The organism is Ruegeria sp. N10 (assembly GCF_056531545.1).
The window spans coordinates 397,533-444,693 of the sequence record NZ_JBQFLY010000002.1; the positions used below are offsets into that span (position 1 = coordinate 397,533).

Sequence of the window (47,161 nt, forward strand, 5' to 3'; positions counted from 1 at the left end):
GATCATCGGCGACGCCGTCAATGTGGCCAGCCGACTGGAAAGCGAGACCAAGGCGTTGGGGGTCGAACTGCTGGTCTCGCAAGAAGTGTTGACGGCTGCGGGCATGGACCTGCCGCCGGAGGGTATCCGGATGTTCCAGCTGCGCGGCGTTGCCGATCCGATTCCCGCCCTGCCAGTCACTCGCGCGTCCGGGCTTGCGCCACACACGCAAAAACAGGAACAGTCATACTTTGCATGATCGGATTATCTACGCTCAGGGGAACCAGATCATCATTTTGATTTCAGAGTTGGAAATTCCTTCCAATCCGCGAGAAATCAGCGCATATCGTCCTTTGTTTCATTGACGCCAGTGGACTTCGCGCGACAGTCGGTGCAAATGCCCCGAAAACGCCCTTGAATCACTGGCAACACAACACTGCGATAAGAGTATTCAGATGACGATGTTAAGCAATCTGGCCCCCATTCCCGAACTTTATGTGTCGTACGACTCGGCCCAGAAACTGAAGGTTGAAGCCGCCGACCTGACCAGTTGGGATCTGAGCCCGCGCCAGATCTGTGATCTGGAACTGCTGATGAATGGCGGTTTCAATCCGCTCAAAGGTTTCCTGAGCGAAGCCGATTACGACAATGTCGTTGAAAACATGCGTCTGGCTGATGGCACCCTGTGGCCGATGCCCATCACGCTGGACGTCAGCGAAGATTTTGCGGACAAGATCGAACTGGGTCAGGATATCGCGCTGCGTGATCAGGAAGGCGTGATCCTGGGCACCATGACGGTGACCGACCGCTGGACCCCGAACAAGGCGCGCGAAGCTGAGAAGGTTTTTGGCGCCGATGACGATGCCCACCCGGCTGTGAACTATCTGCACAATGTGGCGGGCAAGGTCTATCTGGGTGGCCCTATTGTTGGCATCCAGCAGCCCGTTCACTATGACTTCCGCGGTCGCCGCGATACACCAAATGAGCTGCGCGCCTATTTCCGAAAACTGGGCTGGCGGCGGATCGTGGCCTTCCAAACCCGCAACCCGCTGCACCGTGCGCATCAGGAGCTGACTTTCCGCGCCGCCAAGGAAGCGCAGGCCAACCTGCTGATCCACCCGGTCGTCGGCATGACCAAGCCCGGCGACGTGGACCACTTTACCCGCGTGCGCTGCTATGAGGCGGTACTGGACAAGTATCCCGCATCCACCACCTCGATGAGCCTGCTGAATCTGGCGATGCGCATGGCAGGCCCGCGCGAGGCGGTCTGGCACGGGTTAATCCGTGCCAACCATGGCTGCACCCATTTCATCGTGGGCCGCGATCACGCGGGCCCGGGCAAGAACTCGGCCGGTGAAGATTTCTATGGCCCCTATGACGCGCAGGATCTGTTCCGCCAGTTCCAGGACGAGATCGGCGTTGAGATGGTCGATTTCAAACACATGGTCTATGTGCAGGAACGCGCGCAATACGAGCCGAATGACGAGATTCTGGATAAGGACAATGTCACGATCCTGAACATCTCGGGCACCGAACTGCGCCGCCGTCTGACCGAGGGCCTGGAAATCCCCGAATGGTTCAGCTTTCCCGAAGTTGTGGCCGAGCTGCGCAAGACCAAGCCGCCACGCAGCCAGCAGGGCTTTACCGTGTTCTTCACCGGCTTCTCGGGCTCGGGCAAATCCACCATCGCTAACGCGCTTATGGTCAAGCTGATGGAGATGGGGGGTCGTCCGGTCACGTTGCTGGATGGCGATATCGTGCGGAAAAACCTGTCATCCGAACTGGGTTTCTCGAAAGAGCATCGCGACCTGAACATCCGCCGGATCGGCTATGTGGCATCCGAGATCACCAAGAACGGTGGCATCGCCATCTGCGCCCCGATCGCACCTTATGCCACCACACGCCGCGCGGTGCGCCAAGAGATCGAGCAGTTCGGTGCCTTCTGCGAAGTGCATGTTGCGACCACCATCGAAGAGTGTGAGCGGCGCGACCGCAAGGGTCTGTACAAGCTGGCCCGCGAGGGCAAGATCAAGGAATTCACCGGCATCTCGGACCCGTATGACGTGCCTCAGAACCCCGAGCTGCGTGTCGAGACCGAGAATGTCGAGGTCGACAACTGCGCCCATCAGGTATTGCTGAAGCTGGAAAGCATGGGCCTGATCGCAGCCGGCTGAATCTGATGAATGAAACGAAGCGGCCTCCGGTTTACGGGGGCCGTTTTTGTTTTGACGAGGCTGAGGTGTTTGGGGACGTCGACGGGTGTGAGCCGGTTCGTCTATTGCGCGGTCTCTGGCAGGTCAACCTGCCCGCGCATCAGGATATGCCCCTGACCGGCAACCTTGATCCCCGTCATCGCGTCGGCGGGTCCAACGCGCGTGACAACGGCCTGACCGGGGCGGCCCATATCGTGACCCTGTTCCGCAACGAAACTGTCTTTGGTCATTAGCCCGTATCTCCACAGATAGGCCGCCATGGCCCCGGTGGCGGACCCGGTAAACGGATCTTCGGGCGGGCTGGGCGGGGCCATAAGCAGGCGCGAGAAGGTATCGCCCGCATCGGTGGCCCCTTGGAGCGTCACGAGGAAAGGCTCGGCCATATCCGAGCCAGAATACCCTGCCGTCGCAGCCACTTTCCGCAGCGCGTCCTCGGACAGGCGGGCCGCGCGCAACGCGTCATGATCGCGCAGAACGGTGATACAGAAGGGCAAGCCGGTTGAAACCATCCGGGGTGGCGAGATGATGGCTTCTTGCGGCAGGCTGATCGCCTTTGCCACCAGATCGGCAGGCACATGCGCACCAAATTGCGGTGCGACCTGCGTCATTTCGATCTGGTCGCCCTGCAATCCGATCGAAACCAGACCCGCGCCGGTTTCCAGCGTCAGATTATCGCCGGAGATCATACCGCGCGACCGCATCGCCGCTACGGTGGCAATCGTCGGGTGACCGGCGAAGGGAATTTCGCGGCTGGCCAGAAAATACCGGACGCGGATGTCGGCCACGTCGGACGGGCCGGTGAATGTGCATTCGACCAGAGAGGTTTCGCGCACATATGCCATGCAGACCTCGGCCGAGAGACCCGCGCCGCCATGGACCACGGCACAACCGTTGCCGCCAAATGCACGATTGGTGAAGGCGTCTACCCAGTCGAATTCAAACCAGCTCATGCAGTCGGCTCCGTTACAGGTTAAAAGCGGCAGTTTCGCCGATGCGCATGTGTTGCGGGCAACGTTTCAGCCCCGCCCGGGCTAAGGGGCCGTTCAGTGAACGGCCACAGGTGACAGGTCGTGCTGACGGGCCAGAACGAAAGCCAGCTTGCGGTCGGCCACAAGCGCCAGTTGCTGCCCATCGGAATCGTGCACGGCATAAAGGTGATCCAGATCACCTGCCTGATCGCGCAGATCACGCGGCAGATCGGCAACGTCGACTGTTTTCACATAGACGATACGATTGCCTTCGGTGTTGATTTCAATCGGTGTATTCATAGCTCTTACCCCTTCCGTATATTGATTGTCTGAACCACGGTTTCCGGCACGGCGCGGGTCAGATCCACATGCAGCAGACCGTTTTCCATAATCGCCTCGCCCACCTCGACCCCGTCGGCCAGCACGAACATGCGCTGAAACTGACGCGCCGCGATGCCACGGTGCAGGAAGATGCGCCCCTCGCTGTCGTCGCGCTGACGGCCCCGGATCACCAGTTGGCGATCCTCGATGGTGATCGACAGATCCTCTTCGGCGAACCCGGCCACGGCAAGGGTGATGCGATAGGAAAAGTCCGAGGTCTGTTCGATATTATAGGGCGGGTATCCTTCATTACCGGCCTTTGCAGACCGTTCCAGAAGGCGTTCCAGCTGCTCGAACCCCAAAAGATGCGGGTATGAGCCAAGAGTAAGTTTCGACACGTATTTTCGTCCTTTATTGTCAAAGCGACGTGGTGCGCGGTCCCGTTCCGGCAACCGCTTGTTACAGAATATGGGAAGAAACCAGGATGTCCACAAGGTCTGGCGCGATAACGTCTGACACACTATCTTGTTGGGCAAGCACCACAACAAGCCCGAGTCGCCAATGAACGCGCCCACCGACCTTTCGATGAAAACCGATGAAGTTCTGCGGGTTGAATTGGAGGTTTTCCGCCGCCAGCACCGCGACCTTGATGAAGCGATCGAGGCGCTGCATGAAAAAGGAACGGCTGATCAGTTGACCCTTCGGCGTCTGAAAAAGGAAAAACTGCGCCTGAAAGACTTCATTCGCCTGATCGAAGACCGCCTGACCCCCGATATCATTGCCTGAACACCCTGTACCGCATTGCCACAAAAGCGGATTTGGCTATAGTGCGCGCTCTTTCTGAGCGCGGGGACGTAAGCGGATGAGCGATGTGACAGTGGGGATCATCATGGGCAGCCAGTCGGACTGGCCCACGATGAAGGAAGCCGCAGATATTCTGGATGAACTGGGCATCGCTTATGAGGCGCGTATCGTTTCGGCCCATCGCACCCCGGACCGGTTGTGGGACTATGGCAAGACCGCCGTGTCGCGCGGGTTGCAGGTGATCATCGCGGGCGCTGGCGGAGCGGCACATCTGCCGGGTATGATGGCCTCGAAAACACGCGTACCGGTGATTGGCGTGCCTGTTCAGACGCGGGCCCTGTCGGGCGTGGATTCGCTGTATTCCATTGTGCAGATGCCCAAGGGCTTTCCCGTGGCGACCATGGCAATCGGGTCCGCTGGCGGGGCCAATGCGGGCCTGATGGCAGCGGGCATTCTGGCCTTGCAGGATGAGGCCCTGGCCGCGCGGCTGGATGCCTGGCGTGAGGCCTTGTCCGCCTCGATCCCCGAGGAACCGCAGGGATGAGCCGGATCGGGTTTATCGGCACCGGGCATATTGCCGCGCCGATTGCGCGGCTGATGGTCGCCAAAGGGCATGAGATCAGCGTGACAGAACGCAACGCCGAGGTCTCGGCCGCCCTGAAGGCCGAACTGGGCGTTGCCGTTTCGCCACCGCAGGCGGTGATTGACGCCTCGGACATCGTGTTTCTGTGTCTGCGCCCGCATATCGCGGCCGAGGTTCTGGCCCCCCTGACCTTTCGCGCCGATCAGAAGGTCGTGTCGGTTATGGCGGCCGTTTCCGCCGAGGATCTGGCCAAGCTTTGCGCCCCAGCCTCGGATTTCGTGCAGACCATCCCGCTGGGGTTCTTGCAATCCGGTGGCTGCCCGATGGCGGCGTTCGGCAATGACCGCTTGCTGGCCGAGCTGTTTGAGCCGGATAACCCAGTGGTCAAGGTTGCGGATGAGATGGCGCTGAACGCGCATTTTGCCATTTGCGCCATGGTTCCCGGCATTCTGGATCTGATGGCCACCGGGGCCGAATGGCTGGGTGACGTGACCGGCGATGCGGACGGGGCCGAGTTCTATACCACGCAGTTGATGGCGGGATTTCTCGCCGCGATGGAGAAAGGCACGGCCGGGCGGTTGGCACAGGAGCGCGACGCTTTGGCGACGGAAGGTACTTTGAGCCTGCAGATGACGGGCACCCTGATCGAACAAGGCGCGCATGAGGCGCTGAGAGCGGCGCTTGGCGCAATTGGAAAACGTTTGGAGAATTAACGATGGCGGAGATGCTCGCCCAAGGTGCAGTGATCGGGATTCTGGGTGGCGGCCAGCTGGGCCGGATGCTGTCGGTGGCGGCCTCTCGGCTGGGGTTTGTCAGCCACATCTACGAGCCGGGCGCAAACCCGCCTGCCGGACAGGTTGCGGATCGGGTAACGACAGCGGCCTATGACGATGTCGACGCCTTGACGGCTTTTGCCGATGCGGTGGACGTCATCACCTATGAGTTTGAGAACATCCCGACCGAGGCGCTGGATATTCTGGAAGCCCATCGCCCCATTCGCCCCGGGCGTGAGGCATTGAGGGTCAGTCAGGACCGCCTGACCGAGAAGACGTTCCTGCAGGGGCTTGGTCTGAAAACGGCCCCGTTTGCGGATATCACCAATCTGGATAGCCTGAATGCGGCTATCGAAGAAATCGGCACGCCCGCGATCCTGAAGACCCGCCGCTTTGGCTATGACGGCAAAGGGCAGGCCAGATTGCGCAGCCCCGGGGATGCCGAGGCCGCGCTGGCCGACATGGCTGGCGCGCCTGCCGTTTTGGAGGGGTTCGTTGATTTTTCGCACGAAGTTTCGATCATTGCTGCGCGCGGGCTGGACGGTCAGGTGGCCTGTTTCGACCCAGGTGAGAATGTGCACCGCGATGGCATTCTGCACACCACCACCATCCCCGCCCGCCTGTCCCCTGCCCAGCGCACCGATGCCATCCTGCTTGCGGCCAATATTCTGAACGCGTTGGAATATGTCGGTGTCATGGGGGTCGAACTGTTCGTTACACCTGGCGGGCTGATCGTGAACGAGATCGCGCCGCGCGTGCATAACTCGGGCCACTGGACGCAGAATGGCTGCGCCGTAGACCAGTTCGAACAGCACATCCGCGCGGTGGCGGGCTGGCCGTTGGGCGACGGGCAGCGCCACTCGGATGTGGTCATGGAGAACCTGATTGGCGACGATATGGACCGCGTGCCCGAGCTGGCGCGCGAACGGGACGTCGCACTGCATCTTTACGGCAAGGCCGAGATCAAGGCCGGTCGCAAGATGGGACATTTCAACCGGATCAAGCGGTAGAATATCGCGCTACGGCGCGATGCCTTCGGCGAGAGTATTTGGAAAAAGGTGAAGCCGGTCTGGTTTCACCCCACAAAGCGCGACGCGATATCCCCTGACATATAGCTGACGCGCCCGCCCGCCAGTGTCGCGGCGACCCGGTGAGTGGTTGCATTAAGGATTACCAGATCGGCGCGTTTGCCCGCGGCAAGCGTGCCCCGGTCCTGCAAGTCCAGCACCCGCGCGGGGCCGGATGAGATCAGCGCCCAGGCCCCTGCGAAATCCAGCAGCCCGGTTTTGGCCAGCATCAGCGCCGCGCGGCGTGGACTGGGATAATGGTAATCCGAGGCCAGCGCATCACAGAGCCCCATGGCGATCAGCTCTACCGCGCTGGCGTTGCCCTTATGCGAGCCGCCGCGGACCACATTAGGCGAGCCGAGAATGACGTGATCCCCGGCAGCGCGCGCGGCCTCGGCGGCCTCAAGCGTTTCGGGAAACTCGGCAATGCGCACCCCTTGGCCGCGCCACCAAGCGCGCGCCTCGGCAGTTGCGTCATCGTGGCTACCCAGACGCACGCCCATGTCCGCAAGGTCCGAACAGAGCGCTTCAAGCGCCGCCGGAACCTCAGCCTTGTGGGCGTGCATGTCGAGCAGCATCGCAAAATGTGCCTCCGGATTTCGCCCGGCCTTCAAGGCCTGCCCGGTCAGGCGCGGTGGTTTCTTGCCCTGTGCCAAACGATCATGCGGCAGGTGATCATTGAAGACCACGTATGGCACCTGCCAATCGGCGATGCGACGGGCCAGCCCGTCGTAATCCGCGAGCATATTGGTCTCGAACCGCAGTTGCGGGATCAGATCGGTGACCGTGCTGCCCTTGACCGCTGCGATGGCCGCAAACACCTGCGCGGCAAAGTCCGGGCCGCGCACGCCGCCTTCCCAGCTGTAAAACTGCGCCAGCACGGCTGTGGTGATGCCGTTGGCGGCCAGTTCAGCCTCGACCGACAGAATGCCCTCGTTCATCTGTTTCATCGCGCCGCGACGTGGGGCTATATGGCGTTCGAATCCATCGCCGTGCAAATCGACAATACCTGGCAGAACTAGATAACCGGTCAGGTCAATCCGCCGCCCGGGCGCGTCATTCTGAACCACCCCATCTGCAATGGCGAGGTCTGTGCGTAACAGCCCTTCACCCGGCAACAGAACCTCTGCTCCGGTCAATGTCAGTTCCAATGCGGTCATTCTGATGGCTCCGCCCCCGGTTCCGAGCAGTTTTGCCCGATACAGATCTCGTCTATTACGTCCATCACACCGTCCAGCCAAGTGATCTGCGGATCAAACCGGCCAAATTCGATAAAGTGCAGGGCCTGCGCCATGACCTGCGGGTTGTTCATCATGAAGGTGTGGGTCACCGGCAAGACAAGATGATCGGCCATGCCTTCGACCTTGGTGGACTCGACCGACACCTTGCCATCGTCAGGGCCGTCGATCAGAGACGAAAACACGAGGTTCAATGACTGGTCACCTGCGATGACACCCAGTTCGAAATCCACGGGCGGCAGGCGGCTGGGAATACCATCCGGGCCCGTACCCAGTTGAAGACCGGCCGGACCGTTTAGGTATCCGAACACCTCCCACGCGCTGAGTTCATCGACCAGTTGGCTACCCTGATTGGGCGGCCCCAGCATGACGACACGGACCATGTTTTCAGGGCTGTGGTCCTGCAACCAATACCGCAACAGGATGCCGCCCATCGAATGTGCGACAACATTGACGGTATCAGTACCGCAGGCTGCAAACGCTTGCGGGATGGTTTGTTCGGCCAGTTCGGGGATACCGATTTCGGTCGATGGGTAACCCGGGCGCACCACGGAATAGCCATTCGCTTTGAACAGTTGCTCCATCACGCTAAACGACGCCTCGGTCCGGGCAAGACCGTGCAGCAGAACAACGCATTTCGCGTTGGCCACGGCCGGAATAAGACAAAGAAGCAGAGCGATCAGAATTCTCATACCCGCCAGATAAAGCCTGTGCGCCTGCGTTAAAAGCCCTTCCCGCGTTGACGTCGCAGGACAGCCAGCGCGATACCGCCCAAAACCAGCGCCGCACCAACAAGCAGCCGCACACCCGCGCTTTCCCCCAACAGCACCACGCCGCCCACAATCGCGATCACCGGCACGCTGAGCTGAACGACTGCCGCCGTCGAAGGTGCCAGCCGGGGCAGGACGCGATACCACAAGGCGTATCCCAGACCAGATGTTACGCCACCCGAAAGGGCCGCGAGGAGATAGCCCATTCCGGTCATGTGCCACTCTGCCCCTGTGGCCATCAGGGCCAGCGCGGTCACCGGCAGCGCGACGATGAAATTCGCTGCCGTGCCCTGCAATGCGTCAGGCTCGGACCGTCCGGCCAGTGAATAGGCCGCCCAGCCGATCCCGGCGGCAATCATCAAAACGGTTCCGGTTGGATCGACCTGCACTGTTCCTGTGGGCCACAGGACACAGGCCAGACCACCCAGTGCAATCGCTGCCCCGGCCAGTTGCCGCCGGGTAGGTTTGGTCCCGGTAAGGGCGTTGGCGGCGAACATGGTGATCTGCACAACGGCAAAAAGGATAAGCGCGCCCAGCCCCGCATCCAACGTCAGATAGGCAATGGAAAACCCGATCATATACAGGGAAAGCGACCCGGCCCCGATGAACCGCCTGCAGGTGCGCAGCGGCAAATGTCCTCTGCGCAGCACAACCAGTGCGGCCAGAACCAGCGCCCCCGCCAGAACCCGGATAATGGCAAACCCCGCGGGATCACTGGATCCGCTGTCGATAGCCAGCCGGTTCAGAATGGAGTTCGCCGCAAAGGCGCACATGGTCAGGGCGGTCAGAAGGAACAGTCGCATTTCAACCACATACCGACTTGGCGGCGCGTTGGACACTCACAATTCGGGCACACGCGGAGCTGCCTTCATCTTTTCCAAAATACTCCCGCCAGAGGCGTGGCCGCATTGCGGCTATCAGGAACGAAACGGGGCCGCCAAAAGGCGACCCCGTCCGTTAGCACTTTGGCTTCCCCTCTCGACAGCTTGACCTTGCAGCCAAACGCCTGTCAGGGCTCGTCAGAATTCGCCGAGGCGAATTCGACGTGCTTACATCATGCCGCCCATGCCGCCCATGTCGGGCATGCCGCCAGCAGGTGCATCTTTTTGCGGTTTGTCTGCAACCATCGCTTCGGTGGTGACCAGCAGGCCGGCAACAGATGCCGCGTCTTCCAGAGCGGTACGAACAACTTTGGCCGGGTCGATCACGCCGAACGAGAACATGTCGCCATATTCTTCGGTTTGAGCGTTGAAACCAAAGGCCGGATCCGAAGACTCGCGCACTTTGCCTGCAACAACCGCGCCGTCAACGCCTGCGTTTTCGGCGATCTGGCGCAGCGGCGCTTCGATGGCCTTGCGCACGATGTTGATGCCTGCGTCCTGATCAGCGTTCGCGCCTTTCAGCGATTCCAGTGCTTTACCGGCCTGAACCAGAGCAACACCACCGCCTACAACGACGCCTTCCTGAACGGCTGCGCGTGTTGCGTTCAGAGCATCGTCCACACGGTCCTTACGCTCTTTCACTTCAACTTCGGTCATGCCGCCGACGCGGATAACGGCAACACCGCCTGCCAGTTTGGCAACGCGTTCCTGCAGCTTCTCACGGTCGTAATCCGACGAGGTTTCTTCGATCTGGGTGCGGATCTGGGCAACACGTGCTTCGATCTCGGCTTTCTCGCCAGCACCGTCGACGATGGTGGTTTCGTCTTTGCTGATCTCGATCTTCTTGGCGGTGCCCAGCATGTCCATGGTGACATTCTCAAGCTTCATGCCCAGATCTTCGCTGATCACCTGACCACCGGTCAGGATTGCGATGTCCTGCAGCATGGCTTTGCGGCGATCGCCGAAGCCCGGTGCCTTGACAGCAGCAATTTTCAGGCCGCCGCGCAGTTTGTTGACAACCAGAGTTGCCAGCGCTTCGCCTTCAACGTCTTCTGCAATGATCAGCAGCGGCTTTTGCGACTGGATCACCTGCTCGAGCAGCGGAACCATCGGCTGCAGCGAGGACAGTTTCTTTTCGTGCAGCAGGATCAGGCAGTCGTCAAGCTCGGCCACCATCTTGTCTGCGTTGGTGACGAAGTAAGGCGACAGGTAGCCGCGGTCGAACTGCATCCCTTCGACAACATCGGTCTCGGTTTCCAGACCTTTGTTTTCTTCGACGGTGATGACGCCTTCGTTGCCAACCTTCTGCATCGCGTCTGCGATTTGCTGGCCAATTTCAGCTTCGCCGTTGGCCGAGATGGTGCCAACCTGAGCAACTTCTGCCGAGTCTTTGACTTCACGCGAAGCAGCACGGATGCCTTCGACGACTTTGGCGGTTGCCAGGTCGATACCGCGCTTCAGGTCCATCGGGTTCAGGCCCGCTGCAACCTGCTTCAGGCCTTCTTTTACGATGGCCTGCGCCAGAACGGTCGCGGTGGTGGTGCCGTCACCGGCTTCGTCATTGGTGCGGCTGGCGACTTCTTTCACCATCTGCGCACCCATGTTTTCGAACTTGTCTTCCAGTTCGATTTCCTTGGCAACCGAAACACCGTCTTTGGTGATGCGCGGTGCGCCGAAGGATTTGTCCAGTACCACGTTGCGGCCTTTGGGGCCCAGGGTCACTTTGACAGCATCAGCCAGGATGTTCACACCCCGGAGCATCTTGTTGCGGGCATCGGTGTCGAACTTGACGTCCTTTGCAGCCATGTCGTTTCTCCTTGAGAAAATGTGTTGAGTGGAAGATCAGAGAAAGCGCGGGCTTACTCGATGATCCCCATGATGTCGCTTTCTTTCATCATCAGCAGCTCTTCGCCGTCGACCTGAACCTCGGTGCCCGACCATTTGCCGAACAGGATCTTGTCGCCAGCCTTGACCGCCATTGCGATCAGTTCGCCGCTGTCCTTGCGCGCGCCTTCGCCGGTTGCGACGACTTGGCCTTCGCTGGGCTTTTCTTTTGCGCTGTCAGGAATGATCAGTCCGCCTGCGGTTTTTTCATCGCTTTCGGTACGGCGAACCAGCACACGGTCATGAAGCGGTTTCAATGCCATCTTTGCAGCTCCTTGGGCTCAAAGTTTTGTTTATCCTCCCCTCGCCTTTCGACGAGGCGTTAGCACTCGGTGTGTATGAGTGATAACGACGCATAGCTAGGGAGTCTAAAACGCCGAGTCAACAAGGTGTTTGGGATTTTTTTAACAACGCCTCAGTCAGCCTGTTCCCAGCTGTACGCCCAGTGTTTCAAGCCGTCTGTTCCCTCAGAGGTAAGAGCGTAGACACCTTTTTCAACCTTCTCGAACCACCCATAGTGATTTTCCCGCATCAACCGGGTGGCGACCGGAACACCCGCCGATCTGGCAACCTCGGCCCCTTTGGCCGGGCCGTGTTCTGCCAGAAAGGCCGCGCATTTGAGCGCATCCTGACGGTAGGCCGTCACAATCCCATGACGTGTCGCGCCCCCGGAATTGGGGTCGCCCTCCAGCCGGTTGAATTCACGCAGCAGCCGCGCCGCCCTGACCTTGTCCTTGCGCGGCACATATGGGCCCGGATCGCATTGCACCTCGACCGTGCCATCGGCACGTACGGTGATCAGACCCAGACCAAGCCTGCGGCACAGCGCCAGATTGTCCCTGAGCGCCCGCCGGGCCGTGCGCCCGGTGGGTTTGCTGACCCCGATATAGACCTGATCCGTGAGTTTCAGGCGGGTAATCGCCTGATGGAAAAGGGACAGCGTGAACCTGAGCTTGAGTTCGACAATCACAGGCGGCTCGTCTTCGCGCATGGCGACGATATCGGCTGCGCCCACTTCTCCTTTGACGGTGTATCCCTGACGCTCCAAAAGCGCCTTGATCGGGGGATAGAGGTCCTGCTCGCGGTTCATGGGGCCTATGCTACGCAGATTGTTGAGGAATACCAGACGGGTTGCTTGAACATGGGTCGCAGGCATGGCTATGTCTGGAACACCTTGATGACACAACACCGGATGGGTTCATGCGCCTGCTGACATTTCTCGCTTTTCTACTGGCCCCGATCACGGCTGCGGCTGCGTGCGATGGGCAGGACCTGCGCCCACTGCTGTCAGATGACGCGCGGGCCGAGTTGCAACGCGCCGTGGCGGACATCCCCTTTCCGGAAGGCAACCACTGGATTGCGCGCAAGGGTGACACGGTTCTGCACATCGTTGGCACCCTGCACACTTATGACGAGCGTATGGAAAAGGTGGTTGAACGCCTGTCTCCGGACCTGAGCCAGGCTGACGCATTCTATTTCGAAGTCACCCAGACTGACATGGATGCATTCGAAAAAAACCTGGCCAATAATCTCAGCGCCGTAATGATCACTTCCGGGCCGACCCTGATCGACCTGATGGGAGATGAAGACTGGGCCGCATTCTCGACCGCGTTGCACCAGCGCGGCATTCCCGGCTGGATGGCTGCCAAAATGCGACCGTGGTTCTTGAGCATGATGCTGAGCATCCCGCCCTGCATGATGGAAGATCCGAACGGGACCTACGGCATGGACGCCCGCCTGAACGATCTGGCCGCAGAAAACGGCATTCCGCAATACTCGCTGGAACGTATCGACGACCTGATCGCCATGTTCGACAGCCACCCTCTGGAACAGCAGGTCGAGTCGCTGGTGCGGCTGTCCGGGGCGATGATGGGAAGCAACGATCAACTGGCCACCATGGCCAATGGATATCTGGAAGAAAAGCACGCCGAGATCATACAATTCGCACGCCTTCAGGGGTTCGAGGAATCCGGGTTGAGCCGGGACGTCTTCGATGAGGAATGGAACGGGTTCGAGCAGCAGATGCTTGTCCAACGGAATGCTTTGTGGATGGAGCATATTCTGGCCATCACGGATCAGACGGCGGTGATCGCGGTCGGCGCAGGTCATCTGAGTGATGACCACGGTTTGCTGAACCAGCTGGAGCAGGCCGGATACACGCTGACACGCGCCGCTTTCTAAGCTGGTTCAGCGGTTTTCAGACCAAGCGTCGCAGACGGGCTGCTGTGGCGTGACAAGGGCGTTTGTCCGCCCTATAAGGCGCGCAAATTTCCATTCCGCAGGACGCTGACATGACAACGCTCGTATTTGGTCACAAATCCCCCGACACCGATTCCACAGGCTCGCCGATCCTGTGGTCGTGGTACCTCAACGAAATCAAAGGTGTGCAGGCCGAGCCCGTGCTGTTGGGCGAACCCAACACCGAAGCGGCGTTCATGCTGGACAACTGGGATCTGCCCAAACCACGCATCCTGGACGATCTGGCAGCGGACACTCCGGTGGTTATCGTCGACACCAACAACCCTGCCGAACTGCCCGCCAACGTCAATGACGCTGACATCCGCGCCATTATCGACCACCACAAGCTGGTCGGTGGTCTGGAAACCAAAGGCCCGATCGACATCACCGTGCGCCCGCTGGCCTGCACGGCCACCATCATGGTTGACCTGATGGGCGACGATGCAGCCAAGATGCCCGACGCCATCAAGGGCGCGGCACTGACCTGCATCCTTTCGGACACGCTGGAATTCCGCTCGCCCACCACCACGCCCCATGACCGCGAGGTCGCAGAGCGGCTGGCAGCCGAGTTGGAGCTGGATATCTCGGCTTACGCGGCAGATATGTTTGCGGCGAAATCGGATGTCTCGTCCTTCTCGGATGCCGAACTGATCCGCATGGACAGCAAGGAATACGAAGTCGATGGCACCAAATTCCGCGTCTCGGTTCTGGAAACCACTGCGCCGGGTGTCATTCTGGACCGCAAGGCAAGCCTGGCGGGTTCGATGGTGGATGTCGCCAAAGAAGACGGTGTCGATCAGGTGCTGCTGTTCGTCGTCGATATCCTGAACGAGGAAGCCACCCTGCTGGTGCCCAATGATCTGGTCAAAACCGTTGCCGAGAAAAGCTTTGGTGCATCCGTCGATGGCGACGCCGTGGTTCTGCCGGGCATCATGAGCCGTAAAAAGCAGATCATTCCGAACCTGAAGGTCTGAAAAAACACGCGGGGTCCGTCATTCTGAATAAAACGGGCCTCGCATTATTGGTCTTCAGTCTGCGCCTTCGGCATTGCGCTTAAACAGACCTTTACCCAACCGACGAAATACAGGGCGGCCACCGATCGATTGGTGGCCAATCCCTTGCCAATCGGTCATAAGGCTCGTGCAGTTTCAGCTTGAGGCCACATATGACCCAGATCGTTCACGCGCTGTCCGAAATTTCTGCCCGCTACAAAGCGTTGTTTGTCGATCTGTGGGGGTGCGTTCACAACGGGATCACGGCCTATCCCGAAGCTGTCGCAGCCCTTCAAGCCTATCGCGCGGACGGGGGGCTTGTCGTGCTGGTCACGAACTCGCCCAAACCCCGCGCGGGTGTGGCCGAGCAACTGGTGCAGTTCAATGTTCCCACAGATACCTATGACACCATTGCCACCAGCGGCGATTCCGCGCGGTCGGCGATGTTCCGTGGCGCTGTCGGGCACAAGGTTTACTTCATGGGGGAATGGCAGCGCGATGCGGGCTTTTTCGAGCCACTGAAACTGCTGCACCACCCGATCCATATCGAACGTGTCCCGCTAAGAGAGGCCGAAGGGATCGTCTGCTGTGGTCCCTTTGATCCGATGGCTGACCCGGTCGTGAACCGCCCCGATTTCCTCTATGCCAAGCAGATGGGCATGAAGCTGCTATGCGCAAACCCCGATATTGTTGTCGATCGCGGCGAGGTGCGCGAATGGTGTGCCGGCGCTTTGGCAAAGCTCTATACCGAGATGGGCGGCGAGAGCCTGTATTTCGGCAAACCGCACCCGCCGATCTACGATCTGGCGCGCCGCAGGTTGCAGGAACTGGGCCATGATATCCCGGATAGCGACATTCTGGTGATCGGCGACGGCCCCCATACGGACATTCTGGGGGGCATGGGTGAAGGCATTGATTCCCTGTTCATTTCGGGCGGGCTGGCGGCGGCCGAGACAAAAACGTCGCACCATCCGGATCACGAATCCCTAACAGCTTATATCGAAAGGGAAAAGATCAACCCGACCTACACAATCGGTCGATTGAGATAGCAAGAAAAGACTTGATTTTCTGCAACTGCGAAGTAATAAAGTTGCCAACCTAGGCCGGATAGTGGTTTTTTCTTTCTCGGTCGATTTCGAGTGAGGGCAACATGTTGGACAATCTTCCACGCGGAACGATCTGTATCGAAGACATCGAAATGGGCATGTCCCGCCACCTGCGCAAAGTGGTGACGGACGAAGATATCGAGATGTTTGCGCAGATCTCGACAGACCGGAACCCGGTGCATCTGGATGATGATTATGCCCGCGATACAATCTTCGAAGGGCGCATCGCGCACGGGATGCTGACAGCTGGGCTGATTTCGGCCGTGATTGGCGAACAACTGCCGGGCCATGGCACGGTCTATATGGGGCAGTCACTGAAGTTCCTGGCCCCCGTGCGCCCCGGTGACATGGTTTACGCCGAGGTCAAAGTTATCGACATCGACTTTTCCAAGCGTCGCGTCAAACTGGATTGCCATTGCTCGGTCGAGGGTAAGAAGGTTCTGATCGGTGAAGCCATGGTACTGGCCCCGTCGCGCAAGTTCGACTGATCGGCGAACACTTCCATGCAAAAGGCGCCCGACCGGCGCCTTTTTTGTTTGGACGCTGTTTTTTGCCTGTGCCTTTCAGGACGGTCGGGCGCGTTTTCGCCCTTTCAACGCACCGGATTCCAGAATGATCTCTGACACCACGTGTTCGCGCCTGTAGGCCATCACATGAACGCCGGACACCCCCGCGATATCGCGGATCTGCTGGATCAGTTCGATACAGATCTTCTTGCCCTCGTCAGCTGGCTTTTCGGCTTTCTCCATCCGCTCGATGACCTGATCGGGGATGTGAATGCCGGGAACATTGCTGCGCATCCAGCGTGCCGCACGCGCTGACGCGATGGGGCCGACGCCCGCGATGATGAACACTTTCTTGTCCAGCCCCGCATCCCTCACCCGCGCCATGAATTTCTCGAACAGCGGAATGTCGTAGATGTAATTGGTCTGAATATACTCGGCCCCGGCCTCAACCTTCTTTGCCAGACGGTCAGGTCGCCAGTCATAAGGCGGGATACAGGGGTTTTCGGCAGCACCAAGGAACAGTTGCGGCGGGCGCGTGATCTTACGACCAGAAAGGAACATTCCCTGATCGCGCATCGTGCGGATCGTCCGCAACAGGGTCAGGGAATCGAAATCGAAAACCGGTTTTGCCCCCGGCTGATCCCCGACGCCGACGCCGTCGCCGGTCAGGCACAGCACGTTACTGACGCCCAACGCCGCAGCCCCCAGAACATCTCCCTGAATGGCAATCCGGTTCCGGTCGCGGCAGGAAATCTGATAGACCGGAGAATAACCCGCGCGCGTCAGCAAGGCACAAATCCCAATCGAGGACATGTGACAGTTCGCGCCCGAAGCATCGGTTGCATTGATCGCGTCAGCCACTTCACCAAGCGGTTGGGCCGCCTGAAAAACATCCTCGGGGTCGGCACTGTCGGGTGGGTTCAATTCGGCGGTGACTGCGAAACGGCCTGAACGGAGTACCTTTTCCAACCGGCTGTGCGACACATATCCTTGGGGAACCGGAACATAGCCAATCGGCTCCACCTCGTTGCGATGGGTATCACTCATTTCTTCAGTTCCCGGTTTATCGCGTTGGGTGGTTCGGCGGCCAGTGGTGCCGCAGAAGGTTCATTCTCGCGCGCTTCGGGGAATGCCTCGGCCAGCGCCAATCGGGCAGCATCCCGGGTCTCGCGCTCGTGTGCAGCAATTTCGCGACTGACCCGCAACCAGGATGACGAGCCTTTCAACGTGTGCTCCACCGGTGGCAGAACTTCTTTTATCTTGTCGGCTCCGTCCCGCATACGGCTGGCTCCGTTCCAGGCCAGGGCCCAGACACATTTCATATCCGGCTTCACCTCACAGAACTCGCCGGGACGTACGCCGCCACATGGGCCATTGCGCAATTGCTTTGGGCAGTTCATCGGGCAGGACATTCCGGTGGATGACAACACGCATTGCCCGCACATCTTGCAATCGAACAACAGGGTTTTGACGCCCTTCTCGACCAGTGCGATGGGGCGTTCGACGCGGTTATATCCGATCTTTGCAAATAGCGGGTCCATCGCGACCATGCCGCGTTCGACACATTTATAGATCCACTCGAAAGTGCGGGCATGACGAATCGCGAACAGTCGCATTCGGTACATGGGTCTGCCTCCTGTGCTGGGTTCGTTCGAACCTGGCCGGGCTTTGATCCGGTGCGCCTTAATCCAGGGGACCGGATTTTCAGTCTAAACCCAGAGTTTTTTTTGAATCAAGCGGTTGGAGGCGGCTGGCATGAAATACTTGGGTTGGCCTCGTGCATTTTCCCGGCCAAGCGAAATGTTCAAGGCTCATTCGCAGGATCGCATTCTTGGAATTCAAACTGCCGCTTGAACAAATTGACTCGCGCCGCTACGCAATCGTCTATGCACATCATCCGGGATATCCAGTTCGTCCAGCCAGAAGATCGCGGCGCCAGCGTGGCAATCGGGAATTTCGACGGCGTTCATTTGGGGCATCAGTCGGTCATTGAACTGGCCCGTAATGCAGCGCCGGACGCGCCGCTGGGTGTGTTGACCTTCGAGCCGCATCCGCGGGAGTATTTTGCGCCTGACACGCCTCCGTTCCGCCTGATGCGGGGCAATGCGCGAGCGCACCGGCTGGAGAAGCTGGGCGTAGAGAAGCTTTATGAACTGCCGTTCAACGCCGCGCTGGCCGGGCTTTCGCCAATGGATTTTGCGCGCAACGTGATCTGCGACGGGCTGGGCCTGTCGCATGTCGTGGTGGGTGCGGATTTCTGCTTTGGCAAGGGCCGCAGCGGCACGGCGCAGGATCTGGTGCGGTTCGGGCAGGACATGGGGTTCGGTGTGACGATTGCGCCTTTGATGGAACGGTCGGAAAATGTTGTATCCTCAACCGCCATTCGCACCGCGCTGAGCGACGGCCGCCCACGGGACGCAGCCGCGATGCTGGGACACTGGCACCGGATCGAAGGCGAAGTGATCGGGGGCGAACAGCGCGGGCGCGAGCTGGGCTTTCCCACCGCGAACATGTCCATCGAAGGGCTGCATCCGCCAAAATTCGGTGTCTACGCCGTACTGGTGGATGTGTTGGATGGGCCGCATAAGGGCAGCTATCACGGTGCGGCCTCGATCGGGGTGCGCCCGATGTTTAACGGCCAAGTGCCCAATATCGAAACCTTCCTGTTCGACTTTTCGGGCGATCTGTACGGGGCGACCCTGTCGGTGGGTCTGATCGACTTTCTGCGCCCCGAGATGACATTCGACGGGCTGGAGAGTCTGATCACGCAGATGGATGCCGACTGCGAACAGGCCCGCGGTATATTGACCGCCCTATGAGTGTTGATCCGATTGAACGCGCGGGCCTGCCTGCCCGGTTTTGGGAACGCAAACCCCTGCGCCAAATGAACCAGCGCGAGTGGGAGGCATTGTGTGATGGCTGCGGCAAATGCTGCCTGAACAAGCTGGAAGATGAAGACACGGGCGAGGTTGCCCTGACCTGCGTCGCCTGCCGCTTGCTGGATGATGAAAGCTGCCGCTGCGTACAATACGACATCCGGCATCAATTCGTGCCCGAATGCATCGTCATGACCCCCGACAATATCGACGAACATGCCTATTGGTTGCCGCAAACCTGCGCGTATCGGTTGCTGTGGGAAGGCAAACCGCTTTACGACTGGCACCCGTTGATATCTGGTACAGCGGACAGTGTGCACGCTGCCGGGGTCTCGGTTCAGGGGCGCACGGTATCTGAATTCGAAACGCCCATGGAAGAATGGGAAGATTACATAATCGAGGAGCCAAGCTGATGCATTTCGCGTCTGACAATTCCGGGCCGGTTCATCCACAGGTCATGGCCAGGCTGGCCGAGGTCAATCAGGGCTATCAGATGGCCTATGGCGCGGATACGCTGATGAACGAGGTGCGCGACCGTATCCGCAGCATATTCGAGGCTCCGGGTGCTGTGGTCTATCTGGTGGCGACCGGGACAGCAGCGAATTCGCTCGCCCTTGCAACATTGTCAAAGCCTTGGGAAACGGTCTTCTGTTCCCCAGTCGCGCATATCCACGAGGACGAATGCAACGCACCGGAGTTTTACAGCGGCGCCAAGCTGACCCTGGTACCGGGCGGAGACAAGATGACCCCTGAGGCTTTGCGCGGGTCAATTCTGGGCGAAGAAACACGCGGTGTGCATGGGCCGCAGCGCGGACCCGTGTCGATCACACAAGTGACCGAGCGCGGATCGGTCTATTCGCTGGCAGAGTTGCAGGCCCTGTGCGAGGTCGCCAAGACGTACGGCCTGCCCGTGCATCTGGACGGCGCGCGCTTTACCAACGCGTTGGTTGCGCTGAACTGTTCCCCTGCGGATATGACATGGAAAGCAGGTGTAGATGCTGTCAGTTTTGGTGGCACCAAGAACGGTCTCATGGGTGTCGAGGCGGTTGTGTTCTTTGATGAAAGCAAAGCCTGGGAGTTTGAGCTGCGGCGCAAGCGCGGGGCGCATCTGTTTTCCAAACACCGCTATCTGTCCGCTCAGATGGCGGCCTATCTGGAAGACCACCTGTGGCTGAAGATGGCGCGTCAGGCCAATGACAACTGCGCCCGCTTGGCCGAGGGGTTGCGCGCCAAGGGGGCCGCATTTCTGCACGAACCGCAGGCCAATATGATCTTTGCCTCATTCCCACGCGCGAAGCACAAGCAACTGCACAAGGCAGGCGCGGTTTATCACCTTTGGGGGGCAGAGCTGGAAGGCGAGGATAACAACGAAAACCTCGCGTGCAGGCTGGTTTGCGACTGGTCCATAGGAGCGGCGGAGATCGATCAGTTTCTCAATCTGCTTTGACGCCTAACGGAGCGTTGGCCTGCCAGAACGCCCGCAACAAAGCGCCGGTTTCATCAGGATGTGAAATCGGCAGCATGTGCCCTGCGCCGTTGATGCGTTCATGGCGCGCATCAGGCAGGCGCCGTTGCAGCCCTGCGCAAATCGCGTGGATCACTGGCGGCGTCTCTGACCCGCTCAGCAACAGGATCGGCATCGATGCGCGCCGGAGCCGATCCGGGTCAAGCAACCCTGCCTGATCGTCATAGAGCACAGGGTGCACAGCCGGAACCGCATCGATTCCACGCACCATATTTGCCCGCGTGCGCTCGGGCAAATCAGGCCATTTGGGGCTGATCTTCGTGCTCCACGCCCTGTTGAACAGGCGCGCGGCCAATACCTTGTCACCAGACGCGAAGGCCGCACTGACTGGCTCGGAGTCCCGTTCGTGCTGTTCGAACAACAGCGGCGCATCCTGTTTCGCAACTGCAAAGAACACGGGTTCGATCAGGATCAGGCTGCGCACGCGCTCGGGATGTTCAATCGCCAACCTGAGTGCGATCATCGCCCCAAAGGAATGCCCGATCACATCCATGGGTTTCGTCAATTCAGCCAAGGCCGGTCTTGTCACTGCGTCAAAGAAATCAACCTGCCCGTCCCAATCCGGGCTGCGCCCATGCGACAGCATATCCGGAGCAACAAATGTCGCACAACCATTCAGCGAACTGGCCAAACCTGACCAAGCACCGGAATGCGCAATCGTGCAATGGAGGGCGAGCAGTTTCCGCTCCCCCTCACCCAAGTGCCTGACGAAAACGGATTGCATCGTGGCCCTGACCGTCACCCGTTCATCTTGGCCAGATGCCGGTCCAGATCGTCCAACCTGTCCTGACCCCAGAACCGCTGGTCGTCGGGCGTGATGTAGAACGGTGCGCCGAAGACACCCCGGTCCGCGGCTTCCTCGAGGTTGGCGGCGTAGGTTTCTGCCCCCACCAGCAAGCCGCTGTCTGCCAGACCGGGATCAAACCCCGCTTGCGTCAGACATTCGCGGATGACATCGTCCTGTGCGATATCCTTTTCCTCGGCCCAGCAGGCGCGAAGGAAGCTATGACACAGCTTACCCACATCGCCCGAGCCGTCCTTGATCGCGGCAATAACCGCATAAGATGACGGGGCCATGTTGGTCGGCCAGTGCGCGGGTTTCAGATTGAACTCCATCCCCAGATTCTTCGATTGGCGCAGCAGCTCCTGTGCGCGGTACTCCATACGAGAGATATGCCGGTCTTTCGGTGGGGTCCCCCCGGTGCGCGCGAACAGGGCGATAATGTCCAGCGGCTTATAGTTGATCGTCGCGCCGTGTTTCGCCGCGATTTCTTCCAGCCGCATCCCTGCCAGATAGGAATAGGGCGAGAGTGTCGCAAAAAAGTAGTCAATCTGGGTCATGTGCACTTTCTCCGCTGCGTTACCTTTGCGGGACGGTAAGGCCATGCTAAGCGGTGTCAACATCACGATTCTGTCACATTGCCATTGCTGCCCGGGGACCTCAGCCGATGCCGACACTTCACGAACCCAAGCTTATCGCTGGGAACGCCAACCTTCCGCTTGCCCAAGCCATCGCACGCCGCATGAGCCTGTACCGAGGCGTTGATCAGGGTCTGGTCGATGCGCGTGTCGAACGGTTCAACGACGGTGAGATTTTCGTGGAAGTGTTCGAAAATGTGCGCGGCGAGGATATGTTCATTATCCAACCGACCTCGAACCCGGCCAATGACAACCTGATGGAACTGCTGATCATCGCCGATGCGCTGCGCCGGTCGTCCGCGCAGCGGATCACCGCCGTGATCCCGTATTTCGGGTACGCCCGTCAGGACCGTCGCACCAAGGCCCGCACGCCCATCAGCGCCAAGCTGGTGGCCAACATGCTGACAGGGGCCGGGATCGAACGGATCCTGACCATGGACTTGCATGCGGCCCAGATTCAGGGCTTTTTCGATATGCCCGTGGACAACCTTTATGCCTCGCCCATCTTTGCGCTGGATGTGAGGCATCAGTTCAAGGGAAATCTGGATGAAATCATGGTCGTTTCACCTGACGTGGGCGGCGTGGCCCGCGCGCGTGAACTGGCCAAGCGGATCAACGCCCCTTTGTCGATCGTGGACAAGCGCCGCGAGAAAGCGGGCGAAGTGGCCGAGATGACCGTGATCGGGGATGTGAAGGACAAGATCTGTCTGATCGTCGACGACATGTGCGACACCGCCGGAACGCTGTGCAAGGCAGCGCAGGTGCTGCTGGATAACGGTGCGAAAGAGGTTCATTCCTACATCACGCATGGCGTCATGAGCGGCCCTGCGGTGGAACGGGTGACAAATTCGGTGATGAAGTCGCTGGTGCTGACCGACACGATCCAGCCAACCAAAGAGATTTTGGGCGCCAAGAACATCCGCATTGTTCCGACCGCGCCTATCTTTACGCAGGCGATCCTGAACATCTGGAACGGAACCAGCGTGTCATCCCTGTTCGAAGACAAGACGCTGACGCCGATCTACGAATCCATGTACCAGATGGATTGAGTTTGGACGGGTCGACAGAATGTGTCGTCCCTTTCTTTTTGAACCACCGGTTGCGCACAAGTCTGCCTCATGCGCGCGATCAGCGACACAAGCGGACCGATCTCCATGACTGGCAACAAACGCATTGTTCTTTCCAGCGACCACGCGGCTATCGAGCTGCGTCAGGCCGTGGCCAACCACATCGCGCAGCAAGGCTGGGACGTGGTCGATATCGGCCCGACGACCCATGAAAGCACCCATTACCCCAAACACGGCAAGGCCGCGGCACTGGCCGTAGCCTCGGGTGATTGCGGATTGGGGATTATCCTCTGCGGCACGGGTCAGGGCATCATGATGGCCGCAAACAAGGTGCCCGGCATTCGCTGCGGCGTCTGTTCGGACGCGTTTTCCGCCCGGATGATCCGCCAGCATAACAATGCCAATATGCTGTCGATTGGCGCGCGTGTTGTCGGCGAAGGACAGGCGCTGGATATTGTGGATGCGTTTCTGGGTGCCGAATTTGAAGGCGGCCGCCACGCCACACGGGTCGACATGATCGAAGCGCAGGACGACTGAGGCCTGCGCCTGTCCTGCAAGCCCAGGATCAGGAAATGTCCCAGTCGTCCGGGTGCGCCACCTCTCCAAACGCGGTCCAGCTGATCCGGATGCGGGCAATCCGCGTGTCGGACCAAGTCCGAAACACCGCTTCAAACCCTTCTGTGGTGACATTTTCTGCCTGAACCTCGGCGCGCAGGGCTGATGATGTGTCGACATCCCAAAGGGAAATCCCGATCTGAACAATGGGCGGGCTAAGAAACGTGTCCTTGAATTGGATGGGTTTCCGACGTTCGCGGGGGCCTTCGCCAGTCCACATGTCCCCGCCTTCGGCAAATTCCGAAAACAGAACACTTTCACCTTGATCGATGCCAATGGGATGGGTCAGAAATTTTTTCATGTATTCATCATTATACTTGAATTTCCGCAACTTATCCCTGCTTTTTGGCAAAAGCACGACAAAAAAACGGCCCCGCAATCGCGAGGCCGTTCCAATTTTTCACTGTTAAGCCAATTACAGGCTCATATGCGTCCCAAGCGCTTCCATGTCGGCCAGCAGCTTGGCGGCTTCGTCGACGATCGACATATCGTCGCCGCCCTTTGCCGCTTCGTGCGAGGCGCGTGCCTCGGCAATCAGCTCGTCCATATGCGAACGGGTGATTTCCGAAACCGGAACCGCCTTTTCGGCCAGAACCGACAGGCTGTCGCCGTTGATCTGGGCAAACCCGCCGGTGACCAGGTATTCGCTGGACCCTTCGGGTGCCTCAACCTTCAGCAGACCGGGGCGCAGCGTTGTGATGGTGGGGGCGTGATCGGGCATCGCCGTCATGTCCCCGTCTGCGCCGGGAATCTGGACCGCGGTGACCTCGAGCGAAGCTAAGCTCCGCTCGGGGCTGACGAGGTCGAAATGCATCGTGTTTGCCATCAGGGATACTCCTTAGGCGGCTGCTGCTGCCATTTTTTCGGCTTTGGCGATCACTTCGTCGATGCCGCCAACCATCAGGAAGGCTGCTTCGGGCAGGTGATCGTATTCGCCAGCCACAACGGCCTTGAACGACGAGATGGTGACATCCAGAGGAACCTGAACACCCGGCGATCCGGTGAAGACCTCGGCCACGTCGAACGGCTGCGACAGGAAGCGTTCGATCTTACGGGCACGGGCCACGGTCAGCTTGTCCTCTTCCGACAGTTCGTCCATGCCGAGAATGGCGATGATGTCCTGCAGCGACTTGTAGCGCTGGAGAATTTGCTGAACGTCGGTCGCAACCTTGTAGTGCTCTTCCCCGACGATGGCCGGGTCGAGCAGGCGCGAGGTCGAGTCGAGCGGGTCAACCGCAGGGTAGATACCCTTTTCCGAGATCGCACGGTTGAGAACGGTGGTCGCGTCGAGGTGCGCAAACGAAGTTGCCGGCGCGGGGTCGGTCAAGTCGTCCGCAGGCACGTAGATCGCCTGCACCGAAGTGATCGATCCGGCCTTTGTCGAGGTGATGCGTTCCTGCAGGGCGCCCATGTCAGTGGCCAGTGTCGGCTGGTAGCCCACAGCGGACGGGATACGACCCAGCAGAGCCGACACTTCGGAACCCGCCTGCGTGAAGCGGAAGATGTTGTCGACGAAGAACAGAACGTCGGTACCAGACTGGTCGCGGAACTGCTCGGCCAGGGTCAGACCGGTCAGAGCAACACGCGCACGCGCACCCGGAGGCTCGTTCATCTGACCGTAAACCAGGGCCACCTGGCTTTCCGACAGGTTGTCCGGCTTGATCACGTTCGATTCGATCATCTCGTGGTACAGGTCGTTGCCTTCACGGGTCCGTTCACCAACACCCGCAAACACCGAGAAGCCCGAGTGCACTTTTGCGATGTTGTTGATCAGTTCCATGATCAGAACAGTTTTACCAACGCCGGCGCCGCCAAACAGGCCAATCTTACCGCCTTTGGCGTAAGGGGCCAGCAGGTCAACCACCTTGATGCCGGTGACCAGAACTTCCGACTCGGTCGACTGTTCGGCAAAGGTCGGTGCGGGCTGGTGGATAGCGCGAACTTCGGTCGCCTCTACCGGACCTTTTTCGTCGATCGGCTCGCCGACGACGTTCAGGATGCGGCCCAGGGTGGCATTGCCAACCGGAACCGAGATCGGTGAACCGGTGTCGGTGACCACTTCGCCACGGACCAGACCTTCGGTCGCGTCCATCGCGATGGTGCGGACAGTGTTTTCACCCAGGTGCTGAGCAACTTCCAACACCAGGCGCTTGCCATTGTTGGTGGTTTCCAGCGCGTTCAGAATTTCAGGCAGCTGATCTTCGAAGTGCACGTCGACGACGGCCCCGATGATCTGTGTGACTTTGCCTTTTGCATTCGCCATGTTTCGTCTCCGGTTTGTCTCTACAGCGCCTCAGCGCCGGAAATAATTTCAATCAGCTCGTTGGTGATCACGGCCTGACGCGAGCGGTTGAACTGGATCGTCAGCTTGTCGATCATCTCACCCGCGTTGCGCGTCGCGTTGTCCATTGCGGACATCCGCGCGCCCTGTTCAGACGCTCCGTTTTCGAGCAGAGCCGAGAAGATCGCGGTCGCAACCCCCTTGGGCAGCAAGTCGGCCAGAATGGCCTCTTCGCTGGGCTCGTAGTCGAAGATGGCACCGCTGTCGTCACCTTCCGATTCCTCGAACGAGGCGGGGATGACCTGCTGTGCCGTCGGGATCTGGGTCACAACGTTGACGAACTTCGAATAGAAGATCGTGGCAACGTCGAACTCGCCCCCGTCGAAGCGGGACAGGATGTCCTTTGCGATGTCCTGCGCGTTGGAATAACCCAGACGCTTGACCTCACTCAGGTCCACATGCCCAACGAACAAATCGCCAAAATCACGCTTGAGCGCGTCACGGCCTTTCTTGCCGACGGTCAGGATCTTGACCGTCTTGCCCTTGCCGCGCAGCTCTTCCGCCTTCTGGCGGGCCAGCTTGGCGATGTTCGAGTTGAAGCCGCCACACAGGCCGCGTTCAGCTGTCAGCACAACCAGCAGATGGACATCATCACTGCCCGTACCACGGAGCAGCTTGGGGGCGCTGTCGCTGCCCCCGACCGACGCCGCCAGCCCCGCCATCACGGCATTGAACCGCTCGGCATAAGGGCGTGAGGCTTCGGCAGATTCCTGGGCGCGGCGCAGTTTTGCGGCCGCGACCATCTGCATGGCCTTGGTGATCTTGCGGGTCGATTTGACCGACTCGATCCTGTTTTTAAGGTCCTTCAGACTAGGCATCGGAACCTCCTATCAAGCGAAGGTCGCGGCGTATTCGTCGATCGCTGCTTTGAGTTTGTCGGACGCATCGCCTTTGATCTTCGGATCTTCGTCGGTGATCCACTTCAGCAGGTCAGCGTGCTTGCCGCGCAGGTGCGCCAGCAGACCGGCCTCGTAGCGGCCAACATCCGACACGTCGATCTTGTCGAGGTAACCGTTGGTGCCCGCGAAGATGACGCAGACGATTTCCGCGTTGGTCAGCGGCGAATACTGCGGCTGCTTCATCAGCTCGGTCAGGCGCGCACCGCGGTTCAGCAGCTGCTGGGTTGCGGCGTCGAGGTCGGACCCAAACTGCGCAAAGGCCGCCATTTCGCGATACTGAGCCAGTTCCAGCTTGACCGGACCGGCAACCGATTTCATCGCGTCGGTCTGAGCCGACGAGCCCACACGCGAAACCGACAGACCGGTGTTCACGGCAGGACGGATGCCCTGATAGAACAGTTCGGTTTCCAAGAAGATCTGACCGTCGGTGATCGAGATCACGTTGGTCGGAATAAAGGCCGAAACGTCACCACCCTGGGTTTCGATAACCGGCAGAGCGGTCAGCGAGCCGGCACCGAAATCTTCGTTCAGCTTCGCCGAACGTTCCAGCAGACGGGAGTGGAGGTAGAAAACGTCACCCGGATAGGCTTCGCGGCCCGGCGGGCGGCGCAGCAGCAGCGACATCTGACGATAGGACACGGCCTGTTTCGACAGGTCATCATAGATGATCAGCGCGTGGCGGCCATTGTCACGGAAATATTCCGCCATCGCGGTTGCGGCATAGGGTGCCAGGAACTGCATCGGTGCCGGGTCGGACGCGGTTGCGGCGACAACGATCGAATATTCAATCGCACCGGATTCTTCCAGTTTCTTCACCAGCTGGGCAACGGTCGAACGTTTCTGACCGATCGCAACGTAAACGCAGTACAGTTTCTTCGACTCGTCGTCGCCTGCTGCTTCGTTATAGACCTTCTGGTTCAGGATGGTGTCCAGAGCCACGGCGGTTTTACCGGTCTGGCGGTCACCAATGATCAGCTCGCGCTGGCCGCGGCCAATCGGGATCATCGCGTCAACCGATTTCAGGCCGGTTGCCATCGGTTCGTGCACCGATTTACGCGGGATGATGCCAGGCGCTTTGACGTCTGCAACGCCGCGCTTGGTGGCATTGATCGGACCTTTGCCGTCCAGCGGGTTGCCCAGACCGTCAACAACACGGCCCAGCAGTTCATCACCGATCGGAACGTCCACGATCGAGTTGGTGCGCTTGACGGTGTCACCTTCTTTGATGTCACGGTCGGAACCGAAGATAACGACACCGACGTTGTCGCTTTCCAGGTTCAGCGCCATACCCATGATGCCGCCGGGGAATTCGACCATCTCACCGGCTTGAACGTTGTCCAGGCCATATACACGGGCAATCCCGTCACCGACGCTCAGCACGCGACCGATCTCGGCCACTTCGGCTTCCTGACCAAAATTCTTGATCTGGTCCTTCAGGATTGCAGAAATCTCTGCAGCTTGGATTCCCATTTATCCGACCTCTTTCATTGCATTCTGTAGGGAGTTCAGCTTCGAACGGATCGAACTGTCGATCATTTTCGAGCCCACTTTGACGACAAGACCGCCGATGAGGCTTTCATCAACGGTCGCATTGATAGTTACGGTCTTGCCCACACGCTCGGACAGCGTCTTGGACAGTTTTTCCAGTTGTGTCTTGGTCAGCGCCTTGGCCGAGGCGACATCGGCGGTCACTTCGCCACGCTCATCAGCCAGCATGTCACGCAGCACCTGCACCAGTTGCGGCACAACAAACAGGCGGCGTTTCTGCGCCATCAGACCCAGCGTATTGCGCAGGATGGCGTTCAGGCCCATCTTGTCAGCAATTGCGGTGATCGCAGCTTCCTGCTGAGTACGCGAAACCAGCGGCGATGCGATTAGGTCGCGCAGGTCGGCACTGTCGCCCAGTGCTGCTGCCAGATCATTGATGCCGGATTCCAGACCCGCAAGGTCATTATTCTCTTTTGCGATCTCGAAGATCGCGGTGGCATAGCGCTCGGCGATGCCTGTGGAAATCGAAGCTGGTTCGGACACGTCCACCCTTCCGATATTTGAGGCCCCGATTTTGGGTAGCGGCCGCTACCTTGGGGCGTGAGGAAACCCCGGCCAGACGGTCGGGGATCAAAATCACCGGGGATGTAGCAGAGGTGAACCAACCAAGCAATACGCTATAGCGGTAACAGATTTATCCACAAAATGTTAATTTTCATACACTTACACCAAGTGCGACCGTTTGGACCGGTCGCGGCAGTTGAAAAATGTTACGAATATGCAGGTTTTTGCGATTCCTGTGACTTTTTTCTCGCGAATTTGTCACTTTGGGATGCACACGGTTGTCACGCAGGCTTTAGCAGACCGTCAAGCGCCTTGATCGGCTTCCTGATGGCATGTTTGGTGACATTGCCCCGGGGCGGATGAATGTTCTTTGTGACCTCGACCATCAACACCCCGCCCGCCATGACAGTTGGAATACGCTGGCCGGTTTTTTCGATCAGACTGCCCGACTTCAACCAGAACCGCCGGAAGGACGGCGGCATGTAAAGAGCCGAGCAATGCGCCTCGGGCAGGAAGTAGTGCGACCTGAGCTGATTTTCCAGCTGAGTGGCGGAATAGGGGCGGCCAAAGCCAAATGGCGTTTTGTCCGTACGTGACCACAGACCCGCCCGGTTCGGAACAATGAACACGGCCCTGCCACCGGGGCCCAGAACGCGCCAGCATTCCTCCAGCAGCTGGTTTGGCCGCTCGGACGTTTCCAGCCCGTGCATCACCACAAGCTTGTCCACGTGACCGGTTTCAATGGGCCACCGGGTCTCTTCCGTCAGGACCGATACATTGGGCATCCCCGCAGGCCAGGGCATCACACCTTGCGGGCCGGGCATCAGCCCGATGACCCGGCGCGCATCGGCCAGATAAGGGCGCAACAGCGGCACGGCAAAGCCAAAACCGGCAACTGTCTGACCTTTGGCTTCGGGCCAGAGCTCGGTCAGCCGCCCGCGAATAGCCGCCTGTGCCGCGCGCCCAAGGGTGCTGCGGTAGTAGAAGTTCCTCAGATCCTGCACATCAAGATGCATTGCGGACATCCGGTCAATCGGCTTAGCTGGGCGCAGTCTAGCAATGAAAGGGCAAAAGACCATGCCTCTTGAAATCGTTACAATCCCGTGCCTCAGCGACAATTACGCCTTTCTGGCCCATGACAGCGGCAATGGCCAGACTGCGCTGATTGATGCGCCCGAAGCCGCGCCGATTCTTGCAGCGCTGGAAGATCGGGGATGGACGTTGTCACATGTGCTGCTGACCCATCATCACTGGGATCACGTTGAAGGGCTGGCCGAAATTCTGGCCAAACACCCTGCAAAGGTCATCGGTGCTGCCGCCGATGCGCACCGCTTGCCCCCGCTGGACCAGCGGGTTGCCGAAGGCGACAGCTTTGAGGTCGGTGGCGAACCGGTCGCGGTGATGGACGTTTCGGGGCACACGGTTGGTCATATCGCGTTTTATCTTCCGCAAAGCGCGGTAGTCTTTACCGCTGACAGCCTGATGGCCCTCGGGTGTGGGCGTCTGTTCGAAGGCAGCCCGGCGCAGATGTGGGCGTCGCTGAGCAAGCTGGCCGCTTTGCCGGACGACACTCTGGTCTGTTCGGGGCATGAATATACACAATCCAACGCAAAATTCGCCATTACCGTCGATCCCGAGAACACCGCGTTGAGACTGCGAATTGCCGATATCGACCGCGACCGCGCCGCTGGCGAAGCCACTGTTCCGTCGATTTTGGCGCTTGAAAAAGCCACCAACCCGTTCCTGAGGGCCACTGATCCGGCGATTCAGGCCCATCTTGGTATGGCAAACGCCGATCCTGCGGCGGTTTTCGCCGAAATCCGGGGTAGAAAAGACAGGTTCTGATGCTTATTTGCCCCTCTTCACGGCCACGGTCACAACAAATGTGACTGTCAAGTGAAAGAAAACCCTTGAAGCCGGGCCACGATCAACCAAACTCTAATAGTATGAGGACATGGTTGGGATGGGGTTCCGGCCGAAAGCCCGCCCCCTTCTGACCCAAGACAGAGGAGCACCCGCGTGCCTTCATTCTCGAGCACACTGGAACAAGCCATCCACGCGGCCCTTGCGGCTGCGAATGAACGGCGACACGAATTTGCAACGCTGGAGCATTTGCTGCTGGCGCTTCTGGAAGAACCCGATGCGGTGCGCGTCATGAAAGCGTGCAGCGTCGATCTGGACGAGTTGCGCAGCACTCTGGTTGAGTTCATAGACGAAGATCTTTCAAATCTGGTCACGGATATCGACGGGTCCGAAGCCGTACCGACGGCAGCGTTCCAGCGCGTCATTCAGCGCGCCGCGATCCATGTGCAAAGCTCGGGCCGGACCGAAGTGACCGGTGCCAATGTACTGGTCGCCATATTTGCCGAGCGCGAAAGCAATGCCGCCTATTTCCTGCAGGAACAGGACATGACCCGGTACGACGCGGTCAATTTCATCGCCCATGGCGTGGCCAAAGACCCCGCTTATGGTGAAAGCCGGTCGGTGTCCGGTGCGGATCAGGTAGAAGAAGAAGCTCAGACAGGATCCGGCGACACGGAACAAAAAGAAAGTGCGCTTGGGAAATACTGCATTGACCTGAACGCGAAATCGCGCGCGGGTGATGTCGATCCGCTGATCGGGCGCGCGGATGAGGTGGAACGCTGTATCCAGGTGCTGTGCCGCCGCCGCAAGAACAACCCGCTGCTGGTGGGCGATCCGGGCGTGGGCAAAACCGCCATTGCCGAAGGTCTGGCGCACAAGATCGTCGCCGGAGAAGCCCCAGATGTCTTGGCAAACACCACCATCTACTCGCTGGACATGGGTGCGCTGCTGGCCGGGACCCGTTATCGCGGCGATTTCGAGGAACGCCTGAAAGCGGTTGTAACCGAGCTGGAAGAGCACCCCGACGCGGTGCTGTTCATCGACGAAATTCACACCGTGATCGGTGCCGGTGCAACCTCGGGCGGGGCAATGGATGCCTCGAACCTGCTGAAGCCTGCGTTGCAGGGCGGCAAGCTGCGCACCATGGGCTCGACCACCTACAAAGAGTTTCGCCAGCATTTCGAGAAGGACCGCGCTCTGTCGCGCCGGTTCCAGAAGATCGATGTGAACGAACCTTCGGTTGAAGACAGCGTCAAGATTCTGCGCGGTCTGAAACCCTATTTTGAGAAACATCACGACATCAAATACACCGCTGATGCGATCAGAACCGCAGTCGAGCTGTCGGCACGTTACATCAACGACCGCAAGCTGCCCGACAAGGCCATCGACGTGATTGACGAAGCTGGCGCGGCGCAGCATCTGGTGGCGGAAAGCAAACGGCGCAAGACCATCGGCGTCAAAGAGATTGAGGCCGTGGTTGCCAAGATCGCCCGCATCCCACCCAAGAACGTCACCAAGGACGATGCCGAGGTTCTGAAAGACCTCGAAGCCTCGCTGAAACGGGTGGTGTTTGGGCAGAATCTGGCGATCGAGGCACTGGCCAGCGCGATCAAACTGGCGCGCGCCGGCCTGCGGGAGCCTGAAAAGCCCATCGGCAACTATCTGTTTGCCGGTCCGACCGGTGTGGGCAAGACCGAGGTGGCGAAACAGCTGGCGGATACGCTGGGCGTTGAACTGCTGCGTTTCGACATGTCGGAATATATGGAGAAACACGCGGTCAGCCGTCTGATCGGCGCACCTCCTGGCTATGTCGGGTTCGATCAGGGGGGTCTGCTGACCGACGGTGTCGACCAGCATCCGCATTGTGTGTTGCTGCTGGACGAGATTGAAAAGGCGCACCCGGACGTGTTCAACATCCTGTTGCAGGTGATGGACCATGGCGAGCTGACTGACCATAACGGTCGTACAGTGAACTTCCGCAACGTGGTGCTGATCATGACCTCGAACGCGGGGGCGCAAGAGCAGGCCAAGGCCGCGATCGGGTTCGGTCGTGACCGTCGAGAGGGCGAAGACACTGCCGCGATTGAACGCATGTTCACGCCGGAATTCCGCAACCGTCTGGATGCCGTGATCTCGTTCGCGCCGCTGCCGAAAGAGGTCATTTTGCAGGTGGTCGAGAAATTCGTCCTGCAACTGGAAGCCCAACTGCTGGATCGTGGTGTGACCATTGATCTGACACCCAAAGCCGCCGAATGGCTGGCGGACAAAGGGTATGACGACAAGATGGGGGCGCGCCCGCTGGGCCGTGTCATTCAGGAATACATCAAGAAACCGCTGGCCGAAGAGTTGCTGTTTGGCAAGCTGGCAAAAGGCGGTGTGGTCCGTGTCTCGGTCAAGAAGGGTGATCTGGATCTTGAGATCCTTGGCCCGGATCAACCGCGCATTTCGGGTGACAAGCCTCCGCTTCTGACGGCAGACTGATCGCCCACCGCATCAAACAGAAAACCCGCCTACCAAGGCGGGTTTTCTTCGTTTCGCCCAACACAGACAAGGACTCATCCACTCGACCGGAGTCGCGTTAGCGTCTCGGTTATACTGCGTGTGAAACGCCTGTCTGACATGCGCCGCCTTGATTCTCCAACGGCTCTGGTCACTGTGGCCGGTATCGCCAATAACCGGTTGCGGGGCGGCGGCTTGTTTTCGTGGCTGCTGAGGGCCAGAGGCTTTACCTTTCGGTCAGCTTCAACTCGATCCGACGGTTTTGCGCGTGTGCCTCCGGCGTATCAGCGGGGTTGACGGGCTGGAATTCGCCAAACCCGTTGGCTGCAAGGCGGTTGGGCGGAATGCCCAGCGCGTCAACCATATAGCGCACAACCGACAGCGCGCGACCCTGGCTGAGCTCCCAGTTGTCGCGATACCGGCCCGACCCCGCCAGAGGAACGTTGTCGGTGTGGCCGTCGACCCGGATCACCCAGTTCAGACCGGGCGGGATTTCAGCAGCGACACTGCGCAGGATGCTGGCCACCTTGGCGACCTCCTGCTGCCCTTCTTCGGACAGCACGGCGGACCCGGTCGGGAACAGAACCTCGGACGAGAACACGAACCGGTCGCCTTCGATGCGCACCCCTTCCTGACCGCCAAGGACATCCCGCAAACGACCAAAAAATTCCGAGCGATAGCGTTGCAGATCCTCGGCCTGTGCCGCCAATTCCTGGTTCTGCCCGGCCAGTGCCTCGGCCTCGGCCTCAAGACGCAGGCGTTCCGCTTCTTCCAGTAGACGTCGCCTGCGTTCTTCGGATGCGGCACGGGCCAGCGCTGCGTTCAGGTCCTGCCCTAATGTCTGAATCTGCACCTCGGCGGCGGCGTTGCGTTCTTCGAAATCGTCTAGCAGCGCCTGCAAGGAGCCCAATTGCCCGCGCAGGGCGGCGATCTGCTGGTTCAGCAGTGCGGCTTCTCGCTGCGCTTCGACAGAGATTTCTTTTTCTTCCGAAAGCGTCGCATTGGCGAGGTCCAACAAGGCCTGCCGCTGCTCGGCCAGAGAGCGTTGCGCATCAGCATCCGCCTGCGCTTGCGTCTGCGCCTGCAAAGCGGCTTCAAGCTGGGCCCGCAGTTCATCCGGGTTCACGTCGCCAAACTGACGCTCCAACGCGGCACGCGCCGCCTGTGCTGCGGCCAGCAGGGTGAGTGTGTCTTCGGCCTCTTTGCGTTGCGCTTCCAGAGCAAGTGTCATGGCCGTCAGCTCGGCATCGGCATCCAGAAGGCGGTTACGCAACGCCTCGGCGGCAGCGGCTTCGGCCAGACGGGCGGCTTCTTCATCGCTGAGCTGCTGTTCAAGGGTGGTGATCTGGGCGTCCCGGTCGGCGCTGCCTTGCTCCAGATCCGCCACCAGCGCTTCCAGTGCTTCACGACGGGCAGCGGCCAAACGGGCGGCTTCGGTCTGTGCGTCGATTTCCTCGCGGCTTTGGGCAAGGGCCAGGTTCAACGCCTCTTGCTCGGTCAGCAGTTTCGCGCGCTGCGATTCAAGCACTGCAATATCACCCAGTGCCCGTTCCTGTTCGGCCAGCAGGGCGGCAACTTGCGCTTCGAAATTGGTGATCCGGGTCTGTGCCTGATCCAAAGCGGCAGCCTGACGGTCGCGCTCGGTGGTCAGTGATGCGATCAGTGACTGGGCTTGCGCCAGATCGTCTTCGGCCTGCGACAGGGTGGTATTCAACGCCCCAAGCCGCGCCTGCAACCGGCTGTTTTCGCGTTCTTCCAGCCCCAACGCCCCCGCCAGCGCAGCGATTTCGTCGGCCAATGTGGTCAGTTCGTCTTCCTGACCCGAGATGGTTTCGCGCAGCACAAACTGGATCACCATGAAGATGGTCAGCACAAAGGTCAGCACCATCAACAGCCCCGTCATCGCGTCGACGAAACCGGGCCAGACCGAGCCCTGGAACCGTTGACCGGTGCGGCGGGACAGCGCCATGGGCTATTCTCCTTCCGGCGAGGTGCGTACCGCACCGCGCGGCAGGGTCAGCGCCTTGACCAGCAGTTCAATATCCTTGCGGAACTCGTTCATGCTTTCCTGACGGCCCGCCGATATCTCTTCGAGGATACGCAGCAGCTGCACATCCATCGAGCGCAGGCGCATCCGGCTTTCGGCGTCGATACCTTCACCCGCACCGTGATCGCGCATGTGATCCAGCAGGGCTTCCTGACCCAGCGCCACGCGTTCCAACGCCGCTGTGACACTTTCGGTATTGGCCTGACGGTTGTTCATCTCACCGATCACATCGACCAGCAAACCCAGCTTGGCGGAAACCTCGGCCCGGTCGCTTTCCTGCGCTGAAAACAGATCCTGCAATGCGTCCATCTGTTCGGACATGGCGTCCAGCACCGGCGTGAGCACGGCAATTTCGGCACCGCCTTCTTCTCCACCCGCGAAACCTACACGGGTGATCGAAGACAGCCATTCTTCGAGCTCGCGATAGAAACGGTTCTGGCCATGCCCTGCGAAAACTTCGAGCAGACCGACGATCAGCGACCCCGCAAGACCCAGCAGAGACGATCCGAACGCAACGCCCATCCCCTGCAACTGCGCTTCGAGCCCGGTCATCAGGCGGTTGAAAACGGCCAGCCCTTCTTCGCCCTCCTGCGGATTAAGGCTGCGGATCGTATCGACGATGGCAGGTACGGTTGTTGCCAGACCGAAGAACGTACCCAAAAGACCCAGATAGATCAGCACATTGGTGATATAGCGGGTGATCTCCCGCTCTTCCTCGACCCGTTCGGCCACGGAATCCAGAATGGAGCGGGTCGAGGTCGAACTGATCTGCGACCGCGCGCCCCGTTCGCGCAGCAACGAGGCCAAAGGTGCAAGCAATTGCGGCGTGCGGGCGTCTTCGCGCACTACACCGCCAACAAAGGCCTCGATCCAGCGCACGGACCCTATCAGTTGTGTCACCTGATAGAAACAGGCAAGAACGCCGATCAGAAACACCATCAGGATGAAGCCGTTCAGATACGGGTTGGCGAAGAACACCGGCAACACATAGGGCAGCGCCAGAAACACACCCAGCCCGGACAGGCCGATCGCCATCAACATCAACAGAATCTGCCGTGTTGGATGCGAGAAATGGGGTCTCGCGCCCTGATGTGCCTGCGCCATGCGCGTGGTTCCCGGTATTTGCCTGCTCTGCGTCGAAACTAGCGAAATTCCATTGGTGACGCCAAGAGTTTATGCGGTAATACTACGCACCCGTTGCGCCAACCACTCAAGATCGGCGTCGCGCAGGCCGATCTCGGCCAGATGTTCGGCGGTATTGTACAGGTATTCGTCATTCGGGCCGCGCCCGCCAACCGCATGGGCGATGATCCGGGCCTGATCCTCCAACGGCATGCCACCGCAGTATTGCACGTGGTCCGCATCGATCACATAGGTCACGGCGTTGACAATGTCGCCATTTTCCAGATGCACATCCAGCATACGTTCGACATAGGCCGACGAGATCAGCTCGCGCTCGCGCAGTTCGTGCAGGGTGCGGTCTTCGTGACCGGTTTCAACCGCAAGGGCCAGACCGGTGCAGGTCGCGTTTGCCTGTTCGTCCAGCGCCAGCACCAGCCCCGGTTCTTCCTCGGTCCCCCGGTGGTGGATCGAGCTCATGCAGAAGGACCGGGCATAGCCATGCAGTGTCGCGCGTTCGCTGCGCGCGACCGGAAAGCCCGGATTCCACAGCAGCGATCCATAACCGAAAACCCACATCGTCATTGCACTGGTCCTTGCCCGTTTGGGCCTATAAACATCAATTCCGAGGCAGGAAAAAGGGCCAAAGCTCATGCGCCGTGTCATACGAGTGATCATTTTTATCGGCGTCCTGTGGAGCGCATATTGGTTTGTCGCCGGATATGGTCTGCGCGCGGCAATCACTGGCTGGTTTGATCAACAACAGGCGCGCGGCTGGCTGGCTGATTTCTCGGACGTCACAACGGCAGGGTATCCGACCCACCACTTGACCCGCCTGAACAATCCCGTCCTTGCAGACCCGGTGAATGGCACAGCCTGGCGTGCGGACTGGATCGAATTCGAAAGCCCCGCGATCTGGCCCGGCCGGCAGGTGCTGCGGTTTGCCGAGACGCCGCAACGACTGTCTTACTACGATCAAACCTCAACGATTGTTGCCGATGAATTGATTGCAGAACTACAGTTGCAGCCCGGCGTTTCGCTTGTGCTTGAGAAACTGGCGCTGACGGCAGGGGCGTGGTCGGTGACCGAGAACACCACTGCACTGGCCGCCGGGGACACCCTGAGCCTGATCATGGCGCAAACATCCCAGCCCGAAGCCTATGCCATTACCGCCCGCGCGGATGGGTTCACACCCGGTGACCGGTTGCGGGCCCTTATGAATTCGGCCGCGTCGCTGCCGCAGTCCTTCGAAACACTGGAACTGGACATGGTCACCACGTTCAGCAAAGTCTGGGACAGGTCAGCGCTGGAACACAGCAGACCGCAGCCCGTGGCCATCGACCTGCGACTGGCCGAGATCAAATGGGGTGGGTTACGCCTGTTTGCGGCTGGTAAGCTGGATGTTGACTCACAGGGTGTTCCGAGCGGTGAGATCGCCGTCAAGGCCGAGAACTGGCGCGATATGATCGACATGGCTAACGCGGCAGGCGCCCTGCCCGATCAGGCGGTTGATCCTGTCACCCGTGCACTGAATTTTCTGGCAGGGCTGGGCGGCAACCCCAACGCGCTGGACCTTCAGCTGAACTTCCGGGATGGTTTTGTAGCCCTGGGGCCGGTGCCGCTGGGCCCTGCCCCGCGGCTGATCCTGCGTTAACGGCAATACGCTCCGCTGCGGTAGCGTGCCGTATCCAGATGGAAATGATCGCGATGGTAGCCGTCCGAGTTCGGCCCCAATACCGTACCGAACGGGCCACACGCACCGCGCCAGATCTTCTGCAATTGCTTCTGTGACGGGTTCTTGCGCCATCCTTCCAGGACGGTCACGACTTCACCATCGGCCAACTTGAAGGCCGAAATATCGATGGCGCGTCCTTTGCCGTGCTCGGAAATCCGCGCGCCCTTGCGGTTGTTGCGAGTTCGGCATGCATAATGGGCTGCCACCTGCAATTCGACCACCGGGCCGCGGCGTTTGAAGGTGGGTTTGACCGTTTTGTCGACCCATTTGTTCAGCGCAACTGCGGTGCCGCAATCCATCGTCGCCGGGCGGCTGAGTGCCACACCGGAAACAGAGGTGATCTGCACCGCATCTTTTACGCCACAGGCCGAGTTGTGGCTGCCGACCCTGCCGACGGGCTTGCCCTGAATGGCGATATCTCCGCAAACTGACCCTTTACGTAGCTTGCGCTTCTTGAAAAGCACCTGCTGTTCAAGCGATTCAGGTCTCAAGTAAGGCATCAGCGACGTGTCGGGCCCCAGCAGTGGCAATTCCGATGGTCGCGCCAAGGCGGCAGTGACCTGCGGTGAAACCGGGCGTGAGATAGGGCGCAGATCAGTTATAGCCGCCACTGAAACCGGGGCAATGGCAGACACAACCTGAACGTTGTGCTGATCCAGAATCGGACGTGCGGGAGGAACCAGAGATCGTTCCAGAGGTGTTGCCTGTGTGGCCACTGCGCACAACGCCATGATCCCGATCAGAAATTGCCCCCGGTATAACCTCATGAACCTGCCTTTCCCCGCCCGAAATCCGGTGCGTCGGTGTCCTGCCCCGCATCGATGATGCCGCGACGAATAGCACGGGTATGGGTGAAGTAGTCAAACAAATGTTCCCCGTCCCCGGTCCGGATGGCACGTTGCAGCGCAAACAGCTCTTCCGTGAACCGGCCCAGGATTTCCAGCGTCGCGTCTTTGTTGGACAGGAACACATCGCGCCACATGGTCGGGTCGGATGCGGCGATGCGAGTGAAGTCCCGGAAACCCGCGGCCGAGTATTTGATCACTTCGCTATCGGTCACCCGGCGCAGATCGTCGGCCACACCAACCATCGTGTAGGCGATCAGGTGCGGCGCATGGGACGTGACGGCCAGCACCAGATCGTGATGATCGGCGTCCATCTCATCGACATGGGACCCCATACCTTCCCACAACGCCCGAAGGCGGGCGATTGCATCCGGGTCGGTCCCTTCGACGGGCACCAGCAGGCACCAGCGATTGTCGAACAATTTGGCAAATCCCGATTCCGGACCGGAATGTTCCGTCCCTGCCAAAGGATGCGCGGGAATGAAATGTACACCTTCGGGGACATGCGGCTGAACCGCCTGAATGACATGCCGCTTGACCGACCCCACGTCCGACAGGGTCGCGCCGGGTTTAAGCACGGGCGCGATGTCTTCTGCGACGGCCCCCATTGCCCCCACGGGCACGCAAAGAACGACAAGATCCGCACCTTCGACCGCTTCGCGCGCCGTGTCACAGACGCGGTCGCACAGCCCGATTCTGCGCGCCGTGTCACGTGTCGCTTCGGACCGGGCATAGCCGGTCACTTCCCCGGCCAGGCCCCCACGCTTGATCGCCCAGAACATGGAGGAGGCAATCAGGCCAAGCCCGATCAGCGCAACCCGGTCGTATATCTGGCTCATGCTGCGCCCTCTTTGAATGCTGTAATCGCCGCAACGACGCGGCGGCAGGCTTCCTCATCGCCCACGGTGATCCGCAGGGCATTCGGCAGGTTGTAGCCTGCAACCCGGCGGACAATCAAACCCTGCGTCTTCAGATAGTCGTCACAGGCCTCGGCCTCGGTCCTGTCGGCAAAACGCGCGAGGATGAAGTTGGTGCAGGACGGGTCCGAGGGTACGCCGACCTTGTCCAGCTCCTCGGCCAGCCACACCCGAAGGCGCGCATTTTCGGATTGGCAGAACGTCAGGAATTCGACGTCGCTGATCGCTGCTTCGGCTGCAGCCAGAGCTGTCAAAGACAGGTTGAAGGGCTGACGCACCCGGTTCAGTACATCGATAATCGATTGGTGCGCATACCCCCAGCCGACCCGCATCCCGCCCAACCCGTACACTTTCGAGAATGTACGGGTCATGATCACGTTCTCATACGCATCCACCAAAGACGCGCCGCCATCGAAACCGTCGACGAATTCGGCATAGGCACCGTCCAGAACCATCAGGCAGGTATCGGGCAGACCCTGCGCCAGACGGTCCAGTTCGTCGTTCGAGATCATGGTCGAGGTCGGGTTACCGGGGTTGGTGACAAACAAGATCCGCGTCTGGCTGGTTACGGCGGCCAGAATGGCACCCACATCAACTTTGCGGTCGCGCTCGGCCACCATGACCGGCGTGGCACCTGCCATGCGGGCGATGATCGGGTACATGGAGAACCCGTGCTCGGTATAGATCACCTCATCCCCCGGCCCCGCATAGGCCTGAGCGATGAATTGCAGCACCTCGTCGCTGCCGACACCGCAGATGATCTGCGCAGGGTCCAGCCCGTGACGTGCGCCGATAGCCGCGCGCAAACTGGCGTGGTCGGTGTTGGGGTACCGATGCAAGTTTGCCGCGCTGTCGCGCACCGCCTCAATCGCCTTGGGGCTGGGGCCGAACGGGTTCTCGTTTGAGCTCAGCTTGATCACATGCTCAACCCCCGCCACATGCGACTGACCGCCCTGATACAGCGCGATGTCCATAATGCCGGGTTGCGGGGTGATCTTGGTCATGAGAGGCTCCGTTGATTGGGCCCCTCATACCTGTCTCAACGGATTGAGAAAAGCGACAATTCCATCATGCGGCCTTGAAGCGCGCAGTCGCCGGGTCGGCGTTGTAATACGGCACGAATTCCTCGGTACGGCGGGACAGGTCATTGACACTGTCGATGATGAATTGAACTGTTTCCTCGCTCATCAGGTACGAGAAATTCAGGCGTACCCAGCCGGGTTTCTTCATCTCTTCGCCCGCAGACAAGGCCGCGTGCAGCGCCTCGGATGCGGGGCGATCAATCCCCAGAAGGCGGTGGGCATAAGGCCCTGCGCAGGCACAGCCGCCACGTGCCTGAATGCCGTAGACGTCGCTGAGCATCCGGGTAAACAGCTGCTGATGCACAGGCTGTCCCGCGTTGTCGCGCACGAGGAAAGAGAAGATCGGCAGGCGATGCGGGTGATTGACCCCAAGCAAGGTCAGGTTCGGATTATCCTTCCACCCGTCCAGCGCCATCTGGTTGTACTGCGCCTCGCGCCTTGCAATTTCTTCCGTGCCGACGACATCTTTGACGATAAAGGCCAGCGCCGCGCGGATGTCGCCAATCACGTTGGGCGTTCCCGCCTCTTCCCGCGCAGACAGGTCCGCGCTGTAGTCATGCCGCCACGGTGACACGAAACTGACGGTGCCGCCGCCCGGCCAGCTGGGGCAGTTCCGTTTGGCCGCAGCCCGGTTTACGATCAGAACACCCGACGCCCCCGGACCGCCCGGGAACTTGTGCGGGGAAACGACAATCGCATCCTTGCGCGCGTCCACCGGCCCCATATCCATCGGCAGGTAAGGCCCGCCCCCGGCGTAATCCCAAATCGCCACGGCACCGTGCGCCTTGAGCAACCGAGTCACCGGATTAGGGTCCGTGACAATTCCGGTTACATTGGACGCCGCCGAAAAGGAACCGATCAGAAGATCTGCGCCTGCATGGGTCAACAGCGCGGTTTCCAGCGCCCTCAGGTCAACCCCGCCGCCTTCGGCCTCGGGGATTTCAACCACAAGTGCCTTGCTTTCCCGCCACGGCAGGATGTTCGAGTGATGCTCGTACGGACCAATCAAGACAACCGGTTGGTCGGCCTCTGCCACCCCGAGCAGGCTGACCAACCGGTTGAGCCCCGCAGTGGCGCCAGACCCGGTGAAGATCACCGCATCCTCTTCCTGGGCACCAACAATGCGGGCTATTTCCGCCCGCGCCTCGCGGCGCAGATGTGTCATGTAGGATCCGCAGTAAGAGGCCTCGGTGTGGCTGTTCGCATAAAACGGCAACACATGTTGCGCCACAAAATCTTCGACCTGCCGCAAGGCGCGACCCGAAGCGACGTAATCCGCATAGACAAGCGGCACGTCTCCATGCAGACCCGGGATCAGAACATTCTCTCCGATCAGCCCATCGCGCAGGTTTGAATTGTGAGCGGTGGAACAGAGTTCCGCACGAAACTTGGACAGGGACATTGCATTGGCTCCTAACTGTCCGAGTAATGTGATTTATTATTCGCGCGAAAACTTCACCTTTCTTTGCGTGTATTTTTAATTTATTGTGTCATATGATCAAACATGGCACAAAAATTAGATCAAATTGACACACGACTTCTGAAAGAGCTGCAAAAGGACGCCACTCTGTCGCAACGGGAATTGGCGGATCGTGTAGGGCTTTCCCAGAACGCCTGCTGGCGACGTCTGAAGGCTTTGAACGAAGATGGTGTCCTGATCGGTTCAACCGCCCGCATCGCACGCGAGAAATTGGGGCTGAGCCTTGTGGTCTTTGTTATGCTGCGCACGCGGCATCATTCGACCGAGTGGCTACAGGCCTTTCGCAGCCACGTTCTGACGATCCCCGAGGTCGTGGATTTTCATCGTATCGGCGGTGATTATGATTATCAGCTGAAAGTCGTCACACAGGATATGGCATCTTACGACAAGGTGTATCAACGGCTGATCGAAAAGGTCGAGCTGGACAGTGTCACGTCGTATTTCGCGATGGAAGCAATCGCCGAAGGACGACCATTGCCGATATGATCACGCCGTAAACAACGGGCGTTTTTGCTTGAAAAAGGGCACCGCGATGTCGCGGAATGCGACCAGTTTTGCCGAAGGCCAAACATCCGGATGCGCCACGATCCAGATATCTGCGTAGGGTTGCGGTGAAAGGACCGGAACCTGCACCAAGCCCCGGAGTGAGCGGCCCAGAAACACCGGCATACGCACAACGCCCAACCCTGATTGTGCGGCACCCGCCATCGCGACCATGTCATCAAAGCGCATATGTATGCGCGAGTTTGGATAGATTTTGTCGACGCCGTCCGGCAGGTTCGGTTGCTTTTCGTAAAGCAACCAATCCACGGGCGCGTTCGGATCTTGCTGCATTCGCGCGGCCCATTCCGACGTGGCAAAACAAGCGCTGTGCTGTTGCGTCAGGCGCAGACCTTTCAACGTATCGCCGGGGTTGCGGCTGATCCGGATCGCAATGTCGGCTTCGCGTCGATTAAGGTCCAGAATCTCGTTTGCCGCGCGCACCTGCAAAGACACAGCAGGGTGCCTTTGAGCAAACTCGCCCAGCGCCGGGGCCAGCACATGGGCAATTAACAGTTGCGGCGCGGTTAAGGTCAGCTGCCCTTCCAACCGGGCATCCCGCCCTGACAAACCGCGCAGCATCGCATGTTCTGCGCTTTCCATCCGGGCAGCATATGCAGCGACAAGATGCGCTGCTTCTGTCGGCCGATACCCGTCGGTTAGCCTTTCGAACAGCACTTCGCCTGTCGCCGCTTCGGCGCGCACTATACGGCGGGCAACAGTTGTGTAGTTGACGCCAAGCTCTTGTGCCGCGGCGGACAGGGTGCGCCTGCGGACCACGGCGAGTACGGCCCGGTAATCATCCCAATGAATATCCATACATGCAAATTCGCACATCATTGATGCAAATACACGCGTTTTCGCAAAGCAGATCACACCCTAGCTTTTGCCCACACATCAAGGAGCAAAGCCATGATCTATGCCTACGCAAAACTTACCGTAAAGAATCCCGACGCGCTGGCCGCTTATCGCGAACAGGCCGGGCCTGCACTGGCCCGCCATGGCGGAAAGGTCGAACACGCCACCGCAGAAACAACCGCGCTGGACGGCGCGCCGGACTTGCCTGACGTTGCAGCTCTGCTTTCCTTTCCCAACCGGGACGCGGCGCTGGGATGGATCAACGACCCGGAACTAAAAGACATCCACGAGCTGCGTCGCAGCGCAGGCGCGTCGGATATCGTTCTGCTGGGCTGAAAATGAAAAGAGCCGCACCCAAAGGTGCGGCTCTGAATTCTAGGTCGAAATGCGAAGATCAGTTCTTCGCGTAGAATTCGACGACCAGGTTCGGTTCCATCATGACCGGGTACGGCACATCGCTCAGGCCCGGTGCGCGAACGAACGTTGCAGTCATTTTCGAGTGGTCGGCATCGATGTAGTCAGGAACATCACGCTCGGCCAGGGCAACAGCTTCCAGAACAACAGCCAGTTGCTTGGACTTGTCACGCACTTCGATGACGTCGCCTTCTTTGACGCGGTAGCTGGGGATGTTCACCCGCTTGCCGTTCACTTTGACGTGGCCGTGGTTCACGAACTGACGCGCAGCGAAGACGGTCGGTACGAACTTGGCGCGATAGACGACGGCGTCCAGACGGCGCTCCAGCAGGCCGATCAGGTTTTCACCGGTGTCGCCTTTTACACGCTCGGCTTCGGCATAGATGCGGCGGAACTGCTTTTCGGTCAGGTCGCCGTAGTAGCCTTTCAGCTTCTGCTTGGCACGCAGCTGCAGACCGAAGTCCGACAGTTTGCCCTTGCGGCGCTGACCGTGCTGGCCGGGGCCGTATTCACGACGGTTGACCGGGGATTTCGGACGACCCCAGATGTTTTCGCCCATCCGGCGGTCGATTTTGTACTTGGCAGACGTGCGTTTGGTCACGGCTGATCTCCTTCTTTAGGTCGATGCCCAAACGGGCAACTATGAAGGGCGTTGTCCTCTTGAGGTTTCCCTCATGACAGGCTTCCCCTTGCGGGGGCCACCAACACCAATGAAGCCGCGCTTATATCCGCAAAGCCGGCAGAGTCAACACGGCATTCAACGCAGTTTCGAATATCTGCAAAGATATGTTCGCCGCAGGCAGCACAGGCCCCTGCGCGCATAGCGACGGTTGCCGTCACACCGCTTTCAGCAAGAAAAATACAGGTGGCGTTCAGGCCGGAAATGCAACGACATTCCCGCCGCCTTCAACACCCGCCTTGTGCACCATCACAACCTCGGTCACGTCGACGATCCAGAATTCTTCATCCCGTGGTGGGCAAGCGCCATCGAAAACGATGGTCGGCGCTGCATCATTGGTGTCGGCAACAAGGTTGGCTGAAAACCGCTGCGACCCATTGGTAAGTGTCAAAGCGCCGGTCACATTGCCGGAAACTTCCCGGACAATCGGAAAGCGGTTCTGCAAACGGGTTGCAGCGCCCCGCGCATATCCTATCTGTTCTATGCTGTTTTCGGCCTCAGCGCTCAGCACTATCGCCTGTCCGCGCCATGACCAAGCCGCGCCGACGGCCAGACAAGCCAGAGGCGCGTCCTCGAGTCCGTCAATTTCAGTTTGATCCCATGAAATGGCTACCTGACCGTTAACTCCGGCTCTCATCTGCCCACTCGCACTATTTAACATCCCGATATTCAATCATTGCTTATCAGCACAAAATCCGGCGGAAAAGAGACGGGAATGCAGCATTCACAAGAATGTTGCAGAAGTGAATCAAAAATATGTGTTCGACCTGAAATCAATACGCGCCTGCGAACAATCCCGTGTCTTGTTCGTTGCCGGCCGTCCGAACATCAACTGGCTGCGACTGATCAGGGTTCGAAATAGAAACCACCGCCCAGAAAAGCGATGGCCACGCTTGCGTGGCCAGACACTCAGTCTTTCGGGTCAAATTGATGAGCGCTGACTTTCGTGTTCCGTTGGGCATATATAGCCCATAATCGGCAGCCATCAAAAACTAAAACATTGATTTTTATATATATTTAATATCACCCTTGGTCATACCGCGGCCACTTCGCCCATCTTGACAACTCATTGTCGCCCACCAAAAATTTTGGCAACAAAAAAGCCGCCCCGAAGGGCGGCTGCTACTTCAGCTTTTTGTTCTTCTAGAATTCTGAGGTTCTGTAGAGCTCCACTCCTGCCGCCTTGGGTTCCCAAACTGGCAAGATCCCTTGAGATTTTAATTTCCTTCGAGCTTCCGGAACTGTTGTTTCCATTCTCGTCGCAACGTCGGTAATCTTTTGATAGTCCACCTTGAAACGGTCCACGCTAGCAGGGTTAACAAGATCGCGCATCTGCCCCATGTGTCTAGTTTGTCCGCAAATTTTCAGGACCGGTTCCATTCCGTCTGGTGGAGTTCGAAGAAGGAAGTCGACTGAGGTGGCAGAAAGGCCAAGCTTTCGCGCGACATCCGAAATCGATTTCCCGGGAGAACCACTTCGGCAACCGAGTTTTTCACCCACTTCTGCCAAGTCAACAAGTACAGATTGGTAACGGAGTTCTTCGTCGAGAAGCTGAACTCCAGTTAGTTGCCTTTGGAGCAACAGTTCGACAATCTTGATAGAAGGCACTTTCAAGGCTTCAGCCGCATTGGCAATTCCCAACACACCCTCTGAGGGTTCTGAAACGGGCTGCCCAATACTGCGCAAACGGCTCACAAATTTGTCCAGGTCATTTGCATCAATTCCCTGAGCAATGCTCCTTCGACCATCTCTAAGGCCCGCGATTGGTTTAAGCATGCCGGCTTCGATCAGCTGAGCCACTTGGGGCCGTTTGCAGCCTAGGTATTTTGGAACCTCTGAAATCGGAACCGAACGCCGCATCCTGCTGAGAAGGTCTGTTGATTTCCGCTGAGAAGTGACCCGGTAAGCCAGATAATTTTCACTGAGAATTGACCCATGTGAGCACATTGCCCCGACGTTTTCGTTT

51 protein-coding genes (1 of these 51 running past the window's edge) are annotated in these 47,161 nt (G+C 59.3%); 20 read left to right on the plus strand and 31 right to left on the minus strand.

The genetic code is table 11. From position 1 onward, the window contains the following. Both ACR0JI_RS05275 and ACR0JI_RS05280 read left to right on the plus strand, forming a co-directional pair. Positions 1-238, plus strand: the 3' end of a protein-coding gene (locus ACR0JI_RS05275; RefSeq protein WP_480493620.1) for an adenylate/guanylate cyclase domain-containing protein. Its footprint begins 1,454 nt before the window's first position; 238 of the gene's 1,692 nt are visible here — the last part of the coding sequence; the start codon falls outside the window, past its left edge; its stop codon occupies positions 236-238. A gap of 196 nt (positions 239-434) precedes the next feature. Continuing rightward, positions 435-2,153, plus strand: a complete 1,719-nt coding sequence (locus ACR0JI_RS05280; protein WP_480493618.1) for a bifunctional sulfate adenylyltransferase/adenylylsulfate kinase — start codon at positions 435-437, stop codon at positions 2,151-2,153. 101 nt (positions 2,154-2,254) lie between these two features. On the opposite strand, the gene ACR0JI_RS05285 is transcribed toward ACR0JI_RS05280, so the two are convergent. The 3 genes from ACR0JI_RS05285 to ACR0JI_RS05295 all read right to left on the minus strand — a co-directional run bounded on the left by ACR0JI_RS05285 (position 2,255) and on the right by ACR0JI_RS05295 (position 3,879). Beyond that, a complete protein-coding gene (locus ACR0JI_RS05285) occupies positions 2,255-3,142 on the minus strand; it encodes a PhzF family phenazine biosynthesis protein (RefSeq protein WP_480493617.1) in 888 nt (295 codons plus the stop codon). 93 nt (positions 3,143-3,235) lie between these two features. After that, on the minus strand, positions 3,236-3,460 hold the full coding sequence (locus ACR0JI_RS05290; protein ID WP_480475477.1) for a DUF1150 family protein: 225 nt from the start codon (positions 3,458-3,460) through the stop codon (positions 3,236-3,238). Between the two features lie 5 nt (positions 3,461-3,465). Continuing rightward, positions 3,466-3,879, minus strand: a complete 414-nt coding sequence (locus tag ACR0JI_RS05295) for an Hsp20 family protein (RefSeq protein ID WP_058275530.1) — start codon at positions 3,877-3,879, stop codon at positions 3,466-3,468. A gap of 163 nt (positions 3,880-4,042) precedes the next feature. On the opposite strand from ACR0JI_RS05295, the gene ACR0JI_RS05300 reads away from it, so the two are divergent. The 4 genes from ACR0JI_RS05300 (at position 4,043) to ACR0JI_RS05315 (ending at position 6,651) form a co-directional block, all read left to right on the plus strand. Continuing rightward, positions 4,043-4,267, plus strand: a complete 225-nt coding sequence (locus ACR0JI_RS05300; protein ID WP_209504778.1) for a YdcH family protein — start codon at positions 4,043-4,045, stop codon at positions 4,265-4,267. Between the two features lie 76 nt (positions 4,268-4,343). Beyond that, on the plus strand, positions 4,344-4,829 hold the full coding sequence (gene purE, locus ACR0JI_RS05305; protein WP_209504779.1) for a 5-(carboxyamino)imidazole ribonucleotide mutase: 486 nt from the start codon (positions 4,344-4,346) through the stop codon (positions 4,827-4,829). Then, complete coding sequence (locus ACR0JI_RS05310; RefSeq protein WP_480493616.1) at positions 4,826-5,581, plus strand: NAD(P)-binding domain-containing protein; 756 nt, start codon at positions 4,826-4,828, stop codon at positions 5,579-5,581. Before purE ends, ACR0JI_RS05310 begins: the two co-directional genes overlap by 4 nt. A 2-nt stretch (positions 5,582-5,583) precedes the next feature. Then, the gene (locus ACR0JI_RS05315) at positions 5,584-6,651 is read left to right on the plus strand and encodes a 5-(carboxyamino)imidazole ribonucleotide synthase (RefSeq protein ID WP_480493614.1); all 1,068 of its coding nucleotides are present in this window, start codon (positions 5,584-5,586) and stop codon (positions 6,649-6,651) included. Positions 6,652-6,716: 65 nt separating this feature from the next. Here ACR0JI_RS05315 and ACR0JI_RS05320 read toward each other — a convergent pair whose 3' ends face one another. The 6 genes from ACR0JI_RS05320 to ACR0JI_RS05345 all read right to left on the minus strand — a co-directional run bounded on the left by ACR0JI_RS05320 (position 6,717) and on the right by ACR0JI_RS05345 (position 12,571). Continuing rightward, on the minus strand, positions 6,717-7,868 hold the full coding sequence (locus ACR0JI_RS05320; RefSeq protein WP_480493613.1) for an alpha-D-ribose 1-methylphosphonate 5-triphosphate diphosphatase: 1,152 nt from the start codon (positions 7,866-7,868) through the stop codon (positions 6,717-6,719). Then, positions 7,865-8,638, minus strand: a complete 774-nt coding sequence (locus tag ACR0JI_RS05325) for an alpha/beta fold hydrolase (protein WP_480475469.1) — start codon at positions 8,636-8,638, stop codon at positions 7,865-7,867. The genes ACR0JI_RS05320 and ACR0JI_RS05325 overlap by 4 nt, the downstream gene beginning before the upstream one ends. A 29-nt stretch (positions 8,639-8,667) precedes the next feature. After that, entirely contained in the window at positions 8,668-9,519 is an 852-nt protein-coding gene (locus tag ACR0JI_RS05330) for a DMT family transporter (protein ID WP_480475467.1), read from the minus strand. A 246-nt stretch (positions 9,520-9,765) separates the two neighbouring features. Continuing rightward, the gene (gene groL, locus ACR0JI_RS05335; RefSeq protein ID WP_480475465.1) at positions 9,766-11,403 is read right to left on the minus strand and encodes a chaperonin GroEL; all 1,638 of its coding nucleotides are present in this window, start codon (positions 11,401-11,403) and stop codon (positions 9,766-9,768) included. Between the two features lie 53 nt (positions 11,404-11,456). Then, positions 11,457-11,744, minus strand: a complete 288-nt coding sequence (gene groES, locus ACR0JI_RS05340) for a co-chaperone GroES (RefSeq protein ID WP_209504786.1) — start codon at positions 11,742-11,744, stop codon at positions 11,457-11,459. Between the two features lie 152 nt (positions 11,745-11,896). Next, the gene (locus ACR0JI_RS05345) at positions 11,897-12,571 is read right to left on the minus strand and encodes a DUF2161 domain-containing phosphodiesterase (protein WP_480493612.1); all 675 of its coding nucleotides are present in this window, start codon (positions 12,569-12,571) and stop codon (positions 11,897-11,899) included. A gap of 110 nt (positions 12,572-12,681) precedes the next feature. On the opposite strand from ACR0JI_RS05345, the gene ACR0JI_RS05350 reads away from it, so the two are divergent. The 4 genes from ACR0JI_RS05350 to ACR0JI_RS05365 all read left to right on the plus strand — a co-directional run bounded on the left by ACR0JI_RS05350 (position 12,682) and on the right by ACR0JI_RS05365 (position 16,305). Continuing rightward, complete coding sequence (locus ACR0JI_RS05350) at positions 12,682-13,662, plus strand: TraB/GumN family protein (RefSeq protein ID WP_480493610.1); 981 nt, start codon at positions 12,682-12,684, stop codon at positions 13,660-13,662. A 110-nt stretch (positions 13,663-13,772) separates the two neighbouring features. After that, positions 13,773-14,693 carry a manganese-dependent inorganic pyrophosphatase gene (locus ACR0JI_RS05355; protein WP_480475459.1) on the plus strand — a complete coding sequence of 307 codons (921 nt, stop codon included), beginning with the start codon at positions 13,773-13,775 and terminating at the stop codon, positions 14,691-14,693. Between the two features lie 191 nt (positions 14,694-14,884). Next, positions 14,885-15,760 carry an HAD family hydrolase gene (locus ACR0JI_RS05360; RefSeq protein ID WP_480493608.1) on the plus strand — a complete coding sequence of 292 codons (876 nt, stop codon included), beginning with the start codon at positions 14,885-14,887 and terminating at the stop codon, positions 15,758-15,760. Between the two features lie 101 nt (positions 15,761-15,861). Continuing rightward, a complete protein-coding gene (locus tag ACR0JI_RS05365; RefSeq protein WP_267362989.1) occupies positions 15,862-16,305 on the plus strand; it encodes a MaoC family dehydratase in 444 nt (147 codons plus the stop codon). A 75-nt stretch (positions 16,306-16,380) separates the two neighbouring features. On the opposite strand, the gene ACR0JI_RS05370 is transcribed toward ACR0JI_RS05365, so the two are convergent. Together ACR0JI_RS05370 and ACR0JI_RS05375 are read right to left on the minus strand one after the other, a co-directional pair. Further along, entirely contained in the window at positions 16,381-17,370 is a 990-nt protein-coding gene (locus ACR0JI_RS05370) for a methylenetetrahydrofolate reductase (RefSeq protein ID WP_480475455.1), read from the minus strand. Then, positions 17,367-17,948, minus strand: a complete 582-nt coding sequence (locus ACR0JI_RS05375) for a methylenetetrahydrofolate reductase C-terminal domain-containing protein (protein ID WP_209598048.1) — start codon at positions 17,946-17,948, stop codon at positions 17,367-17,369. Before ACR0JI_RS05375 ends, ACR0JI_RS05370 begins: the two co-directional genes overlap by 4 nt. A 261-nt stretch (positions 17,949-18,209) precedes the next feature. On the opposite strand from ACR0JI_RS05375, the gene ACR0JI_RS05380 reads away from it, so the two are divergent. The 3 genes from ACR0JI_RS05380 to ACR0JI_RS05390 are packed head-to-tail and all read left to right on the plus strand — an operon-like array spanning position 18,210 to position 20,646. After that, complete coding sequence (locus ACR0JI_RS05380; RefSeq protein ID WP_480493606.1) at positions 18,210-19,142, plus strand: bifunctional riboflavin kinase/FAD synthetase; 933 nt, start codon at positions 18,210-18,212, stop codon at positions 19,140-19,142. Then, positions 19,139-19,612 (plus strand): YcgN family cysteine cluster protein, encoded by a 474-nt coding sequence (locus tag ACR0JI_RS05385; RefSeq protein WP_480493604.1) that lies wholly within the window; start codon positions 19,139-19,141, stop codon positions 19,610-19,612. Before ACR0JI_RS05380 ends, ACR0JI_RS05385 begins: the two co-directional genes overlap by 4 nt. Then, the gene (locus tag ACR0JI_RS05390; RefSeq protein WP_480493602.1) at positions 19,612-20,646 is read left to right on the plus strand and encodes a threonine aldolase family protein; all 1,035 of its coding nucleotides are present in this window, start codon (positions 19,612-19,614) and stop codon (positions 20,644-20,646) included. Before ACR0JI_RS05385 ends, ACR0JI_RS05390 begins: the two co-directional genes overlap by 1 nt. On the opposite strand, the gene ACR0JI_RS05395 is transcribed toward ACR0JI_RS05390, so the two are convergent. Together ACR0JI_RS05395 and ACR0JI_RS05400 are read right to left on the minus strand one after the other, a co-directional pair. Then, entirely contained in the window at positions 20,633-21,466 is an 834-nt protein-coding gene (locus ACR0JI_RS05395) for an alpha/beta fold hydrolase (protein ID WP_480493600.1), read from the minus strand. The two genes, ACR0JI_RS05390 and ACR0JI_RS05395, sit on opposite strands and share 14 nt — an antisense overlap. Further along, positions 21,463-22,065 (minus strand): DsbA family protein, encoded by a 603-nt coding sequence (locus ACR0JI_RS05400; protein ID WP_480493598.1) that lies wholly within the window; start codon positions 22,063-22,065, stop codon positions 21,463-21,465. The genes ACR0JI_RS05395 and ACR0JI_RS05400 overlap by 4 nt, the downstream gene beginning before the upstream one ends. Before the next feature lie 107 nt (positions 22,066-22,172). Here ACR0JI_RS05400 and ACR0JI_RS05405 point away from each other — a divergent pair, with 107 nt between their 5' ends. After that, on the plus strand, positions 22,173-23,192 hold the full coding sequence (locus ACR0JI_RS05405; RefSeq protein WP_480475441.1) for a ribose-phosphate pyrophosphokinase: 1,020 nt from the start codon (positions 22,173-22,175) through the stop codon (positions 23,190-23,192). A gap of 105 nt (positions 23,193-23,297) precedes the next feature. After that, entirely contained in the window at positions 23,298-23,747 is a 450-nt protein-coding gene (rpiB, locus tag ACR0JI_RS05410) for a ribose 5-phosphate isomerase B (RefSeq protein ID WP_480476904.1), read from the plus strand. A gap of 28 nt (positions 23,748-23,775) precedes the next feature. Here the strand turns inward: rpiB and ACR0JI_RS05415 are convergent, their stop codons facing one another. From ACR0JI_RS05415 to ACR0JI_RS05445, 7 genes are all read right to left on the minus strand, one after another. Then, positions 23,776-24,126, minus strand: a complete 351-nt coding sequence (locus ACR0JI_RS05415; protein WP_480493596.1) for an H-type lectin domain-containing protein — start codon at positions 24,124-24,126, stop codon at positions 23,776-23,778. A 114-nt stretch (positions 24,127-24,240) separates the two neighbouring features. Next, complete coding sequence (locus ACR0JI_RS05420; RefSeq protein ID WP_209504801.1) at positions 24,241-24,651, minus strand: F0F1 ATP synthase subunit epsilon; 411 nt, start codon at positions 24,649-24,651, stop codon at positions 24,241-24,243. Between the two features lie 12 nt (positions 24,652-24,663). Further along, positions 24,664-26,088, minus strand: a complete 1,425-nt coding sequence (gene atpD / locus ACR0JI_RS05425) for a F0F1 ATP synthase subunit beta (protein WP_480475437.1) — start codon at positions 26,086-26,088, stop codon at positions 24,664-24,666. A 20-nt stretch (positions 26,089-26,108) separates the two neighbouring features. Next, positions 26,109-26,984, minus strand: a complete 876-nt coding sequence (locus tag ACR0JI_RS05430) for a F0F1 ATP synthase subunit gamma (protein ID WP_480482282.1) — start codon at positions 26,982-26,984, stop codon at positions 26,109-26,111. Positions 26,985-26,996: 12 nt separating this feature from the next. Further along, positions 26,997-28,535 (minus strand): F0F1 ATP synthase subunit alpha, encoded by a 1,539-nt coding sequence (gene atpA, locus ACR0JI_RS05435; protein ID WP_209504804.1) that lies wholly within the window; start codon positions 28,533-28,535, stop codon positions 26,997-26,999. Beyond that, the gene (locus ACR0JI_RS05440; RefSeq protein ID WP_480493594.1) at positions 28,536-29,096 is read right to left on the minus strand and encodes a F0F1 ATP synthase subunit delta; all 561 of its coding nucleotides are present in this window, start codon (positions 29,094-29,096) and stop codon (positions 28,536-28,538) included. 302 nt (positions 29,097-29,398) lie between these two features. Continuing rightward, positions 29,399-30,133 (minus strand): class I SAM-dependent methyltransferase, encoded by a 735-nt coding sequence (locus ACR0JI_RS05445; protein ID WP_480493592.1) that lies wholly within the window; start codon positions 30,131-30,133, stop codon positions 29,399-29,401. Positions 30,134-30,194: 61 nt separating this feature from the next. Between ACR0JI_RS05445 and gloB the strand changes: the two genes are divergently transcribed. Further along, positions 30,195-30,962, plus strand: a complete 768-nt coding sequence (gene gloB / locus ACR0JI_RS05450; protein ID WP_480493590.1) for a hydroxyacylglutathione hydrolase — start codon at positions 30,195-30,197, stop codon at positions 30,960-30,962. Between the two features lie 174 nt (positions 30,963-31,136). Continuing rightward, positions 31,137-33,461: an ATP-dependent Clp protease ATP-binding subunit ClpA gene (gene clpA / locus ACR0JI_RS05455; RefSeq protein WP_480493588.1), complete on the plus strand. Its 2,325-nt coding sequence runs from the start codon at positions 31,137-31,139 to the stop codon at positions 33,459-33,461. A 244-nt stretch (positions 33,462-33,705) separates the two neighbouring features. On the opposite strand, the gene ACR0JI_RS05460 is transcribed toward clpA, so the two are convergent. From ACR0JI_RS05460 to ACR0JI_RS05470, 3 genes are all read right to left on the minus strand, one after another. Further along, positions 33,706-35,448, minus strand: coding sequence for a peptidoglycan -binding protein (locus ACR0JI_RS05460; protein ID WP_480475424.1), 1,743 nt, complete (start codon positions 35,446-35,448; stop codon positions 33,706-33,708). A 3-nt stretch (positions 35,449-35,451) separates the two neighbouring features. Beyond that, positions 35,452-36,630: a biopolymer transporter ExbB gene (locus tag ACR0JI_RS05465; RefSeq protein ID WP_267365630.1), complete on the minus strand. Its 1,179-nt coding sequence runs from the start codon at positions 36,628-36,630 to the stop codon at positions 35,452-35,454. A 69-nt stretch (positions 36,631-36,699) separates the two neighbouring features. Then, positions 36,700-37,230 (minus strand): gamma-glutamylcyclotransferase, encoded by a 531-nt coding sequence (locus ACR0JI_RS05470; RefSeq protein WP_480487542.1) that lies wholly within the window; start codon positions 37,228-37,230, stop codon positions 36,700-36,702. A gap of 67 nt (positions 37,231-37,297) precedes the next feature. Between ACR0JI_RS05470 and ACR0JI_RS05475 the strand changes: the two genes are divergently transcribed. Further along, the gene (locus ACR0JI_RS05475) at positions 37,298-38,299 is read left to right on the plus strand and encodes a DUF2125 domain-containing protein (protein ID WP_480493586.1); all 1,002 of its coding nucleotides are present in this window, start codon (positions 37,298-37,300) and stop codon (positions 38,297-38,299) included. Here the strand turns inward: ACR0JI_RS05475 and ACR0JI_RS05480 are convergent. The 4 genes from ACR0JI_RS05480 to ACR0JI_RS05495 form a co-directional block, all read right to left on the minus strand. Next, positions 38,296-39,147 (minus strand): extensin-like domain-containing protein, encoded by an 852-nt coding sequence (locus ACR0JI_RS05480; protein WP_480475418.1) that lies wholly within the window; start codon positions 39,145-39,147, stop codon positions 38,296-38,298. The genes ACR0JI_RS05475 and ACR0JI_RS05480 overlap by 4 nt on opposite strands. Continuing rightward, positions 39,144-40,064: a prephenate/arogenate dehydrogenase family protein gene (locus ACR0JI_RS05485; RefSeq protein WP_480493584.1), complete on the minus strand. Its 921-nt coding sequence runs from the start codon at positions 40,062-40,064 to the stop codon at positions 39,144-39,146. Before ACR0JI_RS05485 ends, ACR0JI_RS05480 begins: the two co-directional genes overlap by 4 nt. Further along, complete coding sequence (hisC, locus tag ACR0JI_RS05490; protein ID WP_480493582.1) at positions 40,061-41,146, minus strand: histidinol-phosphate transaminase; 1,086 nt, start codon at positions 41,144-41,146, stop codon at positions 40,061-40,063. Before hisC ends, ACR0JI_RS05485 begins: the two co-directional genes overlap by 4 nt. A 64-nt stretch (positions 41,147-41,210) precedes the next feature. After that, positions 41,211-42,626 carry an aminotransferase class V-fold PLP-dependent enzyme gene (locus ACR0JI_RS05495; protein WP_480493580.1) on the minus strand — a complete coding sequence of 472 codons (1,416 nt, stop codon included), beginning with the start codon at positions 42,624-42,626 and terminating at the stop codon, positions 41,211-41,213. A gap of 102 nt (positions 42,627-42,728) precedes the next feature. On the opposite strand from ACR0JI_RS05495, the gene ACR0JI_RS05500 reads away from it, so the two are divergent. Beyond that, positions 42,729-43,190, plus strand: coding sequence for an Lrp/AsnC family transcriptional regulator (locus ACR0JI_RS05500; RefSeq protein ID WP_480475410.1), 462 nt, complete (start codon positions 42,729-42,731; stop codon positions 43,188-43,190). Here ACR0JI_RS05500 and ACR0JI_RS05505 read toward each other — a convergent pair whose 3' ends face one another. Continuing rightward, positions 43,191-44,063, minus strand: coding sequence for a LysR family transcriptional regulator (locus ACR0JI_RS05505; RefSeq protein ID WP_480493577.1), 873 nt, complete (start codon positions 44,061-44,063; stop codon positions 43,191-43,193). It lies immediately after the preceding gene. A gap of 93 nt (positions 44,064-44,156) precedes the next feature. Here ACR0JI_RS05505 and ACR0JI_RS05510 point away from each other — a divergent pair, with 93 nt between their 5' ends. Next, complete coding sequence (locus tag ACR0JI_RS05510; protein ID WP_480475406.1) at positions 44,157-44,438, plus strand: DUF1330 domain-containing protein; 282 nt, start codon at positions 44,157-44,159, stop codon at positions 44,436-44,438. Between the two features lie 58 nt (positions 44,439-44,496). Here the strand turns inward: ACR0JI_RS05510 and rpsD are convergent, their stop codons facing one another. From rpsD to ACR0JI_RS05525, 3 genes are all read right to left on the minus strand, one after another. Then, positions 44,497-45,117 (minus strand): 30S ribosomal protein S4, encoded by a 621-nt coding sequence (gene rpsD, locus ACR0JI_RS05515; RefSeq protein ID WP_170374584.1) that lies wholly within the window; start codon positions 45,115-45,117, stop codon positions 44,497-44,499. 271 nt (positions 45,118-45,388) lie between these two features. Beyond that, the gene (locus ACR0JI_RS05520; protein WP_480475404.1) at positions 45,389-45,832 is read right to left on the minus strand and encodes a hypothetical protein; all 444 of its coding nucleotides are present in this window, start codon (positions 45,830-45,832) and stop codon (positions 45,389-45,391) included. 506 nt (positions 45,833-46,338) lie between these two features. Continuing rightward, positions 46,339-47,161, minus strand: an 823-nt coding sequence (locus ACR0JI_RS05525; protein WP_480493567.1) for a hypothetical protein, incomplete at its 5' end; no start/stop codon positions are given.

Coding starts and splice junctions, on each gene's coding strand:
- ACR0JI_RS05380 (WP_480493606.1), top strand. CDS start 18,210: ATGCACATCATCCGGGATATCCAGTTCGTCCAGCCAGAAGATCGCGGC.
- ACR0JI_RS05465 (WP_267365630.1), bottom strand. CDS start 36,630: ATGGCGCAGGCACATCAGGGCGCGAGACCCCATTTCTCGCATCCAACA.
- ACR0JI_RS05320 (WP_480493613.1), bottom strand. CDS start 7,868: ATGACCGCATTGGAACTGACATTGACCGGAGCAGAGGTTCTGTTGCCG.
- ACR0JI_RS05350 (WP_480493610.1), top strand. CDS start 12,682: ATGCGCCTGCTGACATTTCTCGCTTTTCTACTGGCCCCGATCACGGCT.
- ACR0JI_RS05370 (WP_480475455.1), bottom strand. CDS start 17,370: ATGAGTGATACCCATCGCAACGAGGTGGAGCCGATTGGCTATGTTCCG.
- ACR0JI_RS05475 (WP_480493586.1), top strand. CDS start 37,298: ATGCGCCGTGTCATACGAGTGATCATTTTTATCGGCGTCCTGTGGAGC.
- ACR0JI_RS05355 (WP_480475459.1), top strand. CDS start 13,773: ATGACAACGCTCGTATTTGGTCACAAATCCCCCGACACCGATTCCACA.
- groL (WP_480475465.1), bottom strand. CDS start 11,403: ATGGCTGCAAAGGACGTCAAGTTCGACACCGATGCCCGCAACAAGATG.
- ACR0JI_RS05430 (WP_480482282.1), bottom strand. CDS start 26,984: ATGCCTAGTCTGAAGGACCTTAAAAACAGGATCGAGTCGGTCAAATCG.
- ACR0JI_RS05315 (WP_480493614.1), top strand. CDS start 5,584: ATGGCGGAGATGCTCGCCCAAGGTGCAGTGATCGGGATTCTGGGTGGC.
- rpiB (WP_480476904.1), top strand. CDS start 23,298: ATGACTGGCAACAAACGCATTGTTCTTTCCAGCGACCACGCGGCTATC.
- ACR0JI_RS05345 (WP_480493612.1), bottom strand. CDS start 12,571: ATGAACCGCGAGCAGGACCTCTATCCCCCGATCAAGGCGCTTTTGGAG.
- atpA (WP_209504804.1), bottom strand. CDS start 28,535: ATGGGAATCCAAGCTGCAGAGATTTCTGCAATCCTGAAGGACCAGATC.
- ACR0JI_RS05300 (WP_209504778.1), top strand. CDS start 4,043: ATGAACGCGCCCACCGACCTTTCGATGAAAACCGATGAAGTTCTGCGG.
- hisC (WP_480493582.1), bottom strand. CDS start 41,146: ATGACCAAGATCACCCCGCAACCCGGCATTATGGACATCGCGCTGTAT.
- ACR0JI_RS05325 (WP_480475469.1), bottom strand. CDS start 8,638: ATGAGAATTCTGATCGCTCTGCTTCTTTGTCTTATTCCGGCCGTGGCC.
- ACR0JI_RS05330 (WP_480475467.1), bottom strand. CDS start 9,519: ATGCGACTGTTCCTTCTGACCGCCCTGACCATGTGCGCCTTTGCGGCG.
- ACR0JI_RS05290 (WP_480475477.1), bottom strand. CDS start 3,460: ATGAATACACCGATTGAAATCAACACCGAAGGCAATCGTATCGTCTAT.
- ACR0JI_RS05365 (WP_267362989.1), top strand. CDS start 15,862: ATGTTGGACAATCTTCCACGCGGAACGATCTGTATCGAAGACATCGAA.
- ACR0JI_RS05445 (WP_480493592.1), bottom strand. CDS start 30,133: ATGCATCTTGATGTGCAGGATCTGAGGAACTTCTACTACCGCAGCACC.
- ACR0JI_RS05420 (WP_209504801.1), bottom strand. CDS start 24,651: ATGGCAAACACGATGCATTTCGACCTCGTCAGCCCCGAGCGGAGCTTA.
- ACR0JI_RS05470 (WP_480487542.1), bottom strand. CDS start 37,230: ATGACGATGTGGGTTTTCGGTTATGGATCGCTGCTGTGGAATCCGGGC.
- purE (WP_209504779.1), top strand. CDS start 4,344: ATGAGCGATGTGACAGTGGGGATCATCATGGGCAGCCAGTCGGACTGG.
- ACR0JI_RS05505 (WP_480493577.1), bottom strand. CDS start 44,063: ATGGATATTCATTGGGATGATTACCGGGCCGTACTCGCCGTGGTCCGC.
- ACR0JI_RS05520 (WP_480475404.1), bottom strand. CDS start 45,832: ATGAGAGCCGGAGTTAACGGTCAGGTAGCCATTTCATGGGATCAAACT.
- ACR0JI_RS05460 (WP_480475424.1), bottom strand. CDS start 35,448: ATGGCGCTGTCCCGCCGCACCGGTCAACGGTTCCAGGGCTCGGTCTGG.
- ACR0JI_RS05480 (WP_480475418.1), bottom strand. CDS start 39,147: ATGAGGTTATACCGGGGGCAATTTCTGATCGGGATCATGGCGTTGTGC.
- ACR0JI_RS05495 (WP_480493580.1), bottom strand. CDS start 42,626: ATGTCCCTGTCCAAGTTTCGTGCGGAACTCTGTTCCACCGCTCACAAT.
- ACR0JI_RS05510 (WP_480475406.1), top strand. CDS start 44,157: ATGATCTATGCCTACGCAAAACTTACCGTAAAGAATCCCGACGCGCTG.
- ACR0JI_RS05390 (WP_480493602.1), top strand. CDS start 19,612: ATGCATTTCGCGTCTGACAATTCCGGGCCGGTTCATCCACAGGTCATG.
- atpD (WP_480475437.1), bottom strand. CDS start 26,088: ATGGCGAATGCAAAAGGCAAAGTCACACAGATCATCGGGGCCGTCGTC.
- ACR0JI_RS05400 (WP_480493598.1), bottom strand. CDS start 22,065: ATGACCCAGATTGACTACTTTTTTGCGACACTCTCGCCCTATTCCTAT.
- gloB (WP_480493590.1), top strand. CDS start 30,195: ATGCCTCTTGAAATCGTTACAATCCCGTGCCTCAGCGACAATTACGCC.
- ACR0JI_RS05500 (WP_480475410.1), top strand. CDS start 42,729: ATGGCACAAAAATTAGATCAAATTGACACACGACTTCTGAAAGAGCTG.
- groES (WP_209504786.1), bottom strand. CDS start 11,744: ATGGCATTGAAACCGCTTCATGACCGTGTGCTGGTTCGCCGTACCGAA.
- ACR0JI_RS05375 (WP_209598048.1), bottom strand. CDS start 17,948: ATGTACCGAATGCGACTGTTCGCGATTCGTCATGCCCGCACTTTCGAG.
- ACR0JI_RS05485 (WP_480493584.1), bottom strand. CDS start 40,064: ATGAGCCAGATATACGACCGGGTTGCGCTGATCGGGCTTGGCCTGATT.
- ACR0JI_RS05405 (WP_480475441.1), top strand. CDS start 22,173: ATGCCGACACTTCACGAACCCAAGCTTATCGCTGGGAACGCCAACCTT.
- ACR0JI_RS05385 (WP_480493604.1), top strand. CDS start 19,139: ATGAGTGTTGATCCGATTGAACGCGCGGGCCTGCCTGCCCGGTTTTGG.
- ACR0JI_RS05360 (WP_480493608.1), top strand. CDS start 14,885: ATGACCCAGATCGTTCACGCGCTGTCCGAAATTTCTGCCCGCTACAAA.
- ACR0JI_RS05415 (WP_480493596.1), bottom strand. CDS start 24,126: ATGAAAAAATTTCTGACCCATCCCATTGGCATCGATCAAGGTGAAAGT.
- ACR0JI_RS05310 (WP_480493616.1), top strand. CDS start 4,826: ATGAGCCGGATCGGGTTTATCGGCACCGGGCATATTGCCGCGCCGATT.
- ACR0JI_RS05280 (WP_480493618.1), top strand. CDS start 435: ATGACGATGTTAAGCAATCTGGCCCCCATTCCCGAACTTTATGTGTCG.
- ACR0JI_RS05285 (WP_480493617.1), bottom strand. CDS start 3,142: ATGAGCTGGTTTGAATTCGACTGGGTAGACGCCTTCACCAATCGTGCA.